Source organism: Streptomyces sp. NPDC048275 (assembly GCF_040652275.1).
Taxonomy (GTDB): domain Bacteria; phylum Actinomycetota; class Actinomycetes; order Streptomycetales; family Streptomycetaceae; genus Streptomyces.
Genome location: NZ_JBEZLR010000056.1, coordinates 1 through 57,671, shown reverse-complemented (window position 1 = coordinate 57,671; position 57,671 = coordinate 1). Strand labels below are relative to the sequence as shown.

Genomic DNA, 57,671 nt, shown 5'->3' with positions numbered 1-57,671 from the left:
ACTTCGCCGGGCAGCTCGGAGCCCCCAGCGCACTGCGGGACCTCGGCATGCCGGAATCGGGGATCGAGCAGGCGGCCGAACTCATCGTGCGGGACGGCTACTGGAATCCGCGACCCGTGGATCGGACCGCTGTCCACACCCTTCTGACCCGCGCCTGGGCCGGGGAGGCGCCGTGACGTCACCCGGCGACCAATTACCCACCATCCACATCCGTCATCAAATAATCGAACACCACAGGAGCGCGCCATGCGTGATCTGACCAGTGAGACCATCACCGAGGCTGTGATCTCGACCATGCGGGACACCAAGGACGCCCGCGTCGCGGAGATCCTGGAATCGCTGGTGCGGCACGTCCACGCCTTCGTCCGTGAGGTGGACCTGACGGAGGAGGAGTGGGCCCGGGGCATCGACTTCCTGACCCGCACCGGGCAGAAGTGCACGGCGACGCGCCAGGAGTTCATCCTGCTGTCCGACGTACTGGGCGTCACCATGCTGGTCGACGCCCTGGGCAATCAGCGCCCCGCCGAAGCCACGCAGAACAGCGTCCTCGGCCCCTTCTTCAGGGACGACAGGCCGCAGCAGGCCGACGGCGCCGACATCTCCGGAGGTCTGCCCGGCACCCCGCTGTTCTTCGAGGGACGGGTCGTGAACCGTGAGGGAGCGCCGGTGTCCGGCGCCGCGGTGGACGTCTGGCACAGCGACGCGGACGGCCACTACGACGTGGACGTGCCCGGCCTGGAAGACGACTCGGCCATGCGCGCGCTGTTCCGGACCGATGAGAAGGGACACTTCAGTTTCCGTTCCATTCGCCCGGCCAGCTACCCGATCCCCGGTGACGGCCCGGTCGGCGAACTCATGAGCGCGACCGGCAGGTCGCTCATGCGTCCCGCCCATGTGCACCTGCTGGTCGAGGCTCCGGGATTCCAGCGCGTGACCACCATGCTCTTCCCTTCGGACGACCTGTACCTGGACGCGGACCCGGTGTTCGGGGTCAAGGAGTCGCTGGTCGAGTCCTTTGAGACGTACGAGGCTGACGCCGGGCCCTGCCGCGAGTTGACCGACGAGCCGTACACCCTGCTGCGGCGCGCCTTCGTCCTCGAACCCCTTCCCGTGGACTGATCGCCACTGCCGAAGCACAACCGTCGAGGGGCGGTCATTCATGAGGAGCAGCGATCCGGGTGAAACGGGTGGTGTCCTGCCCCGGTTGCCCAGCCATGTCATACCCCGACCGAGGCTGGTCGGCAGAATCCATCAGTTGTTGGACCAGTACCCGGTACTCGTCATGGCGGCTTCGGCAGGTTCGGGCAAGACGACCGCCGCGGTCCAGGCCGCTCAGGAACTGGTCGGCCCTGTCGCCTGGGTATCGCTCGCCGGGATGCCCGTCGGCGCCGGAATCACCGGCGCCGACGGGCCGGCGCTGACGCGCCTCCTCGAGGCAGCCCTCGCGCTCCATGTGCCGGCCGCGGCGACCGCACTGACCGGCGCACTGGCGCGAGGGCTTCCGGCGTCGGAGGTCGGCGCCCTGCTCGCCAGGATGCTCGCCGGCACGGAACTGGTGCTGGTGCTCGACAGCGTGGAGACGATCGGTGGGGGCGCAGGTGCGGAGGAGTTGCTCGCCGCACTGGTCGGGAATCTGCCGGAAGGGCCGCGGCTGGTACTGATCTCCCGAGTGGATCTGCCCCAAGGCCTGGGAGGTCTCGGCGATGTCCATCGCGTCGCCTTCCTCGAGGACGGGGACCTGGCCTTCGACCTGGCCGAGGCCGCCACGGCCCTGCGGAGCATCGGCCGAAGCGACGACCCGTGCCAACGGGTCGATGCGATGCGCGGTTGGGTCACCGGCGTCCTGTACGACTGGTGGGGCGCCGACCCCTCCGCCTCCGCCATACAGCACGATCGCCTCGCGGCCGAACTGCTGGCCCAGCTCACGCCCGTGGAGGCGGCGCTGCTCGTCCGCACGAGCCTGCTCGACGACGGTGTGACGGCCGAGCAGGCGAACGCCCTCGGACTGGCATCGCCGGACCGGACGATGGCCGCTCTCCGTGGCCGACGACTGCCACTCACCTGGTCCCCCGACGGCAGCCGTATGGTCGCCCTGCCGCGGTTCCGCCACTGTCTCCGACGCGAGATCGGACGCCTGGACGAGAACACCCTGCGTGCGTTGCGTGGGGCGTACGCCTCTTTGCTCCAGGGCAAGGGGCGCCACGAGGACGCCGTGGCCGAGCTGCTCATGAGCGGCGACACCGACACCGCACGACACGCCGCTGAACGAGCCCTGCCCGATGTACTGGGCCGACTCGACCTGGCGACCGCCGAGAGCTGGCTCGACCGCATGCGCCCGGCGCCCGACCCGCTTCCACCGTGCCTGGCCGCAGCGGGGCTCCGCGTCGCCTTCGGGCTCGAACAGTGCTGGCGGGGCGTGCAGTTGGCCGACACCCACGGTCGGGCGTGGTGGAGCGGGCTCGCCGAACGACCGGGCGGTGCGGAGGACTTGGCCCTGCTGGTGTGGTGCCTGTGGCACGTGGGGAGGATCGACGGAGCGCGCGAGATCCTGCGCGTCATGCCTCCCGGGCATCCTCGAGACGTCGCCGCGGCTGTTCTGGCGCTGGCGGACAACAGCACACCCCAGCTCGCCCCCGACCTTCTCGACCGCGTTGCGGGACCCCTTGAGGCCATGGTGATGCGCATCGCCTACATGGCCGGGCAACTGCGCCAACTGCAGGACGGCTCGTCCGGCGCTTGGCGGAGAGCGGCGGGCGCGCCATGGACGGTCGCCGCACTCCGCGCCGAGGGACGTATCTCCCAGGCGGAGGAGGCGTACGCAGCGGTCGGAGACGGACCGCGGCCCGTCTGGCTGGCCGCGATCGAGGCCGCGGAGCTGATGGCGGATCTCGGACGCCGGGACGAGGCGTGGGCCGCACTGCTGGCCGGGCGGGACCGGATCGCCTCGACGGGTTCCCGTGTGTACGAGATCCTCAGCCTGCTCCTCGAGGCAAAGCTGGCCCTGCGCCTGGATCGCGACCTGCCGCGGGCGGCTCGGGCGCTCGCCGAGGCGGAGCGCAGAGGGTGCGCGCGCTACGGGTTCACCGCGGAACTGGCCGGCACCTGGCGAGGCCTGGAGCTGCTGCTGGCCGGCCGCGACCACGACGCCGTGCCTCACCTCACCACCGCGGTCTCCGCAATGCGCACCGGCGGTAGACGTCTGGAACTTCCCACAGCGGCCGTCTACTTGAGCGAGGCGTTGTGGCGCACCGGCGATGAGGACGGCGCGGATGCCGCTGCCGACCTGGCGCTGGAGGTCGCGACGGCCCAGGGCCCCCGCAATCTGCTGTTGCAGGCTCTGGAGGACGTGCCCTCCGTCGCCGTGCACCGGGCCGACGCGGAACCCACGCACACCTCACGCTGGCACGAGCTCGTGTCCGCACTCTCGACCGCGAGACCGGTGACCGGGTGCGCCGTACCCCGACTGACGCTCGAGGACCTCGGCCCGATGCGGCTGGTCGCCGACGGGCGGCAGGTCCACCCGCGGTTGGCCAAGAGCGTCGAGTTGCTCGCCTACCTGCTGTCCCGGCCCGCGGCGAGCGCCAGGCGTCAGGCCGTAGTAGAGGCGCTGTTCCCTGGACGGAGCGACGCCACGGGGCGCAGCTACCTGCGGCAGGCCGTCTACCGGCTGCGCGAGGTGCTGCCCGACGGGCTGTCGCTCCTTCAGGACGGTGACGTATACACACTGACACCGGCGTCCTCGGTCGTGAGCGCTTCTGGGACCCTCCAGCGACTGCTGGCGGAAGCCGCACGGCAGGACGGCGAGCACCGGTGGAACACGCTCCAGTGCGCCCTGGCCATCGCCGAACGGGGCGCCTACTTCGACTCCCTCTCGACGCCCTGGCTCGACACCAGGCGCGCCGAACTCGACGCCGCCCTCCTGCAGGCCCGCCTGGACGCGGCGACCGTGGCGCTGCGCCTCGGCCGTGTCGGGGAGGCCCGCCGGCTCGCGCGTGTCGTGCTGGACAGCGATCCCTACCGGGAACAGGCCTGGCGGCTCGCCCTGTGCGCCGCGGAGGCGGTCGGCTCGGACGACGAACTGCTCGACCTGTACCGAGGCTATCTGCGCGTCATGAAGGAGCTCGGAATGCCGCCGTCCGCGGACCTGAGACGCCTGGTCGACCGACTGCGCCGGTGAGCCGGCAGTCCGGGTGAATGCCCGGTGGCGTCCGGCCCAAGACTCGATTTCTCCGGCATTAACAGCGGGTGTTGCACGCTTCATATCAGCCGCCGGGGCCCGCAGCCCCTCTGTCACGGAGGTCCTCCGATGATCGAAACCCTTGACACGACAGTCGATTTCCGAGCCACGATGGGCCGGCTCGCCACGGGTGTCAACGTGATCACCACATGCACTGGATCCACTCCCATCGGCATGACCGCGAGCGCCGTGTGCACCCTGTCCCTGGAACCGCTCCAGTTGATCGTGTGCATCGCCAACCACCTGTACACAAGGACCGCGATCGCGGAGCACGGCCGTTTCGCCGTGAACGTCCTCGGTGAGGACAGCGAGCCCCTGGCGCGGAATTTCGCCGCTTCCAAGCCGGACAAGTTCGTGGGCGTCGAGACCATAGACGGTCATGGTGTGCCGGTGCTGAAGGACGCCATCGCGGCTGTCGTGTGCGACGTCGCCGAGGCGCTCCCCGGCGGCGATCACACCATCTTCGTGGGTGACGTCCGCCATTTCGAACACAAGGTGGACAGCCGGCCGCTGCTCTATTTCGCGGGAGCTTTCCGAGCGCTCGGGGTTCCGGACTAGGGCCTGTCCGGCGGATCATGCCGCGGACGCGGGGCTTGGCACGCCCATCTGCGGCGTTGTCGTCGGTTGTCGACGCTCCGCGTCGACGCCCTCCTCCGCCTTGCAGCTGCACGCGCCAAGCCCCGCTCACCGGCACCTACGAGGTGCCGGTGCTTCCCTGCAACCTGATCCGCCGGACAGGCCCTAGTCCTGGCGGCGGCGGTACGAACGAGACCGCCGTGGGGCCCGTGACCGGCCCCCACCGCCCCCGATGTCCGGTCCTCGCAAGGCGAGCCATGGGCATCGGGGGCTCCGCTCGTCCCGACGACCCCACGGAAGGTGCCATGACCAGCTCCGTGCCGACCTTCAAGCTGCAGCCTCCGGCCCAGCCACCGCATCTCCTGACCCGTCCGCGTCTGCTGCGTCGGCTCGACGCGGCGACCGAGCCCGTGGTGGTTGTTTCCGCGCCGGCCGGTGCCGGGAAAACGGTGCTCCTGACGGAGTGGTCGCGAGGCCTGGCGGCTCGCGGAGAGTGCGCCTGGCTCAGCCTGGACGCGTACGACAACGCCCCTGGCCGACTCTGGGCCGGCATCCTGCGGGCGTTGCACCACGTACGACCGAAACTGCCCGTCCGCCTCGACAGCGACGAGTGGACGCTCGATGCATGGCTCGAGGAGATCCTGCCGAGCCTTTTGACCGGACTGGAGGGAGGCGGACCGCTCACGCTGATCCTCGACGGACTGGAATCCATCACGGACGTCGACGCGGTCCGCAGCCTGGCGGACTTCCTGACAAGGCTTCCCGAGCGCTTCCGCATCATCCTGTCCACCCGGCACATTCCCGGCCGGCCCCTTCCGGCCCTGCGCGCCCGGGGGCTGATCACCGATCTCGACCAGCACGACCTGGCCTTCACCCCTGAGGAAGCACAGGCAGTGCTCACCGATCTGCTCGGGTCCGCTCCGACCGCGGACACCGCGAGCACGCTGTACGAGGCCACCGAGGGATGGGCGGCGGGGCTGTGCATCATGGGGCGCACCCTCGCCCGCTCGGCGAACGAGGCCGACACCGAAGGGCACTTGGCCCACGGCAGGCAAGCGGTCACCGAGTATCTCGCCACCGAGGTGCTCTACCGGCTCACCACCGAACAGCGCGAGTTCCTGCTACGGACCAGCGTGCTGGACGAGCTGAGCGCCGGGCCGAGCCAGGCCCTCGCCGGGGAACGGGCGGGCGTACTGCTGCGCGAGCTCGCACGGACCGTGCAGCTGCTCGTGCCCGTCGCCGCCGATCTGTCGGCGTACCGGCATCACCGAGCACTGTCTTTGTTGCTGTCCGACGTCCTGACCTCCGAAAGGCCGGACACCGTCGTGTCCCTGCACCGGTCGGCGGCTCAGTGGTACTCGCGGCAGGGGGAGACGACTGCGGCCGTACGGCACTGGGTGCTGGGCGGCGATGAGTCCGCGGCCGTCGCGTCGGTTCTCGACGGTTGGGAGAAGGCGATCTCGGCAGGCCGCAGTGTCGAGATCGCGCATTGGCTGGACCTCTTGCCGCCCCGCACGGTCGCCGCCGACGCACGACTGTGCGTCGTGGCGGCGATGGCGGCTCTCTCGAACGGCGCCCCGGAAACGGCCCGGCGCTGGCTGGATGTGGCCCAGCTCAGACACACGGGACCGGAGACGGTCGGCGAAGGCAGCACGGTGTCCGATGCGGCAGCCGTCGCTCAGGCCGTGGCCTGCTGTCTGCAGGGCGAGGTCCTGACCGCCGACCGTCTCGGCGAATCCGCCGTCGCCGGCACCGTGCCGCTGACTTCCTGGCGTGCCCTGGCCTGCACGGCCCGGGGTACCGCTCTGCTGTGGGCCGGCCGGTACGAGGAGGCGGAGGCGCTGCTCGGCGAGGCGACCCGTGACGCGTATGCCGCCGGGCACGGCCTGGCGCTCGTCCGCGCGCTGGGTTTGCGGGCGGTGTGCGCGCTGCTGGCCGGACGGCACGAGCAGGCGCGCATGCTGAGCGACGAGGCACTCGGGGCGGCCGCGACGGCCGGTCTGGGCGGGCACTTCGTCGCCGTGTCCGCATACATCGGCCGGGCCGGCGTACTCCTCGAAGAGGGACAGGCCGAGGAGGCCGAACGGGTTCTGGCCGTCGCGGAAGCGGCGCCGACGGGCTCGCCCCGGACCGGAAGCGAACCCCATGTACGCGCCCTGTGCCACTTCACGCGGGCGCGACTCGAGCATGCGCGGCGCAATGCGGACGCGGCGCGGGAGGCCCGCGAGGCAGCCGAGCGGGCGGCGGCACGGTGCGAGTCGCCAGGGGTACTGACGGATCTGCTCGGGCGAGTCGGCCAGGGCACGGCCGTGACGCCGGCCGTGGCCGGCCCCCAGGACCTGTCGCTGGGGGAGCGCCGAGTGCTCCGCGCCCTGTGCGGTCCACTGACGCTGCGTGAGATCGCCGCCGAGCTCTATGTGTCCCACAACACCGTCAAGACACAGGTACGCGCGATCTTCCGCAAACTCGACGCGCACAACAGGAGCGGAGCGGTCGCAAGGGCCCGGGAGTGCGGCGTGCTCTGACCCGGGCCCTTGCATCCTGCTACGAGGCGTTCTACGAGGCGTCCTGGCGGCGGGCGTAGTCCGCCTGAGCCGTGTACGCGGTGTCCTGCTGCTCGTCGCTCACGAGTTCGATGCCGCAGACCTTGCGCGCGAGGTCTGCCATGCTGCCGCTCGGGGACATCTCGGCGCGCTTCATGGTGAGCGTGCGGATGGCCAGCAGGGGCGTGCCGTTGAAGTTCTCGAAGGTGCTGATGCGGTCGCCCCAGTCGGACAGGAACAGGTCGCGGATCACGCGGCTGATCTTCAGCCGGTCGTGCGGCCTGCCGACCGGTCCGGTCTGCAGCGCCTCCAGCCACGTCCGCAGTTCGGGCCGCTGCCACTGCCCCTCGGTCGGGAAGATGAGCGAGGCACGACCGGCCAGGTCGACGATCTCGTGGGCCATCTCGGCGACGTTCTCGAGGTAGTACGCCCGCCCGAAGTCGAACATCAGGACGTTCGGCTTGTAGAGGCCGCCAGGAGTGTGGAACCCCTCCTCTTCGGAAGCGATCACATGTGCCTTGAGTGTCTGGTGGAAGCCGGCGAACCGGGAGATCCGGGTCTGGACCGGCGGCAGCTGGTAGGTGCCGATGTGCTCGGTGACCAGCAGGGCCAGACCGAGCATCAGCTCGGCGCGCACCATCTGCCGGACCAGGGCCTGGTAGTGCAGCCAGTCGAAGACGCGCTGCGGGTACAGCGACGCGTGCTTGGGGTTACCGATGTGGAACACCTGGTTCCAGGGGATGAACACGTCCTCGAACACGATGACGCTGTCCAGCTCGTCACCCTTGGAGGCGAGCGGGTGCTCGACATCCTCGCCGTCCCGGACGTTGCTCTCCCGGCAGATGATGGTGATCCCGGGGGTGTTGGGCTGCACCGCCCCGAAGATGATCTGCTCCGGCAGAATGCCGGGGCGGTAGAAGACGCCGATGTGGATCCAGTCACCGAAGGCCGCACCGGTGCCGATCGCCTTCACGCCCCGCACGGTGATGCCCTCGTCCGAGGTGCCGACCACCTGCAGGGCGGGGGACTCGGCCTGGGCGGAATCGCGCGAGCGGTCCGTCTGCGGGTCGACGAACGCCGGCGTCGTATTGAGGTCGCCCTCCCGCACCAGGTTCCAGAAGTCGTTGATCCCCTTGGTCAGGTCCCTCCCGTCGGTGCCGACGGACTGGCTGCTCCAGGGCTCCGGGTCGTCGACGTAGGTCAGCAGGACGTAGTTGTTGACATCCGGTGTGCGCGGGGTCGCCCCGCCACCCGTTTCCCGCAGGACCGTCTCCATGTAGCGCCGCTTGCGCTTCAGGTCCTCCTTGGAGCGGTGCTGGAACCACGTCATGGACCGCCGGACGCCGTCCTCGTCCACGAACGTCATGACGTCCTCGAGGTCGGGGCGGTGGTGAAGGTCGTAGAAGTCCGCGAGGCTCCGGGCGTATGCCCTGGTCTTGGGGTGCGTGGCCACGTTGTCAACGAGCTCGTCACCCACCCACACCGTGCGGCCGTCGTTCAGCGCCGCCAGGTATTCCTTGCCTGTACGCACGTCGTGCTCCTCTCCGGGGGCAAGAGATCTGGACGGCTCGAAGCATGCGTCGCGGTGGGGTGAGCGGACGGCGCGGAACCGGCAATCACCCGGGTGAAAGCGACGATCACCTGGGAAGCGGCGTTGAGGGCGATGTGGCCGTGCGGCATGCTTGCCCCATGCGCGGCACAGACCCCGCGGGCGGCCGGGCCCATGGGCGCGGGAACCAGGACATGACCGGGCTGCGCCTCCGGGGACGGGACCGCGAGATCGTGGCTGTCCGCGAGGCGCTGGAAACGGTACGTGGCGGACGGGGTGCCTGCGTCGTCGTGGAAGGCGCGCCAGGCGTCGGCAAGAGCCGGCTGCTCGCGGAGTTGGACGGGCTGGCGCGGCGGTCCGGGTTCGATGTGGTGTCCGTACGGGCCGACGAGTTCGACCAGTACGCGGCAGGAGCCGCCCTGCAGTCCGCCCTGCAGTCCTCCGATGGTTCCCACCGGGCCGCCGCAGCCACCGACGACCAGCGGCTCTGGCTGCTGGACAGCATCACGGACGCTCTGGAGGACCGAGCCCAGCGCGCCCCGGTGGCCGTGCTGGTGGACGACGCGCAGTGGGTGGATCCGGCCACGCTTTTCGCGCTCCGCGCCCTGCCCGGACGACTGGCCGCCTCGCGGATCCTGTGGGTGCTGGCGGTGCGGTCGGAGACCGAACGGCCGACCGTGGCCAGGGTGCGGGAGGACCTCGAACGCCTCGGAGCCCGATGGCTGACCCTGGGCCCCCTGCCGCAGCAGGAGCTGCAGCACATCGCGGCCGATGTGCTCGGGGCGAGGCCGTCACCCGCTCTGGCCAGGCTGCTGCGAGGCGTCGCGGGCAATCCGTTCCTGGCGATTGAACTGGTGCGTGCTTTTGCCGACACGGATGCCGTCAAAGTGGAGGCGGGCGTGGCCAGCCTCCTGCAGCACAGCATCCCCGTCGGTTTCCGGCTGAGTGTCGCCGCGCGTCTGGACCGGCTTCCGGAAGACGCCGTGCGCCTGCTCCAGATGGGGTCCGTCCTCGGCCGCGAATTCGACCTCGGCACGGCCGCCCGCATGCTCGGCAGGCAGGTCGGCAGCCTGCTCTCGGGCGTGGAGGCAGCCCTGAACGCCGGTCTGCTCTCGGCCGACGGCCCGCGACTCGCCTTCCGCCACGACCTGATACGGCAGGCTGTCCACGAGAACCTGCCGCCGGCCGTACGGACCGCTCTGCACCGGGAGGCGGCCGACAGTCTGCGCGGCACCGGGGCACGATCGGCGGAGATGGCCTGGCATGTCGTCATGTCGGGCGGCCCGGTCGACGACGACGCCGTGACCTCGGTGCACACCGCAGTACGGGACTTGTCGACGACGGCCCCCGACGCGGCTGCGGACTTCGCTCAGCGGGTCGCCGGCCTGCTGCCACCGCACGACCGGCGTCGCATCACCCTGCTGACCGACGCCGCCGAGTATCTCGGCCGGACCCGCAGGGTGCACGAGGCGCTCGACCTGGTCGAGGCCACCCTGTCGGACGGTCTCGAACCACCGCAGGAGGCACGCCTGCGCCTGGTGGCCGCCGAGATCCACCAGGCCGCGGGTGACGACGCCGCCGCGATGACACACCTCCAGCAGGCCCTGGACCTTCCCGCGCTGCCGCCCGACCTGCGCATCCGGCTGCTGAAGACCAAGGCGACGGGTCACGTGTACCTCGGGGACATCACCGCTGCCGAGCAGACCGACACCGGGCTGGTCGAGGCCGCCTACCGCAGTCACGATCCGGCTCTCGTCGTCAGCGCCAAAATGTTCCAGTCGCAGACGTCCTTCTACCGAGGGCGCCTTGCCCGCGCCCTCGAGCTGGCCGAGGAGGCCACCGGACGTGCCGGCACGGAGTCCGCCGTGCTCTACCTGCGGCCCCCGCGGATTCCGGCGCTCTGGCTGGCCACGGTGCTGACCTCTACCGACCGGCTCGCGGACACCGAGCGGATTCTGCGGGAGGGACAGTGCGAAGCGGAGGCGCTGGGCCTCGGCTGGTCACTTCCCCACTGGCATGCCGCCCGTGCCTGCGCACTGCTCGAACAGGGAGCGCTGGATGACGCGGCCGTGGAGGCCGAGGCCAGTCTGACGGTGGCGGACGAACTCGAGATCACTCATCCGAGTCCGCAGGCCCGCTCCGTGCTGGCATTGGTGGAGATCAGACGCGGTGACCTCGCCAAGGCCAGAGAACATCTCCGCGCCACCGAAACCGGTTTTGGCGCGACCACACAGCGGTTCGGCCTGTGGGTGTCGCTCGCGCGCGCCTGGCTGGCGGACGCGGAAGGCCAGGATGCCCCAGCGGCAGTGGCACTCACGGGCAGCTTCGGCAACCGTGAGCCGACGCGGCTGCTTGCGGTACCTCCGTCCCACTGGCCCGGGATCGTGCGCATCGCGCTTCGCGGCGAGGATCCGTCGGTCGCGCAGGCCGTGTCCGGCGCACTGCGCGGCCTGACCGCACAGGACGACAGCCAGCAGATCATCGAGGCAGTCCGCGCCCACGTGGACGGTCTGCTCCACAGCGATCCCCGTGCACTGGCGTCCGCCATCACCGGTTACCGGAGCACCGGCAGGCCGCTGGCCCTGGCCGAGGCTTGCGAGGACCTCGGCGAGCTCATGGCCACATCGGCCGATACGACGTCGGCGATCCCGTACTTCGAAGAGGCGGGGCAGCTGACCTCGGACTCGGGAGCCCTGCGCGATCACGAACGGATCAGGCGGCGCCTTCGGCAGCTCGGCGTGCGCACCAACGCAGTACGCCACCGTACGGCCGTCCTGCCGGAGTGGGGGAACCTGACGGAATCCGAGCGGAAACTGATCCCGCTCGTCGTCGACGGCCTCACCAACCGGGCCATCGCCGACCGGCTCTACGTGTCCGTGCACACCGTCAACACGCACATGAAGCACATCTTCACCAAGCTCGGCATCAACACGCGAGTCGAACTGACCCGGCTGGCGATCGAGCACGGTGGTATCGCCGACGGGGCCGGCTGAGCGGTGGGCCCGACCGGCAGGGTGCGGCGGCAAGGATCCCTTGAATGGGCGATGTCGGCACCGGCCGTGTCCGCGATGCTGGTTGCGATGGCGTGGCCACCGGCACGGCACCGCCTTTCATCAGGAAGTGACCGCCTCATGAACACGATGCGCGCCGTAAGCGCACACCGACGCGGCAGCCCTGAACGACTGGTCCACGAGACCGCACCGCAGTGCCGCGGGAGAACTCACCTGGGACGCCGACTGGACCGACAGCTTCTACGGATCCGGGCTGGACCGTCCGCAGATCGACCGGGTCGTTCCCCTCGCGCAGACCCGCGCCGGGTGCGAGGCGCTGGATAAGGAGCACAGGCGTGGAAAGGTGGTGAGCTTCTTGCCGTTCTTGTCCACCAGCAGCCCGGCCTTGAAAAGGAAGCCGGCACGTCCAGACCGGCGAGGCGCGTGACGCCGCCCACGGGGTCGAGGACCACGTCCACGCCTCGCCAGGGACGCTTTGGCCGCAGGGTCTGGTGACCTGTTGGCGATGTGCGTGCGCTCATACAGCAAGCAGGCAGCGAGAGTAATCGTCATGACCTGTGGATGGTTCAGGTAAGTGTCTCCAGGAACGCCAAGAGCATGGTGTGGAGGAGTTCCGGTCGTTCGAGGTGCAGGTCGTGGCTGGTGCCGGGAACGCTCATCGCCACAGCTGTGGGCCGCTGCTGGAGCATCTTGTCGACGTCCGGCTCGGAAAGGATGCTCGACTGGGCGAGCACGACGAGGGTGGAGCAGGTGATCTGCCGCCACTCGTGGTCGAAGGAGTACCGGGCGTTTTCCGCCAGTGCGGCGACCATGACGTCCCGGTCGAAGCGCGGGTGCCAGGTGCCGTTGCGCTCTTCCAGTCCCGCTGCCCAGGCCGCGCCCACTGGTCCGCCGCCGAAGAATTCGGCCGCCGCCGCACGTGAGGGGAACGGGGTCGGCCATGAGTCGAACCAGTCGCCGATCTCCTTGGGGAGGTTCGGATTCGGGCCGCCGGGACCGGCTTCGACGAGCACAAGTCCGCGCACCATTTCGGGGTGGGAGGCGGCGGTAAGCATCGCGGTGTGGCCGCCGAGCGACTGGCCGACCAGGACCGGTCGCTCCAGCCCCAATTGCTCGGTGACGGCCACGACGTCGGCGATGTAGGCGGCACGCGAGACATCTTCCGGATACCGCTCGCTCGCGCCGTGTCCGCGCTGATCGACCGCGACCAGGCGAAACCGTTCACTCAGGCGTCTTGCCAGCACGTCCCATTCGCCCGCGTGACCGGCCAGTCCGTGCAGCAGCACGACGGGGTGACCCGACCCTCCCCAGTCACGACAGACCAGCCGGACGCCGTCCCGCAGGACGAGCCGCTCGGCCCCACTCATCTCAACTCCCCACGCAGGCGCCACCCCGATCATGCCGCACGGGTCTGGCCGCGCTCGACGAGCCGGCCTCGTTCGAAGAGGGCTTTGGCGCGGACGAGGGCGACGCGATGGGGTGCGTTCACGGCCCACCAGCGGGCCTGGCCGCGCTCGACGAGCTGAAAACCATGGCGAGTGCCCTGCCCGGCTGGAGTCGACCCGGCGGAGCGCGCGCCGAGCAGGACAGAGCATCCAGGTTCTCCTCCGCCACTACGCCAAGTTCCTGGCCGAAGCGCGGAACCATGCCAACCGGCTGATCGAGCAGCGGGCCGGGTGGGCCTCGGTTCCTATATGATTTTGCCCCCGATTCCGAGCTGATGCCGAGTTGGCGACATCGATCGACTCGGCGCGATGAGCTGCTGCATGGTGGCGATAGCCTGCTCTTCGTGCGGTTCAGGGGGTTGACGGGTCTTGGTGTGTGGCTCAACATCGCCGTATCAATTTCCTATTTGATTTTGGGGAGTGATGGAGATGCGTCCCCCGACCCGTGCCGTTCTGTCAGGAGTTGCCACCGTCGCCGTGCTCATGGCGGTCTCGGCGGCCTGCACCATCAAGAACTCCGATGAGTCCTCGGGCACCCGGGCCCAGGCCCCCGCGTCCGGCAAGTCCGGCACGGGCACCGCCGAGTTGGCGGACGGGTCGGACGTCAAGGTGGCCCTCGTGCCTGGCGGCGCCCACCCGTACTTCCAGCCCTGGAAGACAGCGGGGGCCGCCGCGATGAAGGAGTACGGCCTCGGGGACGTCACCTTCGACGAGACCTCCGAGTGGGACCAGCAGAAGCAGGACAACCTGGTCTCCACGCTCGCGGCCCGCGGGTACAACGCTTTCGGGATCTTCGGGGTGTCGCCCACCGACATCAACACCACCTTCGCGGATCTCAAGTCACAAGGTTTCGCCGTGGCTTCGCTCGCCTCCTGCCCGGCCGGCGACACGAACGAGGCCGACTTCTGCCTGTCCACGGACGTGGAGGTCGCCGCCTACAAGGCGACCGAGGCCGCGATCGGCGCGATGGGCGGCAAAGGCACGCTCGTGCATCTCACCGGCAACAACGTGGACGCCAACACGCAGCTGCGGATCAAGGGTGTGGAGAGGGCGGTGAAGGAGTCCGGCGGCAAGGTGAAGCTGCTGCAGACCATCACCGACGTCGACAAGGACCTGCAGACCGCGCAGAAGGCGGTCTCCGACCTGCTCGCGGCCAAGGGCGACCAGATCCAGGGCATCGTCACCACGGCCTACAACCCCGCCGTGGCCGCCGCGGACGCGGTCAAGAGCTCCGGGTCCAAGACCAAGATCGTCGCGATTGACGACGATGCCAAGATCCTCAGCGCGATCAAGGACGGCTCGGTCGCCGCCACCGTGGTGCAGAACCCCGTGGGACAGGCGGAGGTGGGGGCCTGGGCGCTGGCGCTGCTGCAGACGGCGCAGTGCACGATGCGCGACCCGGGCCAGATCGTCGACTCCGGCTCGTTCGTGGTCACCAAGGCGAGCGTGAGCACGTACGACTCGGCCAGGAAGGCGAAGACCGAGCAGCTCAAGAAGCAGTTCGCAGACACGATCCTCGTCTGCAAGTGACCGCCGACGGCACTACGGAAAGCGGACCTCGCACGATGACCATCATCACGACCGCCACGGCACTGCTCGCCGACATCGAGGTGGAGAAGGAACGCACGGACGCCGTGCAGGCCTTCGCCAAGCAGGAGACCGTCCTCGTCGAGATCACCACGGCCGACGGCCTCCGGGGAACCGGATACGCCTACACGATCGGCACCGGCGGTTCCTCCGTCCTGGCGCTGCTCCGGGACCACCTGCTGCCTCTCCTCGACGGAGCGGACGCCCGTAACGTCGAGGCGTTGTGGCAACGGCTGTTCGCCGCGACGCGGGCCACCACCACCGGGGCCATCACCTCCCTGGCCCTCGCGGCCGTGGACACCGCCCTGTGGGACCTGCGGTGCAAGCGCGGCGGCGAACCGCTGTGGCGGCTGGCCGGCGGCCATCGCCGGGAAGTCCCGCTCTACGACACCGAGGGCGGCTGGCTCCACTTGAGTACCGACGACCTGGTCCGCTCGGCGCTCCAGGCGCAGAAGGCCGGGTGGGCGGGCGTCAAGATCAAGGTGGGAAAGCCGCACGTGGCCGAGGACGCCGAGCGGCTGCGTGCCGTCCGCGAGGCGGTCGGTCCGTCGATGCACATCATGACCGACGCGAACCAGTCACAGACCGGCTCCTCGGCGCTCCGCCTCGCGGCCGCCCTCGAGCCCTACGACCCGTACTGGCTCGAGGAGCCCCTTCCGGCCGACGACGTCAGCGGACACGCCCGCCTGGCGGCCGCGACGAGGATTCCCGTCGCCGTCGGCGAGTCCATGTACTCCGCCATGCAGTTCCGTACGTACCTGGAGTCGGGCGCCGCCTCCGTCGTACAGGTCGATGCCGCGCGCGTCGGAGGCATCACGCCGTGGCTGAAGGTCGCTCACGCCGCGGAAAGCCACAACGTCATGGTCTGCCCGCACTTCCTGATGGAGCTTCACGTCAGCCTGGCCGCCGCGGTGCCCAACGGCATGTTCGTCGAGTACATCCCGCAGCTGAGGGCGGTGACCCGCACCGAACTGACGGTACGTGACGGACTGGCGGTGGCACCGGACGTGCCCGGTATCGGGATCGACTGGGACATGGACGCCATCGACAACAGGAGGGTGTCATGACAGCCCCCGTCATGAACCCGGAGAGCGACAACCGGGCCGAGGGGGCGGCCGCCGCCCGGCAGTCCGCGCAACGGCTGCCGTTCTGGGTGAACCAGCGGCTCGGTCTCCTGGTGCTCACCGTGTCTCTGGCCGCGCTGTTCGGCGTTCTGCGGCCGGCGTTCCTCGACCAGCGGCTCGTACTGTTCCCCCTGTTGCGGGACATCTCGATGCTGGCCGTGGTGGCGCTCGCCCAGATGGTGGTCCTCTCCGTGGGACACATGAACCTCGCCGTCGGCCGGATGGCGGCTTTCGGAGCCCTGTTCGCGGGCCTCGGCTACGACCGTCTCGGGATGCCGCTCCAACTCGGCCTGGTCCTGTGCCTGTTCGCCGGCGCCGCCATCGGCGCGCTCACCGGCTGGATCATCGCCCGTACCGGCGTGAGCTCCTTCGTGGTCACCCTGGCCATGGACTTCGCCCTGCTGGGACTGGTCTCCCTGCTGTACTCGGCGCTGACCGAGAACGCGGCCTTCACCACGCAGCCGGCCGGGCTCATGGACCTGCGTTCCACCTCGCTCGCCGACATCTGCGTCGGTCCCGTCTGCGGATCCCCGGCGATCCCGCAGATGGCGCAGTTCACCGTCCTGGCGGTGTGCGGCCTCGGTTTCCTGTACGCCCGCACCCGCATGGGCCGGGAGCTGCTGCTGACCGGGGCCAACCCCGCGGCGGCCGAGCTCTCGGGCATCCCCACGGGGCGCCGCGTGATCCTCGCGCACGCCCTCTCCGGACTGCTCGCCGCGCTGGCCGGCTTCATGGCCGCCGTCAGCACCGGCTCGTTCCGCGCCTCCATCGGCGCGGACTTCATGCTGCCCTCGTTCCTCGGCGCGGTCCTCGGTGGCACCCTCCTCACCGGCGGCGTCGTCTCCGTACTCGGCGCGCTCCTGGGCACCTCACTGGTCGGCGTCATCCGCAAGGGCCTGGATCTGTTCGGCGTCGGCCTGGAGAGCCTGAACATCTACCTCGGCTGCGTTCTTCTGCTGGCCCTGTCGGCCGACCGGGTCCGCACCGTCGTTTCCTACCGCAAGGTGGTGCGCTCCACATGATCACGACCAATGATCGCGGAGCCCGTACCGGTGCGCTCTTGCGCCGCTTCTCCCGGTCCACGACCATGACGCTGCTGTGCGTGACACTGGCCGGATACCTCACCCTGGGCATCGCCTCGTCGGGCGAGTTCTTCCAGGGACCGTCGGTACGAACCTTCCTGCAGTACCTGGCCACACCCATCCTCATAGGGCTCGCCCAGATGGCCGCGCTGTGCGTCGGACAGCTCAACCTCGCGGTCGGTGCCCTGGGCGGCTGTACGGCCTGTCTGACGGGCGTCCTTATGGCCGACGGCGGAGTACCGGCACCGATCGCCGTCGCGGCCGGCGTTCTCACGGCGACGCTGGTCGGTCTGGTGACCGGCGTGTTCATCGTGGCGACGCGGATCAACGGCTTCATCGTCACGCTCGGGACGATGACCATCCTGCTGGGAGCCCAGTACCGGCTGGTCGGTACACGTACCGTCGACGGCTACTCACCGACCCTCAAGGACCTCGGCCGAGCGGCCCCGCTGAACCTGCCGCTGGTGTTCCTCACCGCGCTCGCCGCGGCGGCACTGCTGGCCGCGTTCATGTACCGCACGACCGCCGGCCGCCGACTCCTCGCCGCGGGCGGCAACCCGCTCGCGGCGAGACTGTCGGGCATCTCCACCGACCGGCAGATCGTGCTCGCCCACACTCTGTCCGGCTTCCTGGTCGGCATAGCCGCCGTGACCGCGACCGCTTCGCTGCCCGGCGTCAACCGCAGCGTCGGCGGCGACTGGCTGCTGCCGAGCTTCGCGGCTCCGATCATCGGAGGCGTCGCCCTCAACGGAGGATCCGTCGCGGTGCTCGGCACGGTGCTGGCGGCGTTCGTCATGCGGCTCATCGACGCCGCACGCGCCCAGTTCTCACTCGACCCGAGCTGGGTGAACTTCCTCATCGGCGTGGTCGTGCTCGGCACGGTGGTCGGCGGCCGCCTCCACCAGACGCATCTGGAAAAGAAGGGCAAGGCACAGGGGCGTACCCCTCCGGCACCGGCCGACCGGGGACCGACGGCCGACGCCGCCCTGCCGAACGCGGGAGGCGCGCGATGAGCGAAGTCCTTCTCGACTGCCGGGAGGTCGTCAAGGTCTTCCCCGGCGTACGGGCCCTGGACGGCGTAGGTCTGCGCCTTACGACCGGATCCGTGCACGCACTGCTCGGCGAGAACGGTGCGGGGAAGTCCACCCTGATCAAGGTCCTCACCGGTGTCCACACGCCCGACGCCGGCCGGATCGCCTGGCGTGGCGAAGAGGTCCAGCTGCGCTCGCCGCTGGAGGCGACCCGGACCGGTATCGGCGTCGTCCACCAGGAACGGAATCTCATACCCGACTTCTCGGTGGCGGAGAACATCACGCTGCAGAGCCCTCCCTCGCGCCGCGGGCTGGTCGACCGCGAGGCCATGAACGCGCCTGCCCTGCGCTGCCTGGAGGAACTGGGCCTGGACCTCGATCCGAACCAACCGGTCCGTGAACTGTCAGTGGCTCGGCAGCAGTTGGTGGAGATCGCGAAGGCGCTCTACACCGAGAGCGAGGTGCTCCTGCTCGACGAGCCGACAGCCTCCCTGTCCCCGCAGGAGGCGGAACGCCTCTTCGACGTCGTCGGGCGGCTGGCGGCCCGTGACAGGTGTGTCGTCTTCGTGAGCCACAAGCTGGACGAGGTCTTCGCGATCTGTGACACCGTCACCGTGCTGCGCGATGGCAGGGCCGTGCTGGAATCCTCACCGCTCGCCGACCACACGCACGACGACGTCGTGAACCTGATGGTGGGCCGTACGCACACGGCGAGCGAGATGGGGCCACGCACCCCGGACCGGACGGGGACCCCGGTCCTCGCGCTCGATCAGCTCTGCACCGCCGACGGTCACCAGGACGTCTCCCTGGAGGTACGGTCCGGTGAGATCGTCGGTCTCTACGGCCTCGTCGGCGCCGGGCGCAGTGAACTGGTCAAGGCCGTTCTGGGTCTCGACCGGGTCACCGGCGGCGAGATCAGGGTGCACGGGGAGGCGGCCCGGATAGCTTCCCCGCGCCAGGCACTGCACGAGTTCGGCATCGGCTACCTGACCGAGAACCGCAAGGAAGAGGGCGTCTTCCTCGACCAGCCCGTCCACCGGAACATCACGGTCACCGTGTGGAAGAAGCTGGCCCGGTTCCTCGGGTTCGTCTCCGTCGCCGAGGAGCGGAACGTGGCGCAGGACCTGGTCGAGCGCCTGGGAATCCGTGCCTCGGGGCTCGAACAGAACGTCGGTGAACTGTCCGGCGGCAACCAGCAGAAGGTGAGTCTGGCGAAATGGCTCGCCGCCGACACCCGGCTGCTGATCGTCGATGAGCCGACCGTGGGCGTCGATGTGCGCACCAAGCACGGCTTCCACGAACTCCTCTGGGAACTGGCCCGCGGAGGACTGCCGATTCTGCTGATCAGCAGCGACCTCACCGAGATGATCACACTGGCGGACCGTGTCGTCGTCATGGCCGACCACCGCGTGCGCGGCGAGGTGGAGAACGACCGCGACTACGAACGGATGAGCGGCCGGATCATCCGCATCATCCACGACCACACGTTGTCGGCAGAGACGGCCGAGGAGGACGCGGAATGAGGCGCGTCGCGCAGGTGGTCCGGGTCCGCCCCGAGCACCTGCAGGAGTACCGCGAGCTGCACCGCGATGTGCCCCAGCCGGTGCTGGACACGCTGCGGGACTGTCACATCGGGAACTACTCGATCCATCTGCTCGGCGACCTGCTGTTCGGCTATTTCGAGTACCACGGTGACGACCTTGCCGCGGACATGGCCCGCATCGCCGCCGACGACGCGACGCAGGCGTGGTGGAGGCTCACCGCACCCTGCCAGCAGCCGGTGCAGGAGGCGGCACCGGGGGAGTGGTGGGCCTCGATGGAGCAGGTGTTCCACATGCCGTGACCCCGCACCACGCCTGAGCTCGCCGTGGAGTGGGGTGCTTCAGCACCGAGGATCGACCGGAGAAGGAGGAGGACACCACATGGGCGCCACACCCCTCGTCGATGCCCACCACCATGTGTGGGACCTGGCCGTGCGGGACCAGGAGTGGATCACCGGTCCCGAACTCACGCCTCTGCGCCGGACCTTCACGCTGGCGGACCTGCGGCCGCCGGCCGAGCACGCCGGGGTCGGCGCGACCGTGATGGTACAGACCGTGACGGTCCCGGAGGAGACACCCGAGATGCTCGAGCAGGCGGCCGCCGACCCGCTGGTCGTCGGGGTGGTCGGATGGACAGACCTCACAGCTCCCGATGTGGCGGACACACTGGCCCGGCTGCGGGAACTGCCGGGCGGAGACCGGCTGGTGGGCATCCGGCACCAAGTGCAGTCGGAACCGGACCCACGGTGGCTGGTGCGGGCGGATGTTCTGCGAGGTCTGTCCGCGGTGGCTGACGCCGGCCTGGCCTACGACCTCGTCATCCTCCCGAACCAGCTGTCCGCGGCGACCGCCGCCGCACGCCGACTGGCGGGCCTCAGGTTCGTCCTCGATCACATCGGCAAACCCGACATCGCGGCGGGCGTCCTCGAACCGTGGGCTACGGAACTACGGGCCCTGGCCGCCGAACCCAACACCTTCTGCAAGCTGTCCGGCCTCGTGACGGAGGCCGACTGGCACGCTTGGTCGGTCGATGACCTGCGTCCCTTCGCCGAGACGGTCCTCGACGCCTTCGGGCCGGACCGGGTCATGTACGGCTCCGACTGGCCCGTATGCACCCTGGCCGCCGACTATGCGGGGGTGCTCGACGCGGCCCGCGCTCTGACGGCCGGGCTCAGCGGGGACGAACGGCGAGGCGTTTTCGGCGGCACGGCGGTGAACGCCTACCGGCTGAACGTGCCCTGACACCCCCGGCCACACCTGGGCCGCAACCGAGGTGCGCCGCCGGTCAACGCTCTCACCTCGGTAAACTGATCTCATCCCGACCACGCCGGAGCAGCTGGAGCTGAAGAACGGATGCCACCGCACGACAGTTCCTCCGCCAGGGCTCGGCAGCCTGAAGGAAGAAGCCAGCCCTCCGGTTCTGGCCGCCAGGCCCTCTCGGACAGCGTCTACGAGCAGATCAAGGCCATGGTCATGGACCATGAGATCGCTCCCGGCGCACGCGTGGGCATCGAGGCGCTGTCGCGTGCTCTCGGCGTCTCGCCCACACCAGTCCGCGAGGCACTGGCCAGGCTCGAGTCCGACGGACTTGTGGTGAAGAGATCGCTCTCCGGCTACCGTGCGACCGAGTTGCTGACCCGCGAGGGCCTCGAGGAGCTCTTCGAAATGCGGCTCCTCCTGGAACCCAGAGCGGCGGCGCTCGCCGCCGTCAACGCCACCGAGGGGCAACTCGACAGCATTGAGCGGCTGGTGGAGGAGATGCAGACTCATCCGGGGCCGACGGGGCGGTACGCGGACTACCGCGACTTCGCCGCTCTCGATCAGCGCTTTCACGACGCGATCGCGGTGGCCTCGCAACGTCCGCTGCTCGCCGACGCGGTGGAACGGCTCCACTCCCACCTCCATGTCTTTCGACTCAGAAGCGTCCGGAACGCCGACGACCCGACGCTGGCGGAACACGAACGTGTCGTACGCGCGATACTGCGCCGCAAGCCCGACCGCGCCGCCGAAGCCATGGCCGAGCACCTCACACGCAGCCTCCAGCGCCAGCTCGGCCAGGACCCGAAGCCCTGACCGGCGTCGCGGGGGACCGGCACGTGGAGAGATCCCGCGCGATCCGGTGTGCTTCCCCTACACCGGCTCCCCGTCTGCTGCGATGCGAAGCCGGATCGTGCGCGCTTCCGGGCGAAGCGTGAACTCGGGTTGCACGTCGGGGCCACAGGCTCGTGAGCCGAGCCCGTGCTGGGCCGCGTCGATGATCAGGTGAGTCGTCGTCGTTTCGGGAAGCTCGAAGGGGTGCCGGGCTCGCGCGATCTGTTGGGGGGTGTGGCGGCCGAGGGTGAAGCCGGGGCGGCGCCCGCGGAGGTCGGGGAGTGCCTCCAGGCGCAGCACTGTGGTATCGCCACTCGTCAGCGTCAGCCGGCGCAGTTGGGAGCGGTGCCCGCTCTCCTGGGGCCGTGCGTAGTCGACCGTGAGGTCTTGGACGGTGGAGGAGAACCGGCCCGTGCGTGCCGCGCGCAGACTGTCGGGGTACGACTCCAGTGGACCCAGGCCGAACCACTCGGCCCCGTCGACGGGGGCTTCACCGTCGGGTAGATCGAAACGAACCCCGATCCGGGGCCACACGGTCCGCCAGTTGCCGGACGGCTGGATCTCCACGCGCAGTTCCAGTTCGCCGCCTTCCAGCGACCAGACCGTCTCGACCGTCAATGACGTGGCGGAGTTCGCTGCGGAGACCTTGTCGAGGGTGCGAAGGGCGTCCGCGGCCTGCTCCACCGAGAGGCGCCGGCTGGTCAGCCGGTGCAGTCCGTCACGCCGCCACAGATCGGCATTGGACACTCCGGTGTTGCCGGCGTCGCTCTCCTCGACTCCGTCGGAGGGGCTTTCGTCGTTGTCGGTCGGCGCGCGGAACAACTCCACTCGTGGGCCCGTCACGGCGCGGCCGGCGAGCCGGGTCAGGGATCCGTTGACGAACTCGGCGATGCCGAGCGTCAACTGGCCCTCGCTCGGCTGCCAGTCCCTGCGCGGCCGGACGGCGGGGGCTGGACGGCGTAGCGAGCGATCCAGTTGGGCAGTCGCGATCACATGTCCTTCGGGTGCCCAAGGGGTTGCGGCTGCCAGCACCGCGTCGATGGTGAGCCATGTCTCGGCGTCCGGGGACACCGCGATGTGCGGCAGCTGTACCCATTCCGAACCGCCCGCTGTGACGATCGGGGCCTGCAACTCTCCCGAAGCCACGGGTGTTCCGTCGTGTTCGACGCGCCAGCGAAAGCGCAGATCGGATGTGTCGGCCGAGTGGCGCAGATTGGAGAGGGCGACCTTGTCCGTGTCGAAGGTGAAGTGGACCGGTTGGGCGACGGCCTTGTACTCGTGGAGGCTGGGCGTGGGGACGTCGTTGCTCAACAGCATGCCGTCCATGACGAAGTTCCCGTCGTGTACGACCTCTGCGAAGTCACCGCCGTAGGCGTAGTACGGAGTCCCGTCCGGGGTGGTGGCCAGGATGCCGTGATCGCGCCACTCCCATACGAAGCCGCCGTGCAGCCGCGGATACCTGTGCACGAGCGCCTCGTACTGGTCGAACGCCCCCGGACCGTTGCCCATGGCGTGTGCGTACTCGCACAGCAGGAACGGCTTGGTGCGCTGCCGGGCGCTCTGGGCCGGAGTGCAGTTGAGCAGCGCCGTTCGGGGGTCGTCGGCGCCGATCTGCTCTGTCTCCGCAACCGATGCGTACATGCGCGAGTAGATGTCGGTGTAGTCGCCGGTGTAGTCACCCTCGTAGTGCACGGGGCGTCCGGCGTCGCGGGCGTGGACCCACGCCGACATGGCCGCGAGATTGCTGCCGGTTCCGGCCTCGTTGCCGAGCGACCAGATCACGATGCTGGGATGGTTCTTGTCGCGTTCGACGGTGCGTTGGATTCGGTCCAGACACGCCTCGCGCCACACCGGGTCGTCGCTCGGATTTCCGACCCAGCCGACTTTGTCGAAGCCGTGGGTCTCCAGATCGCATTCGAGGACGACCCACAGTCCGAGTTCGTCGGCGAGGTCGAGCAGCCGCGGATGCGGTGGGTAGTGGCTGGTACGGATGGCGTTCACGTTGAACCGCTTCATGCGCGCCAGATCTTCGCGGGCGTGCTCCTCGTCGAAGACGCGACCGCGCTCGGGATGGGCCTCGTGACGGTTCACCCCGTGGAACACAACGCGGCGTCCGTTGACCAGGAACTGGTCCCCCCGGATCTCGACCGTGCGGAAGCCGACCCGCAGCGAGATGCTCTCCGCTGTCGTGGACACGGTGGCGTCGTACAGGCGGGGCTGCTCGGCCGACCAGGGCTCCACGCCCGCGATGTCGAGGGGTTGCACGTCGGCTGCCGTGGCCCACACCTGCTCGATGCCGAGTTCGGGGATACGAAGTGTGACGGGGAATGCCTCCGCGCCGGCGACGACTTCCGGGTCGAGATGCCCGTGCCCGTTGCCGAATCCGGTGCGCAGCCAGACGTCCTCGATGCCTGCGGCCGGCCGGACCAGGAGGGTGACGTCCCGGAAGATGCCCGGCAGCCACCACTGGTCCTGGTCCTCGACGTAACTGGCCGCCGACCACTGATGCACGCGCACAGCGACGACGTTGTCGCCCGGGTGGACCGCGCAGGTCACGTCGAATTCGTGGGCCAGCCGGCTGCCGCTGGCGCTGCCGATCTCCACACCGTTGACCCACACCTTGAAGAGTGATTCGACCCCCTCGAACCGCAGCACGACACGGTCGCCGTCCGACCTGGCGGACGGCAGAGAGAAGTGACGGCGGTAGTCGCCGGTGGGATTCTCATCCGGGACGTGGGGCGGGTCGATCGGGAACGGGAACTGGATATTCGTGTAGATCGGTCGGCCGTAGGCTCCGTCGCCCTGGAGCACCCAGTGCGAGGGCACGGGGATGCTGTCCCAGCCGGTGTCGTCGAAGCCCTCGGCTGCGAAGTCCTGTGCCACCGATGCAGTGGGCGACAGATGGAAACGCCAAGGCCCGTTCAGTGAGAGAGAAGGGGCGTCGGAGTGCAGCCACGAGCGCGGCGGGCGTAGCGCGCCGCGCCCTGGTTTGGTGTCCGAAACAAAGGCGGAAGGCTCGGGGTGCAAGAGGTCACAACTTTCTTTCGAGCAAAGGAGAGTTCGGGCGCGGCTGCGGGAGTCGTTGACTACCTGAGCACTACGGTTCGGATTTCCCACGGCCCGAGATCGAGTTCCCATTCGTCGCGCACCGGCACCGGCTGGGAGAGCGGCCGACCGAGCAGGTCCACGGTGGTCGCCTCGGTGAACGCGCCGGTCATGCGGACGGCGGACGCGGTGTCGCTCATCGAGGCCAGCCGCACCTCGGTTCCGGTTCCGTGTGCGGGGTCGGTGACGCGGCGGATGCTCGAGACGTGGACGTCCCGGCCGTCGACCCGCACGCCACGGGTGTCGGGCGGCAGAGGGCCCGCGCCGGGTGCGGTACCGCGGGCGATGAGAGCGTCGTTGCGGAACTCCTCGGCCAGCGCCGTCGCGTTCGCCCCCTGCCATCCGGCTGCCGCGGGCACGATGGCGAAACGGTTCTCGATCCGCATGCCGAGATCCTGCGCGCCCGGTGCGGGGATTTCGCTTGCCGCGGGCTCGTCACGCAGGGGGTGGAAGTTGACGCTGATCGAGCCGATGGCGCGCAGCAGGGTGATGGCGAGTGCGCGGCCGCCGTCGACAAGTTCGTATTCGCTGGAGTGGTCGAGCAGGACGGTGGCCGGTCCGGCCGACACGAAGGAACCTGCCGGGAACGTCGGGAGCGGGAACTCGCCCCAACCGCCCTCGGCGGTGAGACCCCGCTCGGTGACGGCGAACTGTCCAGCCGATGCCGAGGTGACCACGGGCTGGGGCAGCGGTACGTGAAGGCGCAGCCGATGGTCGGCGCACTGGTTCAAGAACGAGGTCGACAGGCGGACGAACGGCTCGCCTGCGCGTACCTCCACCAGCATGTCCACCGGTGTCGCAACGGTGTGGCAGCTGCGTAGATCTCGGTCGCCGGTGAGCGCGGCGGGCCAGTCGTAAACGCGGGTGACACGCATCCGGGAACGCAGCGGGCCGCTCTCGATGAGTTGGACGGTTGTCCGTGTCGGCTCCGACACGAGCAGATCCCGAGCGGGGGGAGCGTAGTTGTAGCTGTCGCCGCGGTCACCCCCGTCGACCAGGCGACCGACCCCGGACAGGACTGTGCCGTCCGTCCCGGTCACGTCCAGGGTGCCGTCTGCGGTGACCACGACCTCGACCAGTCCGTTGGACAGAGTGTCGGCCCTCTCCGTCGCAGGAGCGAACGGAGGCGCGGGGGCTGTGGGCCGATCTTCGGTGGTGACCCGGAAGCTGGCCAGCCCGCCGGCGGGAACGTGCACGGGTACGAGCGCGGTGGCCCGGGCCTCCGCCAGCGTCCGCACCCGCCACTCACCCGGATGCGCGGCCGCTGCGGCGGCGACCTCGCGGCGCAGGATCAGCAGGTCGAACGGCCCAGCGGGCGCTTCGGTGAGGTGGAAGACGAGTGAGCCGGGGACGAGTTCGTAGTGGTCGATCAGACGGCCGAACAGCTCGCGGCGATGGATGCGGCGTAGCACTCGTTCGAGCTGCGACGCGTCCAGACGCTCGTCGCTGAGGACGGTCGGGGCGCGGGAGATCAGTTGCACGGGATGCGCCGATCCGTCGGCGGCGGTCGAGACGAGCGCGGATTCTTCCGCGGGGACCGTGACATCCACCTCGACCAGAGCGGTTCGCTCCCACGGCAGGGGGTTGGCCACCAGGTAGGCGTCGCCCGGCACCCGGGCGGCGGGTTCGGCGAGAGCCGCGTCCCGAACGGCGCGAGCGATCTGCGCGGCCTCGGCGAGCCGTGCCGCGACCTGGTCGCAGGTCTCGTCGGTGCCGGATCCGACCACCGAATCATGCGCGGTCGACTCGATGATCTTGTGCCAGGCGAGGGAGAGGAACGGCGAGTCGTCGCGCCGTGACCACAGTGCGTTCATCCGCTCGGCGTGGTCGATGGTGCGCTCGGCCACGGCCATCTGCTGCTTGAGCCCGAGCCGCACGGAGAGCACACCCGGGAGGATGTTGCCGCGCACATGGCTGCGCAGCTCACCGGTCACGACCGCGGACACCTCGTCCCGCACGTGCTCGCGGATGTACTCCTCGAGCGTCGCGATGGTGATGGCACGCTCCTTGCTGGAGGCCTGTCGCAGCCAGTCCGCCAGTTGCGGGTCGGGCGCGTTGTGGTCGGTGCCGGCCATGGCCAGGACCGGATCTCCGCCCCATCGTTCGGCGGTCATCTGGGCGTACTCGCCCAGCGCGCGGCGGATCTGGTCGGGCACCAGCAGGACGTCAAGACCGTTGTCGTAGCCGTCGAAGAGGAACTCGGTACGCACTTCGGAGCCATCAGGTGCGCGCCAACGGAAGGCGTGCCCGTCGACGGAACCGGGGACACCGCGCCACAGCGCCGCATGCTCGATTCCGGCACGCGCCAGGATCTGCGGCATCTGTGCGATGTGGCCGAACATGTCGGGCAGGTAGCCGATGGACATCGCGCCGCCCAGTTTCTCGGCGGCTGCCCAGCCCATCTGCAGGTTGCGCACGATGGTCTCGCCGGAGCAGAGGAACTCGTCGAGAAGGATGAGCCACGGGCCGATGGCGAGTCGGCCTTCGCTGACCAGAGCGACAATACGTTCACGGTTTTCCGGCCGCATCTCCAGGTAGTCCTCGAGCGCGGCCATCTGCCCGTCGACGGTGAACCGGAAGTCGGGGTTGGTCTCAGCCGTTTCCAGCACGGTGTCTAGGGCGGCGACCAGTCGGTGCCGGAACACCTGGAACGGCTCGTACCACTCCCGGTCCCAGTGGAAATGGGGGACGAAGACAGCGGAGTTGTGCATGGCGAGGGGGACCCTTTCGGGTGTCACTTGAGCGAGCCGGCGGCGAGCCCGGTGCGCCAGAACCGCTGGAGGAGGATGAACACGATGATCACGGGCACGATCGATACCAGCGATCCGGTGATGACGGACTGCTGCAGCAGCGGGGCTCGGGCGGTCTGGCCGTTCCACTGGTACAGGCCGAGCGTGATCGGGAACAGCGTCTCCTTCTGCAGCATCACCATCGGCAGGAAGAAGTTGTTCCAGATGGCCACGAACTGGAACAGGAAGACGGTGACCAAGGCCGGTGTCATCAGCCTGAACGCCACCGAGAAGAACGTCCGGAACTCGCTCGCGCCGTCCAGGCGCGCCGACTCGATCAGCTCCTGCGGGACAGCGGCGTTCGCGAAGATGCGCGCGAGATAGACACCGAAGGGGCTGACGATGCTCGGCAGGAACACCGCGAGGTAGGTGTTGACGATGCCGGTCGCCGAGAACAGCAGGAACAACGGCAGGGCGAGCGCGGTGGTGGGCACCAGGACGCCGCCGAGAATGATGGAGAACAGCACCTCGCGGCCACGGAAGCGGAACTTGGCCAGAGCGTAGCCGCACAGGGCGGAGATGAGCGTTCCCACGGCCGCGCCCAGCACTGCGTAGATGACGGTGTTGACGGCCCACCGGCCGAAGATGCCGTCGCTGCGCGTGAACAGGGTGCGGACGTTGTCGATCAGGTCGAAGTGGGAGAAGACCAGTCCGTTGGTGGCGGCGAGGTCGCCCTGTGGCTTCGTCGCCGCGACGATGAGGAAGTAGACCGGCAGCAGGAAGTAGATGGCCAGCAGGAACATCAGAGCCGTCACGGCCGCCCGGCCGGCACGGTTTTCACGGGTCACGGATGGATTGCTCACAGCCCGGCCTTCTTCGAGGTCAGTCGCATGAATCCGAAGCTCAGGACGAAAGTGATGACGGCGATGACCACGGAGATGGCTGCGGCCTGCTGGTAGTTGTTCCCGGAGGCCACCGCGTACGCAAGCATGTTCGGGGTGAACGTGCTGGAGATGTTCGAGGAGATCTGGCGCAACACGGCCGGTTCGGCGTAGAGCTGAAGGGTGCCGATGATCGAGAACACCGTGGTCAGGACGATCGACGGAGCGATGATCGGAACCTTGATGCGCCAGGCGATCGTCCAGTCGCCCGCACCGTCGATCTTCGCGGCTTCGTAGAGCTCCTGCGGGATAGCCTGCAGCGCCGCGTACATGATCAGCATGTTGTAGCCGGTCCACAGCCAGGTGGAGACGTTCGCCGCTGACCACAGAACGGCACCCGGGCCGAGGAAGTCGGGCTGCCAGCCCATGCCCTTGAGCAGTTCGACGACGGGACTGAGCTGCGGGGAGTACAGATACGACCACATGATGGCGGCGATGACACCGGGCACGGCGTACGGCATGAACGCGGTGACGCGGAAGAACGCTTTGAGCCGCAGCAGGGGAGTGTCCAACAGCAACGCCATGACCAGCGCGATGAACAGCATCACAGGCACCTGCACGATGCCGAACAGCCCGATGCGGCCGATGCTGTTCCAGAACTCGGTGTTCTGGAACACCTGCGCATACTGCTCGAATCCACCGAAGACCGTGTACGAGGTCCCGTACTGGCCGCCGGTGCGGCGCACGACGCGGAAGCTCTGCCAGAGCGCGTAGCCGACGGGGGCCACGTAGAACAGCAGGAAGGGGAGGAAGAAGGGAGTCAGGAACGCGGCGACGGTGCCCGTCCGGGGGCCACCGCCGTTGAGGCGGCGACGGCCTCTGGTCGACAACATCACGTGGGGCGCGCGGGTTGACAGGTCGATCATGCTGCGGTCACTTGCCCGCCGTGGCCGGGATCGCCTGGTCCTTCATCGACTTCAACGCGGCGGCTTGGGCGGTTGCGAGGGCGTCGGTCAGTGTCCCGTCACCGGCGGTCGCTTTGGCCATCGCGTCCTGCAGCGCCAGGTTCACGTTCTTCTGCGTGGGACCCCAGGCGAAGCTGGTGTCGATCTTCTTGGACGACTCCGCGAACACATCGAAGATCTTCTCGTTGTTGTAGTAGGCAACACCTTGCGACAACGCGGGAAGCCGCAGTCCGGCGTTGGCCGCCGGGTACAGGCCGCCCAGCTCGTTCTCCAGCGCAAGGGCCTCCGGGTCGGTGTTGAGCCAGGTGTTGAACTTGACCGACTCGTACAGGTGCTTGCTGTCCTTCATGAAGGCCACCGTCGATCCGCCCCAGTCACCGGACGCACCGTTCGGGCCCCATGTCGGCATCGGGGCGATCGTCCATTTGCCGGCCTGCTGGGGCAGGTTGTCGCGGAACATGCTGTAACCCCAGGAAGCTCCGATGTAGCTGGCGATCTGGCCCTTCTGGTACGCGGCGTACATCTGCGTCGACGCGTGAGCCAGATCGGTGCGCACGAGCTTGTCGGAGATCAGCTTCTGCCAGTACTCCGCAACCTGCTTGCTCTGGGCGGACTCGACGGTGACCTGCCACTTGTCACCGGAGTAGCCGTACATCTTGGCGCTGTTCTGCCAGAGCAGACCGTTGAACCACTCGGCATTGTTCGGGTCGAAGAACGTGATGCTGACGTCCGGGTTCGCCTTGTGCAGCTTCTGCGCGGCAGCCGCGTACTCGTCCCAGGTCTTGGGGATCGCGAGGTCGTACTTCTCGAAGACGTCGTTGCGCACGTAGAGCGCCATCGGGCCGGTGTCCTGCGGGAAGGCGAACACGCCGGTACCGCCGAAGCTGGTCTGAGACCAGGTCCACGGCACGAACTTCGACTTGGCTGCGGTGGCGGCCGAGCAGGCGGAGGCGTCCACGAAGGCGTTCTGCGTGCGCAGGCTGGGGAGTTGGTCGTAGCCGACCTGCGCCAGGTCCGGAGCCTTCCCCGCCTTGAGGGCGTTGCCGAGAGTGCCGTACTGGTCGTTGGAGATGTTCTTCGTCTGAACCTGGATGTCAGGGTTGTTCTTGTTCCACAGGGCGACGACCTTGTCCATGCCTGGAACGGTGTTCCAATACTGGAGAGTGACCTTCCCCCTCGTGGGCGTGCAGGAGTCTGCGGATTCCTCACCTGAGGTGGAGGGAGAAGAACACCCTGCGAGCAGGGCGAGACTCAGGGCGGCGACGCCCGCGAGGCAGGTGCGTGTGACTGTGTTGCTCATATTTTCCGTTCCAGAGAACGACTAGCTGCGGGTGCTAGACAGGGTCGACGTTGACACCTCAGGCGGATGCCTGCTGGTTGGAACATAGGGCCGTGAGCGGTAACGTGAGCGTTCACGGGAGCGGTAACGTGAGCGCTCACAGTAGGAGGGTCAGGAAGTGATTGGGAGTCTGCGCTTCGGTACGGCCGAGTGTCAAGACTCTCGAGTCACACGTGGGGCCACTGTTGGAGAGGCAATTCGAGCCGGGGCATACTCGGTGCCCCTGCGACGCGGCCGCGTCGACCAATACGCGGAGGTAAGTGATGGCGTCGTCGGAAACCGGCTCCCGCAGGGTGACGATCGACGACGTGGCCCGGACCGCCGGCGTGTCCCGGCAAACCGTGTCACGCGCGCTCAACGACAAGGGCGAGATCGGTGTTTCCACCAAGCAGCGTGTCCTCGATGCCGCCCTCGCACTCGGATACCGGCCGAGCCGGTTCGCCAGGGGGCTCGTCCGGCAGGACGCAATCAGCGTCGGGCTCGTGATCCCCGATCTCCTCAACCCGTTCTTCACCGAGGTGGCCGCAGCCGCGCTGGACGCTGCACGGGCGCGCGGCTGGAATGTTGTCGTGTACGACACCGGCGACCGCATTGAGGAGGAGCAGGGCACGCTTGAGGTGATCGCCTCCCAAGTGGACGCCGTAGTGGGGTACCTGAGCGGGCCGGAGGACGAGATCGACAAGCTGACGCGAGGGCTCCCCGTGGTACTGATCGACCGGGAGCACCGCACCGAACGGTTCAGTTCGATCCGGATCGACGGTGAGGGAGGCGTCCACGCCGCGATCCGGCATCTGGTCGACTCGGGCCATCGGCACATCGGAATGCTCGATCATGCGGGCCGGTCCGCGCCGAGCATCCGCCACGACTGGTTCGTCAGCGCGATGTCCGCTTGCGGACTGAACCCCGGACCGGTGAGCCGCGCGGACCAGAGCGTGGAGGGCGGGGAGAGCGCACTACGGGAGCTCCTCGCCGATCACCCTGATGTGACTGCCGTGTTCGCGTTCAACGACATCGTCGCCATAGGAGCACTGCGTGCCGCCCGCCGACTGGGACGGCAGGTTCCTCAAGACCTTGCCGTGGTCGGCTTCGACGGCCTCCGGCTCGGAGCGCTGATCGAACCACCGTTGTCCACCGTGGCCCTGGACACGCGAGGGCTCGGTGCGCTCGCCGTCGAACAGACCGCCCGGCTGCTGGAGGCCAGCCCTCCGCTCAGCCCCGATGAACTGGTGGTCACGGCGGAACTAAGGCTGCGCGAATCGGCATAGCGGACGTCCCGCCACCGGCCGGCGCGGCCTTCAACGCGACCAAACGCGGTCTCCTGTGGAATAACGTTATTGCACACGATCCCGGTGCCCCTCCGTGAGAGCCCGGCCTGCGCCGTACCCCTGGACCGCGCCGTAACCCGGGATGGTCAGGTGCGTACCTCGCCGGAGCCGCGGACCTTCATGGTGACCGGGACGATCACGCTCTGTACCGGGCGGGCGGGGTCGGCGATGCGGGCGCGGAGCAGTTCCACGGCTGTCCGGCCGATCGTGGAGGTCTCCCGGGCGACCACGGTGAGGGCGGGTTGCAGGAGGTCGGCGAGAGGGACCTCGTCGAAGCCGACCATGGCCAGCCGCGAGGCCGCCTGCGGACCGAGGTGCCGCAGCACGGTGAGTGTGGTGTCCATATTGCCGGTGACCAGGGCGGTTGCCGGGTCCGGGCCGCGCAGTGCCGTGTCGAGCGCCGCGCTCACACGCTCGGGGGTGATCTCGCCGGGGTGCACCAGGCCTTCGGCCGCCTCGCCGTGGGCGCGCAGGGCCGCGCGGAAGGCCGCGGCGCGCTCCCGGCCGGAGAAGACGCGCTCGCTGTCGCCGATGTAGGCGATACGGCGGTGTCCGTGCTGGTGGAGGTGGTGGAAGGCTATGCCGATGCCGGAGGCGTTGTCGGACATGACGCAGTCCACGGAGATCCCGCTCATCGGGCGGTCCATGGCCACCAGCGGCACGCCCGCGTCCAGTTCGGGCTGGAGGTAGGCGGGGTTCTCGCCGAACGGTTCGACGATGATGCCGTCGAGGCGTTGCCGACACATGGAGACCAGGATGTCGCGCTCCCTGGCCTCGTCGAAGTCCGTGGAGGCGGCCAGGAGGGTCAGGCCCGCGTCCCGGGCCGTTCGTTCGATGGCGGCCAGTTCGGGGTTGACCTCGGCGATGCGGCGGACGGCGGCGCCGATGGTTTTGGTGACGCCGGTGCGCAGTTGCCGGGTCCGTTCGTCGGGGCGGTAGTTCAGCGCGGCGATCGCGGCCTCGACCTTGGCGGCGTACTCCGGCCCCTCCGTGGGGTCGTTGTTGACCACCCGTGAGACGGTGCGCAGGGCCACCCCGGCCTCGCGCGCGACGTCGACCATCGTCGGGCGCTTGGGCCGTCCCCCGTTCTCACGCGGTGCTCGCGTCATCCGGCAGCTCCTCCTCGAAACATCGGACCGATAGAGGCTGATCCACTTCGGCGCGGTGAGCGAGCCGTCCGCCGCCGCACCGCGTGAGCCCTGTCTCACCAGGGCAGCGCCCCTTGGCCATGCAACGAGTTGCATATGAGGATCGGGGGATGGCGCTCGAGCACGCGATCCTCGTCTCCCTGCTGGAGAAGCCGGGCTCCGGCTATGAGTTGGCCCGGCGGTTCGAACGGTCCATCGGATACTTCTGGACCGCCACGCACCAGCAGATCTACCGCGTTCTCAAGCGCATGGAGAGCGATGGCCTGCTCGCCGTCCGCGGGTTGCCGCAGCGGAGTCGGCCGGACAAGAAGGAGTACTCCGTCGTAGGCCCCGGCCGCGCTGCCCTCTCTCAGTGGCTGCACGAACCGATCGAACCCGAGAGCATCCGGCACGACCTCGCCGTGAAGATCCGCGGCGCGGCCTTCGACGACCCGTCCGTGCTGATCCGTGAGGTCGAACGGCACCGTCAGGTGCACAGCGACCGGCTCGCGCACTATCTAGCCGGGGAGCTGCGTGACTTCACCGGACCGGCGGCCCCCACCCTGCTCGACGCCGGTCAGGAGCTGCAGCATGTCGTGCTGCGCGGTGGCATCGCCTACGAGCGGATGACGATCGCCTGGCTCGACGACGTACTCGCCACCCTCCGCCGGCTCGGCACGCCACACCCGGATACCTGAGCTGCCGGCACCCGCCGCCCGCGCTCCGCACCCTTCATTTCCGCACCCTTCACCCTCAACCCTCGGAAGGCGGACCTCCATGGCCGACTCCCTCCTGTTCAACCCGCGCACGTACGACCCGGCGCAGTTCGACCCTGAGACCCGCAGGTTGCTGCGTGCCACCGTCGACTGGTTCGAGGACCGCGGCAAGCGCAGGCTCATCGAGGACTACCGTTCCCGCGCCTGGCTGGCCGACTTCCTCGCGTTCGCCGCCAAGGAAGGGCTGTTCGCCACCTTCCTCACCCCGGCGTCCGCCGCCGGCCACAAGGACCAGCGCTGGGACACGGCGCGGATCGCCGCCCTCAACGAGATCTTCGGGTTCTACGGTCTCGACTACTGGTACGCATGGCAGGTGACCATCCTCGGTCTCGGACCGGTCTGGCAGAGCGACAACACCTCGGCCCGCACCCGCGCGGCGGAACTCCTCGCACAGGGTGAGGTGTTCGCCTTCGGCCTCTCCGAGAAGACCCATGGCGCCGACATCTACTCCACCGACATGCTGCTGACGCCGGACGGCAACGGCGCCTTCAGGGCGGAGGGTTCCAAGTACTACATCGGCAACGGCAATGCCGCCGGGCTCGTCTCGGTCTTCGGCCGACGCACCGACATCGAGGGCCCGGACGGCTACGTCTTCTTCGCCGCCGACAGCCGCCACCCGGCCTATCACCTCGTGAAGAACGTCGTCGACTCCTCGAAGTATGTCAGCGAGTTCCGCCTCGAGGACTACCCCGTAGGCCCGGACGACGTCCTGCACACGGGCCGCGCCGCCTTCGACGCCGCCCTCAACACCGTCAACGTCGGCAAGTTCAATCTCTGCACCGCCTCGATCGGCATCTGCGAGCACGCGATGTACGAGGCGGTCACCCACGCGCACAACCGCATCCTGTACGGCCGCCCCGTCACCGCCTTCCCGCACGTGCGCCGCGAGCTGGCCGACGCGTACGTCCGCCTCGTCGGCATGAAGCTGTTCAGCGACCGCGCCGTCGACTACTTCCGCTCCGCCTCTCCGGATGACCGCCGCTATCTGTTGTTCAATCCGATGACGAAGATGAAGGTGACCACGGAGGGCGAGAAGGTCATCGACCTGATGTGGGACGTGATCGCCGCCAAGGGCTTCGAGAAGGACACCTACTTCGCACAGGCCGCCGTCGAGATCCGGGGGCTGCCCAAGCTCGAGGGCACGGTCCACGTCAACCTCGCGCTGATCCTCAAGTTCATGCGCAACCACCTCCTGAACCCGGCCGAGTTCGCGCCTGTGCCGACCCGCCTCGACGCGGCCGACGACACGTTCCTCTTCGAGCAGGGACCGGCCCGTGGCCTTGGCTCCGTGCGCTTCCACGACTGGCGCCCCGCCTACGGCGCATACGCCGGAGTGCCGAACGTCGCCCGCTTCAGGGAGCAGGCCGACGCCCTGTGCGAGTTCGTCACCACCGCGGCCCCCGACGAGGAGCAGAGCCGCGACCTCGATCTTCTTCTCGCCGTCGGCCAGTTGTTCGCGCTGGTGGTGCACGGCCAGCTGATCCTGGAGCAGGCCCGCCTGACGGACCTTGACGAGGACGTGCTCGACGAGTTGTTCTCCGTCCTCGTCCGCGACTTCTCCGCCTTCGCCGTAGAACTGCATGGCAAGGACTCCGCCACTGCGGATCAGCAGAGCTGGGCGCTCGGTGCGGTCCGGCGTCCCGTCGTCGACGAAGCGCGTTCGAAGCGCGTCTGGGAGCGTGTCGAGGCACTGTCCGGGGCGTACGAGATGACGCCCTGACAGCACCCCCAGGGGGCTTGGGGGGCTTGTCGACACGTGACGATCATGGTCCCCGGGAGCAGTGACGCCCGTACCGTGGCCTCCGCGCGACCTGCCGCGCGGGGGCCACGGTAGGTGGTGCCGACTTCGCCACGTACCCGCCGTCGCCATCGCCTTGGTGGGCGCCGTCGGGGTCACGCCGGTCGGCTCGGCAGCGCACGGCAGATGCGGTACCGGCCCGTCGGGACCGACCGTTCAGGACGCCATGGCGATGGCTCCCTCACGGGTCAACCCCTGCCCGGCAGCGATCCGGTGCGAGTTCCCGCAGTCTGCTCGTCCTCGTACGGCGGGGACTGGTGCTCGGCGCGGGGGATGAAGTAATCGGCGTCCTTCGGCCGATGGGCTCCCGGGCGTGGACGCGGCGCCGGCTCGAGATGGGGGATGTGCTTTCCAGTGCCTGGTCCGGAGATGGACCGCAGCTGCTGCTCGCCCACCTTCGACGCCGCATGGACATGGGGAGGGCCCGTTCCGTCGGGGGCGGGCCCACCCGGTCAGCAGGAGGTCAGACGCGGTCAGCTGCGATGAGGAGGTACTGGAAGGAGCCGTCCTTGTAAGAGTTGATGAACGCGTCCTCAATTCCCGTGACCAGCGAAGACGTGGCCCGCAGCTCCCAGTAGGGCAGGGTGTCGGGGGTGAGATCGAGGACGGCCTGCGGAACGAGGCGATTGTCGGCCATGGCGCGTAGGTACTCCCGGCGCGAGTGGATGTTGCACTCGAAGTGCGCGTTGATCTGGGAGACCCACTTCGAGGGCTGGCCGTACCGCGGGTTCCAGCAGCCGGTGATGATCACGTAGCGACCGCCGACCGCGAGGATGCGGGAGTGTTCGGCGAAGAGGTCGTGCAGGTCGACGTACATGCTTGACTCGTTGTTCCACGAGGCCGCGGCACGCCCAGTCTCGAAGGGCGTGGCGAGCATGTTGCAGACGCGGGCGCGGACGTGGTTCTGGATGCGGAGTTCGTCCGCACGCCGGTTGGCGAAGTCGGCCTGCTTGGCCGACAGCGTGACTCCTTCGACCCTGCATCCGAAGCGCTGGTGCGCCATCACCATCGAGCCGCCGCGGCCGCAACCGGCGTCCACCAGGGTGTCGTCTCGCCCGATGTCACCGAGGTGCCCCAGCAAGAATTCGGCCTGCACCGACTCCAGTCGGTGGAGCTCGGCGATCAGCTTCTGCTCGCTCTCGCTCTCGCTGTCCTCGGCGTCGCCGAGTGCGGCGTGGTCGACTTCACCGATGCCGTAGTGGTGGTGGTAGAGACCGTCGACATCGCCGAGACGCAGGTTCACGGGCCTGGCCTCCCCGTCCCAGTAGCGGGCGATGTCCCCCTGGTAGGGCGTGGCCGGGCCGGGGATGCGCAGAGGGGTGCCGGTGGTGGGGGCGGTGAGTTCGGTGCTGGTCACAGATGAGTCCATTCTCTTACCAGAAGTCGGGCAGGCTGTAGCGATAGGTGTTGGTCCGGTGCCAGTCGTGGTTGCCGTCGACCCATGCGGCCACGCCCCGCAGGAAGCGCTGCACGCTCGGGAGGGGCACGGCGGCGGCCAGGGCCGCGGCTTCGGTCTCGAAGTCGTGCATGAGGTCGTTGTGGACCTCGACCGACTTCAGATAGGCGTCCCGGTCGGAGAGGCCCTCACGTTCCGCGATCACGACCGGCAGGTTCAAGTGCCGACCGGGAGCGTTGAGTTCCTTTGTGTACGAGTACAGGTCGTTCACGAGGGTCGTCGCGTTCGCCGCGAGCACGATGACCTTCTGCATGGCCGGTTGGGCGTGCAGGTCCGCCGGCAGTTCGTAGCCGCCGACGGTGTCGGTGATGGTGGGGCAGGGGCGGAAGTTGTTGAACTGGCGCATCGCCAGGTACTCCCACACCTCAGGGACGTGGTCCATCTGGGCCCAGGCGGCCTCGGCCAGGTAACCCATGTGCAGCCGGGCCATGTCGTGCCGGAACCGGTCGGCCTGGGCGGGGCTGCTCGCTTGGACGAAGTACTCCATGGCGGAGCGGTAGGCACGCCGGGGCGCGTCCGCATGGAGCGATTTCGCCCATTGCGGCTGGTACTCCTCCGTCGTGTACAGGGGGTCGAGGGCGGTGTGCGCCAGCAGAAGACGTTCACCGAGGCCGATGGGTGAGCCCCCGTGGTCCTCGCAGTAGCAGTCGTCCACCGCGTTCTCGGCCACCATCAGCCGTGTGGCGATCATCAAGTGGTCGATGGTGGGCGCGTCTGGGTGGCAGCCGACCATGTAGCGGCCCACGGAGAAGCCGTCGAACTCCTTCTCCCAGTCCTCGGGGTACAGGGCGACCTCGTCCAACGCCCAGGACTTGATCCTGCGGCTGATCTCCTCGACCCGTACCGGATCGGGCTCGGGCACTGGGTGGTGGTAAAGGCCGGGGATCGGCCGGCCCTTCGCGGCAGCTGCCGGCGGCTCCGGAGGCGTCGGCGGCTTCTCCCGCAGGATCAGGCGCAGGCCCGCTGTGCCAAGGCCGCTGGGGCCACGCAGGATCCGTTCCAGGTCGGCGCTCGGTGCCTGCACCTCGAGTGCCGGGGCGTCGAGCGGAGGCGGGGCGGGCGCGGACATCGCGGGCGGGGTGGGCAGGGAAGGCACGCAGGGTGGTCCGCCGGTGGCGGCCTTGATGTCGCAGGCGCGGGCCGCGGCGTCAGCGAGTACGTGCGCCCCGAAGTGGGAAACGGCCTCCGGAAGGCTCGACTGCGGAGGTGTCGGCTCAGGCGCGGGCATCCATGGCTCCTTGGGGGTAGGCGGCTGTTCCGGGGCCCTTCGGGCATGCGCGACCGACCCGGAGGGTCCGGGGTGCCGCACCATGTCTTCCGGGCCGAGCCCGCTACTTGGGCCAGCGGGCGATCTGCACGTTCTCCAGCACGCCTACCGCGTCCGGCACGAGGATGGCGGCGGAGTAATAGGTGCTGACGAGGTAGGAGGTGATCGCCTTCTCGTCGACGCCCATGAAACGGACCGACAGACCCGGTTCGTACTCGTCCGGCAGACCGGTCTGACGCAGACCGATGACCCCCTGGTTCTCCTCGCCGGTACGCATGATGAGGATCGAGCTGGTCGTCTCCTTGGTGATGGGGATCTTGTTGCACGGGAGGATCGGGACCCCGCGCCAGGCCGGGACCTGCTGGCCGCCGAGGTCGACGTGGTCCGGATAGAGCCCGCGCGCGTTGAACTCACGCCCGATCGCCGCGATCGTCCGGGGATGCGCGAGGTAGAACTTCGACCCGCGACGGCGGCAGAGCAGCTCGTCCATGTCGTCAGGCGTCGGCGGGCCGGAGTGCGTCTGGATGCGCTGCTTGAAGTCGGCGTTGTGGAGCAGACCGAACTCCCGGTTGTTGATGAGCTCGTGCTCCTGGCGTTCGCGCAAAGCCTCGATGGTGAGCCTGAGTTGCTCCTTGGTCTGGTTCATCGGCCCGTTGTAGAGGTCGGCGACCCTCGTGTGGATCCGCAGAATGGTCTGGGCGACCGAGAGTTCGTACTCGCGCGGTTTCAGTTCGTAGTCGACGAACGCGCCGGGCAACTCGTGCTCGCCGGAGTGGCCGGCCGACATCGCGATCTCCGCCTCGCCGCGATGGTTCTGCCGCCGGCGCGAAAGCGATGTGAACTCTTCGAGGTGGTCCCGGAGACTCGGCGCTGTGGCCAGCACGGCCGCGAAGTCGGCGCGCGACAGGGTGAGCAGTGTGCCCGAGGTCTCGGCGACGGCGGTCTGCTCCCAGCGGGCGTCCTCGTCCAGCAGGGCGTTCTCTCCGAACCGGTCGCCATCGGCGAGTACGTCCAGGGCGACCTCGTCGCCGTACCCGCCGACGGAGGTCTGGCTGATACGGCCGTGGGCGATCAGGTGGAGCTGGTCCGCGGGCGTCCCGCGCTCGACCAGCGTCTCGCCGGTCCGGAAGTCGCGTTGCACGCACCGCTCGGCGATGGCAGTCAGCACCTCCATGTCGTCGAAGCCTCGCAGCAGCGCCAGTTCACCGAGCTCACGGGGGATCACCCGGACGTCGGCGCCGTCCTGGACGAACTCCACGCTCCCGTCACCGACGGTGTAGGTCAGGCGACGGTTCACCCGGTAGGCCCCGCCCTTGGTCTCCACCCAGGGGAGCATCCGCAGCAGCCAGCGAGAGGTGATCTCCTGCATCTGCGGGGCGGACTTGGTCGTGGTGGCGAGGTTGCGGGCAGCCGCCGTGCCCAGGCTGGATTGCCGGGGCGGCTCCAGTCGTGCCTCTGGGCTCGAGTCAACAGTCATCGGGGGAGCGCTCCTTGGGCAGGGCGACAGCGCGCAGGTATGGACGCGACCGGGCAACAGGAGGGAAAGGGGGTATACAAACGGGAATCCGTCTAGATCCAGAGAAATGCTAATGGCCACCTCGCCCGCTGGGCCAAGGGAAGTCTTCGACATTAACTCGATGCGATGATCATGCCTGCGCGATGTTTGCCTGGGCACCGACGGAATTCAGCCCCAATTGCGTCGCGTTCCAACGAGCGGCAGTTTGGGCTCCCGCGGTGCGGGGCGACGAGTCGTGGGAGCGCTGAAGTGCCGTACAACCAGGCCGTCGTTGGCGTTCGGGCCCGTGAGGTGGTCATGCCGACTCCGAAGGCCGTTCCGGGTTTGACCGAGACTCCAGGTTGTGACTGTGGCCTGGGGTTTCGTGGTTTGACGGTAGTAGTTGGTCCCGTATTCGGCGGGTGGGATGTGCCCTGTCCCGCCGTGCAGCCGACGATGGCAGTACCAGTCGACAGCGGGCAGGGAGGCACGGTGGCACCGCGACTGGGTGGCGAGAGTGACAAGTTCGGCAACCGCTACGGGGGAGCCTGGACGATCAGACATGCTGTGTACGTGCTGCTGGGCTCGGGCACGTCGCTCTGCGTGGAGCCGGGTGGGCCGTTGGGCGACGGAGTCGAGTTCGTCTACAGACATGACCACGGGACGGAGGTGCACCAGGTCACGCGGCAGATCCGCAACGGTAGAGTGGTCGGCCGTCTTTACGGGCTTGTCCTCGCCCTCGGTGGACGCTGCGGGGCCGCATGCGGCCGGGGACCTCGTCGAGCAGTCAGGGCCCGCATGTTCACCGAGTCGACCGCGCACCTTGACCAGTCCAGCTCGGTGTCGGTGTCGAAGGAGAACCTCCAGAATGCTGGACGCCGACCTCATCGTCATGGCACCCATCGGCATCGAGGCGTCCAAGATCTCGGCCGACGCGCTCTACGCGTCACTCCCCGCGGTGAAGAAGGGCCACTCCGTCGTCTTCGACGACCACGCGATCAGCCAGGCCTTCGCCACCACCTCCGTGCTGTCTGTGGGCTACGCCATCGACAAGGTCGTGCCGATGTTCGCGGGCGCCCTGAAGTGACGCGGGCCGCCCTCAGAAGGCGTACCGCACGCGCTGATCAGAGCGCATGCGCCCTGGTCAGCACCCCGAGCCGGTAGGAGACGTCGAGCGCAGGGTTTCGCGGCGCCCCAGGGTTTGTTGATGGAGGTCGGCAGCTTCGGCGAACCGGCCGGTTCCGGTGAACGCTCGGGCGAGTTCGTATCGGTCGGCCAGCGCCTCCGGCGCCGTCTGATCCCGTGTGGCGGCGGCAGCCGCTTCGCCGAGGGAACGGGGGGCGCGTAGTCGCCGCGGGCGTAGCTCTGGACGCGCAGCCCGCGGACGAAGGCCGTCGGCCTCGTGGACCCGACTGCGTAACGCGTCGTGGATACGCTCGACGGGGCCGTCGTCGTGGCACCAGGTGAAGTATCAGTACGCGGTTGGCCACGGCGTGAAGTCCTTCGGTAGTTGCCTCCAGGCGCACTCGGTCCGCACCACGTAGAAGATCGCGTCCACGATTCGCCGCCGCGGGTGCCTCTCCCGACGGCCTTCCTTCGGCCCTACTCGGGGTGCGGGTGAGAACCGTGTCACCGATCCTGCTGGGCAATTCCGTTGCGGGTTGTTTGCGATGCTCGTTGGCCGTGCAGCGGTCGTGCTCTTCCGTCTGCGGCCGCGGGGTGGGGTGTGGGGTGTCGATGCGGGCGCGGCCGTGGCCGCAGGTGCCGAAAACGACCGGACGGGCAGCGCGGGCCGCGGCGGCGAGGGGACCTTGCCGTTGGCGATGAGGGTCCGCAGCGCACCCCACGCGCACGCCGCGCTGAAGCGACGAGTTCGCAGTGGTGTACACGATGCGTCGAAGGACGGCTTGGCCTACCGACGAAGACCTGGCGTCGGCGAAGTCTTGCGCGCCGGTCCGGCGGAGGTAGTGGCAGTGGCGGGCGACGGCCTGGTGGCGCCGTCTCCATCTCGACCAGTTCATCGCGTGAACGCGTAGGTGGTGTGGGAAAGTTGGTCTTGTCCGGCAAGTTGCCAGGAGTCTGCGGACCTCTGCCACAGTGAAGGCTGCGAGGCGGGCCGTGTCGTTTCTTCGGCCCCCCTCGACTGCCGCGGCGGCCATGGCGGCGAGGAAGGCATGGGTGAGCATGGCCAGGGTGATGTGCCGATACCAGCCGATGTAGCGGCGTACCGCGTACTCCTCCAGGCCGGACGCGTTCCTCGCCGCCTGGAAACACTCCTCTATCGCCCAGCGGGACCCGGCAATGCGGACCAGCTCGGCGACGGTGATGCCGGTCGGCCCGTAGGCCAGGTAGAAGGCCACCTCGTTGGGCCTTTTGATGCTGCGGCGGGCCAGCATCCAGCGCCGGTGGGCGGGCTCCTCCCCGTCGAAGAAGTCGATGACCGGCAGCTGGGCTGCGGCCCAGTCGAATACGCGCGGACCCTTGCTCCGGCACCGCACGACAGGCGCTGCCAGGCGTCATCCGGAGCCTCGGCGATCAGCTGGTCCATGCGCCAGATCCCGGCCTCAAGTTCAGCCGCCCACGGCCCAGTTCCAAGATCCTCGATCACGCTCGGACCCTGCCCGCCATCAGGTCACTACACTCAAAATCAGACCCCTGACCAGCAGGAATAGCGAACCGCTGCTGGAGTACTAGAAGTACCCTGATGAGGTGAGCGAGCTTCCCAGCCAGGAACACCCCGTGCAGCTGATCCGAGTGATCTGGACGCTGCACCGGGTTCTGAACCAGCGACAGTCGCCTCCCATCGGCGAATCAAGACGTCCGCTCGCCCAGGTCGAAGTGCTGCGCCTGGTCGAGAGCCAGCCGGGCATCAGCGTCCGCGAGGTGGCCACGACGCTGCGCATGCAGCCCAACAACGTCAGCACACTGGTCACTCAGCTCACCCGTGACGGCTACATCGAACGCCGTACCAACCCCCAGGACAAGCGCTATGTGGAGCTGCATCCCACAGGCAAGATGCACACGGCGATCAACGAGGTGAACGAAAGCCTCAACGAGGCCATCACCGAGGTCCTGGAGCAGTTGTCGCCAGAGGCGTCCCAGCGCATCATCGCCGCGATCCCCGACCTGTGGGAACTCGCCCAGACGCTCGCCCGTCCACAGAAGTGAGGGCGCGTCAGGGCATCGGTGTCATGACGCGGGCGGAGCCCGGTAGTAGCGCGCGGCTCCGATGTGCAGGGGAATGGGGGTCCGGCCCATGGCGGCGGGGTCGACGGGACGGGTGACCGGGCCGCGCTCCGGGTCCAGGTGGTGGCACTGCCCCTCAAGCGCGTGCCGCGTCTCCCCCAGAATCCACGCGACGGCGTAGGCGACGTCGTTGGCGAGATCGGCGCGGGTGAGCACCAGGAAGTCGGAGAAGTCGAGGGTGCGGAAGGCGGCACGGCCGGGGAAACAGCCGTCCTCCACGGTCGCCGCCGGCCGGCAGAAGTCCTCGTAGAGACCGGTCAGGACGTCCTCCTCGATCTCGAGGATGTTCAGGTCACGGCCGATCTCCTGCCAGTGCGGCAGCATGACCGCCTCCTGGACTATGGCGTTCGCCCGGCCTTCCTTCACCTGGGCCAGCGACTCGAACGGCCGCTCGTTCTCCAGCAGTTCGCCGCCCCATCCGACGACGTCGACCCCCGACCGGGTCAACACCTCGTGCGCGGCCAGGCCCACGTGGTGTTCACCGTTGTTGAAGGACGTGGCGAGCCGCAGCGCCGGCCTGTGCTCGCGCAGTTCGGCGAAGGTGGTGATTCCGAGGTCCTTGTGGCGGCGGGGGCGGCCAGGGCCACCTGTGCCTCACCCCTGTCCACGGCCCGGACGGCATCGCTGTGGCCGCGGCTGTTCCAGGTGGCGATCCGGGTGTGCGGCCCACAGCGGTCCGCCGGCTCCTGGGCGATCCATCCGCAGACCCGATGCAGGTCGGCCGTGCCCCAGTCACCGCGCAGATGCAACGTCAGAGAGCGCTCGATCCTGGGCTCGGCAGGCCGGACCGCGGGGGCGGCGGATGAATTCATCCTGAAACAGAGGACGTTCGTCCTGCTCCGCGGTTCACATCGAGGGCGTGCGACCTGGATTCCAGAGGTAAATATACAGATATACCTCTATAGATAGATTCACCCACGGGAAGGCCTGCCATCGAGCCAGTGTTGCTATCTAGTGCTAGAGCTATAGTTTTAGACTCATCAGTGATCACGACATCAGGAACCGAGACATGCCTTCCACTCCCACAGACCACCCGGCGAACGTCACCGCCGTTCGCCTGCTACGCACACCCAAGCTGTGGCTCCCGCCGGCAGTGCTGCTCACGGTCGCTCTCACCCTCATCACGCTGCTCTTCAACGGCAGCATCGCGAATCCCGGCGGCGACCTGCGGGACGCCCCCATCGGTCTGGTCAGCCTGGACAAGGGGGCCGCCAGGGGACAGGCCCCGCCGGTGAACATCGGCCACAAGGTCGTGGAGGGCATAGCCGCACGACCGCAGAAGCCCCACACGCAGGTGGAGTGGAAGACGTACACCTCCCTGGAGGACGTGAAGAAGGCGATCGGGCGGAACGAGTTGTTCTCGGCGGTCGTCCTGCCGAAGGACTACAGCGCCAAGATGCTGAGCCTCATGGGCCGTCACCCCGAGAAGCCCGTGGTCACGGTCCTGACCAACCACGGTTCGGGAGCCATGGCCGCCTCGATCGGCGAGAAGATCGCCACGAACTCGGTCCTGGCCGCGTCCTCGGGCGCCGCCGAGGTGGCCCTGCAGCAGAGGCAGAAGGCCGGAGCCGAAGTGCGCGCCGCCAATCAGGTCCTGCTGAAGGACCCCGTCACCGTCGCCACGGCGCCGGGAGCCCCCCTGGGTGAGCGCACCGGGATGGGCATGACCGCGTTCTTCTACGCGATCCTGCTGATGCTCTCCGGCTTCCTCGGAGCGAACCTCCTGCACGCGGCGCTCGACGGCGGCCTCGGTTACACCCCGAGCGAATTCGGGCCCAAGCGACACGTCGTCGCTCCCCAGCACATCAACCGACGCCAGACCCTGCTGGCCAAGTGCCTGATCATGGTCGGCGTCGCCCCGATCCTGTCCGCCACGATCCTGGCGATGTCCACGTGGGCCCTCCATCTCGACCTGCCGAATTCGCTGCTGCTGTGGCTGTTCAGCAGTGCGGCGATCGCAGCGGTGGGAATCGGCGCCCTGGCCATGCTGGCCGTGCTGGGCGGTCCTGGCGTCCTCATCGGCGTGATCTTCTTCATCGCGGCCTCCATCCCCACCTCGGGCGGCGCGATCCCGCTGAACGCGATGCCCCCGTTCTGGCGGTTCCTCGCCATGTTCGAACCACAGCGAGCTTTCACCGACGGTGTCCGCGCCATCATCTACTTCGACGGGCAGACCGCCGCGGGACTCGACCGCGCCTGGACCACGATCGGCATCGGAACCCTGATCGCCCTCATCGTCGGCTTCGGCATGACCTGGCTCTACGACCACAAGGGCTGGCACCGCATCCACCCGCACGCCCTCACCCGGCTGCGGCACTTCCTCCACCGCGAGCACGAAGCGGCGCACGCCGAAGCCACGGCGACCGCGTAACCGCACCACCACAGTCTCCCGTGCCGCATGGAGCACGGGACGGCCGCCAGGAGCAGGGGACGGCATCACCGGCGGCCGCATCCGGCCCTCGCGAGGGCCGGCGGGCGGCGCAGCCACGGAGACGACCTCCGGCTGCGCCGCCCTCGGCGTCCCGGCGACTTCCGGACGACGTGGGAGAAGACCGAGAAGGTGCACAGGGCGGGTGAGGCTGATCCTCTGGAGTGGACACCCTGACAAGGGATCTTGATGGTCCAGGGAGGGATGTCCAGGTGGGACGCAAGTCTCCGTATCCGGAGGAGTTCAGGAAGGACGCGGTCGCGCTCTATCGTGCCGCGGGCGGCAAGCGCACATACGCGGCGATGGCGGCGGACCTCGGCATCACCGCCGAGTCGCTTTCGGACGTGGGTCCGCAAGGAAAACGAGTCGCAGTCACTTATCGGGCGCCGCGCGGCCGGTGGGAGTCCGGCTGAGGAACTGGCCCGGTTGCGGGCGCAGTACGCCCGGCTGCTGAAGGCGGAGAAGGAGTGGCAGCTGGAGCGCGAGATCCTGCGCCGGGCAGCCGCCTATTTCGCTCGGGAGGTGAAGTGAGCTCCCACCGCTGGGACTTCGTCTCCGAGAATCGCGCCGCCTTCGGCGTGAAGCGGATCTGCCGGGTCCTGGGCGTCTCCCGCTCCGGCTACTACCAGCACCGAGCCACTGCAGACGCCCGCGCCGAGCGAGCCGTTGAGGAAGAGCGAACGGTGTCGGAGATCCGACAGATCCATGCCGATCACCAGGGCGCCTGTGGCGCCCCGCGCGTCCATGCCGAACTCCGCTCCCGCGGGCGAAAGATCAACCGCAAGCGCGTGAGCAGACTGATGAGGATCAACCGCACCGTCGGACGGCACCTGCGGCGCAAGAAGCGTACGACCATTCAGGACAAGACGGTCCCGCCTGTGCCTGACCTGGTGATGCGTGACTTCACGGCGGACATGCTCGACACCAAGTGGTGCGGCGACATGACGTACGTCGCCGTCGGCTCGGCCTGGCTGTAGCTCGCCACGGTCATCGACATCTACTCGCGGCGCGTGATCGGCTGGTCGATCGCGGACCACATGCGCACCTCGCTGGTCACCGACGCGATCGAAATGGCGGTGGCTGCCCGCGGCGGCCTGGTCCACGGCGTCGTCTTTCACACGGACAGGGGCGCGCAATATGGATCGGCCGCCTTCGCCGAGGTCTGCCGTCGGCTACCTCACGCCAGCCGAATACGAACGGCAATTGATCACGTCACCTACGCTGTCACTCGTCGCGTGAGACCCGGTGTCCACCCCCGGGGATCAACCTCACCGCGACGGCCGCACCGGCGATCTGAGCAAGCCCCAGATCTTGACAATCGGCCGCGGCGAACTCAACGTGGCCGCACATCTGTTGAACAGCATCGGTCCGAATCGAGAAGCGGGCCAATGCCATGCAACCAACGGATACGGCGCGCGGATGCGTCGTCCAGCGGTCACGACCCGGACACATCTGCGCAGGAGTGTCACACAGGCTGCACACGCCCCTTCGGAAGCCTCGCTACCGTTGCTCGCGGCTCGCTCCCCAGTGCGCAATGAACACAGGAAGACTGCAGATGGACTACTGCTACACGTGCCGTCGGCATCTCAACGGCGCCCTTGTATGCCCCGGGTGTGGCGCCTACGCCCCGGGCATCGCTCCCCTCGCCGACGGAACGCCCGCGACGGGCGCGGCATCGCGGCAAGCCCCGTCCCACCTGTGGCACGACGCGAATCCCGGCGCCGAGGAATTCAGCGAGGCACTGCAGGAGCACCCGTACAACGGCCCGGACTCCCCCTTCCCCGCGCCGATGGGCCGGGCGGCACGGCGTCACCAGCGGGAACGCTGGAAGAAGACCCAGCGCAGGGCCCTGGTGGCCACCGCGGTCGCCCTGGTCGGCGGCGGCCTGACCGTCTCCTCGATAGACCGACAGTCCACAGATCGAACGCAGGCAGCATCCGCGCCCGCCAGGGAGGCCACGGGGATCGCGGAGGAGCAGGCCACGGAGCCCACTCCGGCCTCGTCGACGATGGCCGAGACGCACCGGTCCCAGCACACGTCGTCCGCTACCCGCTCCTCCACGACGAACGCACCGCACGAGCAGGCCGCCGCCACACCCCAGGCCACGCCGACGACCCAGGCGATCCAGCAGGCCGGCGTCACCACTCCACTGACGACGGCGACGTCCTCTGTCGAGCCGCAGGCCGCCTCCACGGTGTCCGATGCCACGGACACCGCTACGGAGACGACGGCCTCGCCCACGCCCTCGGCCACCGACAGCACCGGCACCTCGTCGGCGACCACCTCACCGTCCGAGTCCTCCTCGTCGTCCTCGTCCTCAGGGCTCTGCCTGCTCGGGCTGGTGTGCATCAGCTGATCCCGCGCACCTCGGTGGACCCCGTAATCGCTGACCGAGTACAAGGGGCAGACCCAGAACGTCGTCTACGCCGCCCAGAGCCAGGCCGAAGACGAGGCGATCCGGGACAGGTTCATCGGCAACAAACAGGTCCGCGTGATCTGGCCGGACCGCGCGTTCGACACGCACCGTGTCCAGCCTCTCGTCCGCAAGACCGACGGCGAGACCATCCGGATCACTCCCGGCGAGGCTCTCGAGAAGGCACCCACCGTGCCCGATTCCACGTCCAAGTCGGGCAGGGGCGGGAAGCTCGGTAAGCTCCTGGGCGGTCTGGGACTCCTCGGCGACGTGTACTTGGTCTGGGACGCGACGCGATCGTGGCAGCGGGGCTACGACGGCTGGGTCGTGTCCTGCGACCCGGCGCCGACGGCGTGACGAAGAGGTCGAGGAAAGGGCCATGGCGAAAGAGCGAGTGACCGTATGCGTCCCTCGTTGTGCTCCGGGGGACGTCCCCCGGGCCGTCGGTGCGGCCATGGCGCCGTACGACTACAACCGCGACGCCGGACCCGGCGTACCAGACGTCGAGACCTGGTGGGACTACTGGCAGATCGACGGCGGGGGCTGCGAGTTCCCGGTCGTCCCGGGGCACGAGGCGGACCCGCGCCTCATCCGTGGGTCCGAAACCATCTCCGGAGAGCCGCGCAACGTTCCGCCCTCGCTCTGCGACGGCGGGCCGCGTGCGCTCCTGGACCTCGAAAGGCCCCGCGCGCAGGCAGCCGCCAAGGCGCGCCGGGCCTTCGAAGCCTGGCAGACGTTCGCCTCCGTGTACCCGCCCGCACGAGCCATGAACGACTTCTGGGCCAGGCACGTCGCCGACCCCCAGGGCTATCCGCAGACACAGGCCCTGGAGGACTTCCGCACGCAGCCGGTCATCACGGCGCTCCTGGACCACCCGGAACTGGAGGACCTCGTGGGCGGCGACCCGGTCGCCCGTTTCGGCGACGACCTCGACACCCTGGTACGCGAAGCCGCGGATGATGCCCTGCCCGGGCACGCCCTGCTGACCCTGGACGGACGCTGGTTCACCATCGCGGGTACCGAGCGACGCCGCTACTTCAACGAGTACCTCGACGCACTTCCGGCCGACGCGTACGTCGTCCGTGTGCTGTACCACGGGTGAGGCCGGCGCCCGCTATGCAGATGTCCCGGAAGAGACCGGGCGGTCCCGTGACCTGCCGCGATGGGTAGTTGCGCCTCGCTGACCCGTGCAGATGGTCTTACGGCTGTTTCACGGTCATGCCCGTTGATGCGGCCGGGCCCTCCGCCTGGTAGACGGCGGGCCCGATCGCTAGCTACTTCCTGCGATTCCAGAAGTTCTCCCACCACTTCACGCGATCCGACGAACTGCGCGGCATCACAGCACGGACCAGCCCAATCAGAAGGGCGAGCGTCAGCAGACCGACAACGGCCTGCCATGGAGTGTCGGGTGGCAGGAAGCCGACCACAGACATTTTGGATCTCCAAGGTACTCCCGAACCTGAACAGCGACAGCACTATTCGAAGCCCCTCCCCAGGGGCGTACACGGGCGGTTCAGGCAGCCAATGTGACAAGGGGAGTGCCCAGCGGTTGCGGTGCCCGCGGGACCGAGGTTGCAGCGAGTCGAAGCACCCCACAGGGGGCCGATTCGGTGACCGACATCTCGCAGCTGATGCCATCGCCGCCGACATCACACAGCTCATCTAGACGTGCAGCCACGAGGAGTTGGAGAGCCGCGAACCGCGCCTCCTCGGCGGCGATCTCCTCCGTCGAAGGCAGTGCGTCGAAGCGTGCCCAGAGGGCGACGAGCCCAGTCGGCGCCCCGGCTGGGACATCCCACACGATCTCGTCATGTGCGGGCGGAGCAGTGATCGAGGGTAGACGCGTGTCCTCCTCGACTGAGGCAAGCAGACGCCGAGTCAGCTCGGCGGAGTCGTAGCTCTCCCGCGCTTCCCTGGCGAACTCAAGGACCCGATCCAGGCGCAGAGTCTGATGGATCAGCCAGGCCATGGTCATCGATTTGCCTGAGCCGGTTGTATACCAGACGATGCCCTGCGACTCCGGCCTCCTCCGCGCGGCGACGGGGGAACTCCCCTCAGGCATGTCGGAGCGCCAGTACCGCTTGAGCTCGACCATCAAGAGACGATCGTGGTCCCGCACGACGTAGTCCGGTACGAAATGGTCCGGTCCAGCGGGTGTACGGGTTGGCCGCGCGCGTCCGAAGGCATCGCGGCGAACCGCGCCTTCTGCTGCTCGATCGAACACGCTGACACTGTACTGGCTGGGCAGTCCGAAGGACGCGGGTCGCTAACAGAGATCGGTGGGATCGTAAGGGGGGCGCGGGGTGCACCCGACGGAGAACGTCCGTGGCCCGCCCGGAACCTGGCATATGCGACGATTCGGCAGGCCGGGCTCAGGCACAGGCCCGGAGGAATTCGATGAGCGCCGCATTCACCTCGTCCGGGCGTTCCTGCTGAGTCCAGTGCCCGCAGCCGGCCAGTTTGAGGGGCTTGCGCCACAGGTTGGGCATGAGGTCGGGGAGGCGCTCGATGAGTTCGGGTGTGCCGGGGAACACCGGGACCACGTCGCGGTCGCCGTAGATGTACAGGGCGGGCGGGGTGACGACGGCGCCGTGCCACGGAGCGGTCAGTTCCCAGTTGCGGTCGAGGTTGCGGTACCAGTTGAGAGCCCCGGTGAAGCCCTGGGAAAAGCTCTCGGTGAGTGCGTCGAGATCGTCCTCGGTGAACCACTCCGGCAGCGCCTCGGGGTCTGGCATGGCCGCGAGCCAGCCCCGCTCGGGGTCGACCAGCGGCTGCTTGCCCTCGCGGGCGCCCGGAGCGTCACTGGAGGCCGAATAGAAGAACTTCCGCAACGCGGTGCGGGTGTCCTTGGCGAACTCGGCGTCGGCGACACCGGGGCGGTTGAAGTAGTTCCAGTAGAAACGGCCTTCGAACCTCTTCTCCATGGCGGCCAGCGGAGGCTGTGTCCCTCGGAAGGGGGGTGGCACGCTCAGGCCGGCCACCCCGAGCACCATGTCCGGTCGCAGCAGCGCGGTGTGCCAGGCGACCGGCGCCCCCCAGTCGTGCCCGACGACGTACGCCTTCTCCTCGCCCAGGGCCTGGACCAGTCCGACGACATCGCCGACCAGGTGGAGGATGGTGTACGCGTCGACGTCGTCGGGATGGTCACTGCGCCCGTATCCACGCTGGTCGGGAGCGACCACTCGGAAGCCCGCATCGGCGAGAGGGCCGAACTGGTGGTGCCAGGAGTGCCATGACTCGGGGAAGCCGTGCAGGAGGACCACCAGGGGGCCCTCGCCTTGCTCGGCGATGTGCAGCCGAACGCCGTTCACGTCAACCATGCGATGCTCAACCATGTGCATGAGCGTACGTGCCGTGATCTTCGCGTTGGGGCGGCGACACTGGGCCTACCGGGAGCCCCCCTCGTTCGTCCGACTCTCTGAACCCGGTCTGGGCCGCACGGGGCGGCCCAGACCGGGACGGGGCGGCTGTCTTGGCGAGGGTGACGGCGCAGACCTTGAACTCGGGCTGGCAGTAGATCGGGTCGACGGCGTCGTTGGTGACGGCGTTGATGTTGAGGTCCTCGCCGAACAGGTCATTCCAGTGGAAAGGGGCGAAGCAAGCGCCGGGCTGGATCCGGTCGGTGACGACAGTGGGAAGGACGTCACGCCCGCGACGCGAGGCGACCTCCAGGTTCGGTGAACTCGGCGACGAACGCCTCGTCGGTGTGGCCGTTCGTGACCAGCGGGTGCAGCAGGTGCAGCAGACATTCAACGGCTCTTCCCGTGGTCTGAACGTCACCAGGGCCGAGGCCGGTTGGGGACGGGCCGTCGGTCGGCCGATCCCCCGGCTGACCGGCCGTCGCGGCAACTGCTACCGGCGCAGCCCCAGCGCTTCCCGGCCGGCGTGGCGGGCCTGGGAGCTACGGCACCTCGCCGCGTTGGCTGCACGTGGTTGTTGAGCGCGTGCCGTATCAGTTGCTGACCTTGATCAGCGGCGCGGCCAGCGCACTCGGGGGAGTTATGTGGTTCGGCGGATGATGACACTTCCGCGAGCGAGAATGAGTGGGAGTCCGCCAGCTGCAATGCGACCAGGAAACTGCGGTGTCTCGCCGCGATGTTGGATCCGGCATCCATCCGACATCGACCGTGAGATTCCGACACATCTGCGGGGATTTTCCTGGCCGCAGCAGCCACCCCGTTTCCGATGCGGGTCAGCTTCACAGTCAGGGCAGCAGGACGACCTTGCCGAGGTTGGCACGGGCTTCGATGATCTCGTGCGCTCGTGCCGCATCAGCCAGCGGAATTTGGGCATGGACGACCGGCTGCAACTGCCCGGACAGGGTCAGCTTCCACAGCTCCTCGCCATGCTGGTCATAGAGTTCGCGGTGAGTGCCGACAAACCTCGCCATGGTGAGCCCGGTGATGGTTTTCGATCCTGCCAGGAGGTCGAAGGCGGGAACGGTGCCGCCGCCCGAGTTGAAGAAGACGAGTCGCCCGCCGGGCGCAAGGGCGGAGACGGCGCGTGGGAGTAGATCTCCGCCGACTCCGTCCAGGACGACGTCGACTGGCTCCCCCCAGTGCTCGCTGTCGTAGGTCACGATCTCGTCGGCGCCCAGACCGCGGAGGAACTCTGCCTTGGTGCGCGAGCTCACGGCCGCGACGACCCGTCCAATCCCCTGAAGCTTGGCCAGTTGAACCGCGAGATGCCCGACTCCGCTCGCGGCGCCCGTGATCAGGACCGACTCGCTCACGAGGGGGCGGGCCGTAGCGAGGGCGGCGAGGGCGACGTGTCCGCTGCGCACCAGCGCGACGGCCTGAATGGCGCTCGCTCCGTCCGGTATGCGGCTCGCCATGAAGCCGGGGGCGATTGCCAGCTCGGAATACGAACCGCTGAAAGTGAGCGACGTGATGCGGTCGCCGACCTCGAAATCCGTCACGTCCGGGCCGAGGGTGATCACTGTTCCTGCGACCTCGCCTCCCAGGACTCCCGGTAGCGGTGTCCTGCCTCCTTCTCCGCGGACCTTTCGCACGGAGGGAAGGGTCACGCCGATAGCTTCCGTGTGAACCAGTAGTTCTCCAGGGCCGGGCTTGGGGGCCTCCGCGTCTTCGACGCGGAGCACTTCCGGACCGCCGTACTCATAGAAGCGAACCCGCCGCATGCACACCTCCAGGTCATTGGGAAGCCCAACGGTAGTGAGAGGTCGCAGGGAACCCCAATGATTTTCTGGTTAACCTGGCCCTATGTCCGAGACCACCCGCGCTCCCGCCCGTATCCGCTCCCTCCCCAGCTGGCTCCTGGGTCGCGCAGCAGCTCGGGGGCACCAGCTCGTCGCCGAGGCGCTCGCTCAGGTAGGCATGCGGATGATGCACCATGCCGTCCTGGCGGCTGTCGCCGAACTGGGACCCGTATCGCAGGCCGAGCTGGGCCGCAGCCTGGGCATCGATCCCAAGGACATGGTCGCGATCCTCAACGACCTCCAGAACGACGGCCTCGTGACCCGCGCTCCGGACGCCAAGGACCGTCGCAAGAACGCCATAACCCTTTCACCTAGCGGAAGACGTCGCCTGCTTCAGACGGAGAAACTGGGCCATGAAGCGAACGATGAGCTGACCGCCGTCCTCACGCCTGCCGAGCGAACTCAGCTCATGAGTCTCCTCGCGCGCATAGTCCAGCAGGAGGAGCCCTGCGCCGAATCCGGCCCCGGTGGCAAATAGCGGCTCGTCACACACCTGGGAAGACAGCAAGGCAGCCCATCCCACCCCAGGTCAAAAAGCCTCAGCACCGTGTCCCGCTGAGCCCAGTGGAGCCTGGCGGACGAACCGTTCCACCTGGGGGACCTGCCGATCGCCTGGCAGATCTCCGCCCGCGCGGACACGAGCGGCCCGCTCGCTCAGTGGTCGGCCTACTTCACCCCCGACGTCCCCGGCGAGGCCGTGGCCGACTTCCTCGTCGCCCTCGACCAACCCGCCCTGCCGCTCGTCGGCTCCGAGTTGGTCCTCGACGCCATCGCCGCACATGGATGGCTCCGTTGACATCGACCGGCCCCAAGCGGCTTCGACGGACCCGACGTTCACCTCGCACATCAGCCTCGGCGAGGTGCCGCCCCCTCATTCAGGACGCCGACCCACGTGCCCTGACCGCCGAGGCCGACGAGGCGGGACCGGCCGGATGGCAGGCATGGGCCGAGCCGGCGTTCGGCGCACCGTGCCTGTGGGCGGTGTCCTTCGGCGCCAGCGTCCCGCACGGCCTCGTGGCCGCCTTCGCCGCCTCCCTCAGCTCGACAGCACCGGCCCTGCGCCGGGTGCTGCCCGAGGCCGCCCGGGAGCGACTGCTGGCGGGTGCCGGCCTAGTGTTCGGCGGCGCTCCTCAAAGCGACGTAAGTAGCCCGGTCTTCCCGAATGGGAGGCCGGGCTTCTGGCTTTTCCCTCTGGGGCTCGGACGGTCCATCAAGCCGGAGGAGAACGAGACCCGGGCCGAGCACAAGGGGCCGGGTCTACGCGGCATAGGCGATCACCTCCGGACCCGGCCCGGGAAGTGGGGTGAAGTGGGGACCGCTCGACGTAGCGGTGGGCGCTGCTCGCGTGGTGTTGCCAACGTCTCAAGTGACGCAATGTGGCAACGCTTTGGCGTAGCGGTGCCGCTCGACATGTGGTGATCGACGAGCCGTTGAAGCCGGGCGAAGTCGCGAAGGTCGACGACTACGACCACGCCGACGAGTACACCGTCTGGCCCGCGAGCGACGCGGCGGTGGAGCTGGAACGCGAGCGGTGGGCGATCTTCGCCAGATGGAACGAGCGCCATGAGACAGGAACGGTGGGGCCGGAGACCCATCCGGGCCAGGGTGACCCTGCTTTTCTCCGGCACGCCGGGATCTCGTTGTGGTTCTACTCCGGAGTGGACTCGGCCGAATGTGCCCGCCGCGCTGGCCAGAGCATCGAGGTTCTCTTCCGCCACTATGCCAAGTTCCTCGACGGCCTTCGAGAGCAGGCGAACCGCCTCATCGAGCAGTCCATGAACGAGTGGCAGCGCGTCAGCCACGGTGAAGCACCCGAGGGCTGAATCGGGGGTTTGGTCCGTGACTGGTCCGGAAGCACTGGTCAGGAGAGGTACAGCTGTAGGAGGAATTGGGAGTCAGCGCGCAAAACGGGCTCGGTCGAGAGCGGGCTGAGCGAAAGGCGCCTGACGGGTGAAAACCCAGGTCAGGCGCCTTTTTCCATGCGTTAGAAGAAGCCCAGCTTCTTCGGCGAGTACGACACCAGGAGGTTCTTCGTCTGCTGGTGGTACAGGCGTCACGCGTCGCTGACCTGCGTAGAACGTGGCCACGTGTGGCTCGTTAGAGCCGTCGGCCCGGGAATGGTCCGCATCTTGTCCTCGGCGAGACGAGCCTGGTCATCCGCCAACGCCGCGCTCCTCGGCTCGTGGACGGCTCCAAGGGGATGCGTCGGCCCCCGTCCAGTGCTACGGCGAGGTGGGCAGGTGCGGGGAGCGGAGCACGAGCAGGGTGATCTCGCTGGGGGCGAAGACGCGGAACGGCGGGCCCCAGAAGCCGGTGCCGCGGCTGGTGTAGAGGAGGGTGCGGGGGCCGTGGTGGCTGAGGCCGGCGAGGGCGGGCTGGTCGATGCGGACCAGGTGGTGGAAGGGCCAGATCTGGCCGCCGTGGGTGTGGCCGGAGAGTTGGAGGTCGATGCCCTCGGCTGTTGCCCGGTCGATGAACTTGGGCTGGTGTGCCAAGAGCAGGACGGGTAGGTCGGGGTCGGCGCCGTTCAAGGCTCCGGCGAGGTGGGCGCGATGGCCGGCCAGGCCGGAGGACTCGGCGGTGACGTCATCCACGCCGGCGACCACGAGGGTGTCGCCTCCGCGTTCCAGCAGCAGATGGCAGTTGCGCAACGGTTCCCAGCCCAGCTCGTCCATCAGGTCGACCCAGCCCTGGGCCTCGCTGTAGTACTCGTGGTTGCCCGTGACGTAGACACGGGCCCGAGTCGCCTGCACGGTACCGAGTGGGACGGCCTGGGCGCGGCGGCGTTCGGCCGTGCCGTCCGCGATGTCGCCGGTGTGGCAGACCAGGTCGGCTTCCAGAGTGTTCACCGTCTCGCACACCCGTGCCGACCAGCGAGCGCGATCGAGCGGGCCGTAGTGGGTGTCTGTGATGAGGACGACGCGGATGCCGTCCAACCCGGCACCCAGCCGCGGGAGTTGCACGTCGAGTCGGCGCACGCGTGGCACGCGGCGGGCCTCGGCGTACCCCCAGGCGAGCAGTACGGCGGTTACGCCGAGGACGGCCCAAGTGACGATTCGGGCCCGGTCCTGACTCTCGCCGACACCGGCCACAGTCAGGGCGATCCGCAAGAGGACGCCGAACAGAACGGACCAGGTGAACAGAACCCAGCTGGTGCCCAGCAGGGTGTCACCGAAGATCGCCGCCCGGTCCTGCTGGCGCCGGCCGTGGCCGCGCACCATCGCGAGCGGCATACCGATGAGGCCGAGGGCGAACAGGGCGGTGCCGGCGAGCGTGACGGGCAGCGGCCAGTGCTGGCCGGTGTGCAGGAGCACCCAGCAGGGCACGGCCCACAGCAGGACGGGGGCGATCAGGGGGATGTAGCGCATCAGGCGGTGCAGTCGGCTCTGCCGCGGCGCTTGCGCTTCACTCTCGGCGGGTCGGGTGTTGCTGGTTTCGGTCACGCTTTCCCTCCCTGACCAGGCTGCCGTCTCGCGCACTGTATCCGGTCGTCCTCGGGCCGGCCGGACGGGCGTTCAAGGGTACGGCCCCTTGGGGCGAAGGGTTTTCTGCGGGATGGCAAGACCCCGCCGCAGACACCTCCCTTGGCGTGAGCCGCGATCAGGGCGCTACCGTCAACCGGGCGACCCTGCGTGAGTGGGGTGCTGCGGGACCGCGAACGCCGTGGCATCACCGCCGCGATTGCGAAGCCGGGCGCCCAGCCTCGGGAGGCGGTGCCGTCCGCTGAACCGGACGAGCGGGTGCGGCAGTTGGAGGCCCGGGTGGCCGAACTCGAGGCAAGTGAGCGCAAGCTCGCCACCGAGCGGGACATCCTCCGCAAGGCGGCCAAGTATTTCGCCGGAGAGACGAACTGGTGAGGAGCCGCTTCCAGTTCGTTGACGACCATCGCAACACCTACGAGGTGAAGCGGCTCTGCCACGTCCTGGACGTGAACCGGTCCAGCTACTACAAGTGGCTCGCCGGCGCCGAGGCCCGGGCCACCCGGCAGCGGGAGGACCGGATCCTGGCCGAGGAGATCCGCGAGGTCCACGGCGAGTCCGACGGCGCTTACGGCTCCCCGCGAGTGACGGCCGAGCTCCGCGAGAAAGGACGGCGGGTCAACGAGAAGCGGATCGCCCGGATCATGTCAGGAGGGCAATTTTGCGGTGCGGCGCAAAACCCGGTACCACGCCAAGTGAAAAGGCGAGGCTAAGGGCTTGCAGATCATTAACACGTCGTCTTGATCTTGTTGTGGGGCTCGCCTGTTTGGGCAAGGACTCGAGCCTGGAGGGCCGCGAGGGCGTCGG

General features: G+C 68.5%; 43 protein-coding genes and 5 pseudogenes (1 of these 48 running past the window's edge). 29 read left to right on the top strand and 19 right to left on the bottom strand.

All coding sequences use genetic code 11. The annotated features are described in order from the left end of the window. The 5 genes from AB0D57_RS28690 to AB0D57_RS28670 form a co-directional block, all read left to right on the top strand. Positions 1 to 176: the end of a maleylacetate reductase gene (locus AB0D57_RS28690; protein WP_362079063.1), read on the top strand. The gene continues 880 nt to the left of window position 1, outside the view; the window shows 176 of its 1,056 coding nt (coding positions 881-1,056); its start codon lies beyond the left edge, outside the window; the stop codon is at positions 174 to 176. Between the two features lie 70 nt (positions 177 to 246). Further along, positions 247 to 1,119, top strand: a complete 873-nt coding sequence (locus AB0D57_RS28685) for a dioxygenase (protein WP_362079060.1) — start codon at positions 247 to 249, stop codon at positions 1,117 to 1,119. A gap of 136 nt (positions 1,120 to 1,255) precedes the next feature. Continuing rightward, positions 1,256 to 4,177: a BTAD domain-containing putative transcriptional regulator gene (locus tag AB0D57_RS28680; protein ID WP_362079057.1), complete on the top strand. Its 2,922-nt coding sequence runs from the start codon at positions 1,256 to 1,258 to the stop codon at positions 4,175 to 4,177. A 129-nt stretch (positions 4,178 to 4,306) separates the two neighbouring features. Then, positions 4,307 to 4,795, top strand: a complete 489-nt coding sequence (locus AB0D57_RS28675; RefSeq protein WP_362079054.1) for a flavin reductase family protein — start codon at positions 4,307 to 4,309, stop codon at positions 4,793 to 4,795. A 323-nt stretch (positions 4,796 to 5,118) separates the two neighbouring features. Then, a complete protein-coding gene (locus AB0D57_RS28670) occupies positions 5,119 to 7,338 on the top strand; it encodes a LuxR C-terminal-related transcriptional regulator (protein ID WP_362079051.1) in 2,220 nt (739 codons plus the stop codon). A 31-nt stretch (positions 7,339 to 7,369) separates the two neighbouring features. Here AB0D57_RS28670 and AB0D57_RS28665 read toward each other — a convergent pair whose 3' ends face one another. Then, positions 7,370 to 8,887 carry a 4-hydroxyphenylacetate 3-hydroxylase N-terminal domain-containing protein gene (locus tag AB0D57_RS28665; protein WP_362079048.1) on the bottom strand — a complete coding sequence of 506 codons (1,518 nt, stop codon included), beginning with the start codon at positions 8,885 to 8,887 and terminating at the stop codon, positions 7,370 to 7,372. A gap of 158 nt (positions 8,888 to 9,045) precedes the next feature. Between AB0D57_RS28665 and AB0D57_RS28660 the strand changes: the two genes are divergently transcribed. Next, positions 9,046 to 11,898: an AAA family ATPase gene (locus AB0D57_RS28660; protein WP_362079045.1), complete on the top strand. Its 2,853-nt coding sequence runs from the start codon at positions 9,046 to 9,048 to the stop codon at positions 11,896 to 11,898. Between the two features lie 584 nt (positions 11,899 to 12,482). Here the strand turns inward: AB0D57_RS28660 and AB0D57_RS28655 are convergent. Together AB0D57_RS28655 and AB0D57_RS28650 are read right to left on the bottom strand one after the other, a co-directional pair. Continuing rightward, a complete protein-coding gene (locus tag AB0D57_RS28655) occupies positions 12,483 to 13,283 on the bottom strand; it encodes an alpha/beta hydrolase (protein WP_362079042.1) in 801 nt (266 codons plus the stop codon). 29 nt (positions 13,284 to 13,312) lie between these two features. After that, positions 13,313 to 13,444 (bottom strand): annotated as a pseudogene (locus AB0D57_RS28650) (IS256 family transposase); the annotation flags it as partial. Between the two features lie 346 nt (positions 13,445 to 13,790). Between AB0D57_RS28650 and AB0D57_RS28645 the strand changes: the two are divergent. The 8 genes from AB0D57_RS28645 to AB0D57_RS28610 all read left to right on the top strand — a co-directional run bounded on the left by AB0D57_RS28645 (position 13,791) and on the right by AB0D57_RS28610 (position 21,799). Next, positions 13,791 to 14,891 (top strand): substrate-binding domain-containing protein, encoded by a 1,101-nt coding sequence (locus AB0D57_RS28645; protein WP_362079039.1) that lies wholly within the window; start codon positions 13,791 to 13,793, stop codon positions 14,889 to 14,891. Between the two features lie 35 nt (positions 14,892 to 14,926). Beyond that, a complete protein-coding gene (locus tag AB0D57_RS28640; protein ID WP_362079036.1) occupies positions 14,927 to 16,015 on the top strand; it encodes a mandelate racemase/muconate lactonizing enzyme family protein in 1,089 nt (362 codons plus the stop codon). A gap of 11 nt (positions 16,016 to 16,026) precedes the next feature. Continuing rightward, the gene (locus AB0D57_RS28635) at positions 16,027 to 17,094 is read left to right on the top strand and encodes an ABC transporter permease (RefSeq protein WP_362079075.1); all 1,068 of its coding nucleotides are present in this window, start codon (positions 16,027 to 16,029) and stop codon (positions 17,092 to 17,094) included. After that, positions 17,091 to 18,167 carry an ABC transporter permease gene (locus tag AB0D57_RS28630; RefSeq protein WP_362079033.1) on the top strand — a complete coding sequence of 359 codons (1,077 nt, stop codon included), beginning with the start codon at positions 17,091 to 17,093 and terminating at the stop codon, positions 18,165 to 18,167. Before AB0D57_RS28635 ends, AB0D57_RS28630 begins: the two co-directional genes overlap by 4 nt. Next, positions 18,164 to 19,708, top strand: a complete 1,545-nt coding sequence (locus AB0D57_RS28625) for a sugar ABC transporter ATP-binding protein (protein ID WP_362079030.1) — start codon at positions 18,164 to 18,166, stop codon at positions 19,706 to 19,708. Before AB0D57_RS28630 ends, AB0D57_RS28625 begins: the two co-directional genes overlap by 4 nt. Next, positions 19,705 to 20,028 (top strand): L-rhamnose mutarotase, encoded by a 324-nt coding sequence (locus tag AB0D57_RS28620; protein WP_362079027.1) that lies wholly within the window; start codon positions 19,705 to 19,707, stop codon positions 20,026 to 20,028. The genes AB0D57_RS28625 and AB0D57_RS28620 overlap by 4 nt, the downstream gene beginning before the upstream one ends. A gap of 79 nt (positions 20,029 to 20,107) precedes the next feature. Further along, positions 20,108 to 20,968: an amidohydrolase family protein gene (locus AB0D57_RS28615; RefSeq protein WP_362079024.1), complete on the top strand. Its 861-nt coding sequence runs from the start codon at positions 20,108 to 20,110 to the stop codon at positions 20,966 to 20,968. A gap of 111 nt (positions 20,969 to 21,079) precedes the next feature. After that, entirely contained in the window at positions 21,080 to 21,799 is a 720-nt protein-coding gene (locus AB0D57_RS28610; RefSeq protein ID WP_362079021.1) for a GntR family transcriptional regulator, read from the top strand. A 57-nt stretch (positions 21,800 to 21,856) separates the two neighbouring features. On the opposite strand, the gene AB0D57_RS28605 is transcribed toward AB0D57_RS28610, so the two are convergent. The 5 genes from AB0D57_RS28605 to AB0D57_RS28585 are packed head-to-tail and all read right to left on the bottom strand — an operon-like array spanning position 21,857 to position 30,632. Then, entirely contained in the window at positions 21,857 to 24,844 is a 2,988-nt protein-coding gene (locus tag AB0D57_RS28605; RefSeq protein WP_362079017.1) for a glycoside hydrolase family 2 TIM barrel-domain containing protein, read from the bottom strand. Positions 24,845 to 24,903: 59 nt separating this feature from the next. After that, positions 24,904 to 27,633, bottom strand: coding sequence for an alpha-mannosidase (locus AB0D57_RS28600; protein ID WP_362079014.1), 2,730 nt, complete (start codon positions 27,631 to 27,633; stop codon positions 24,904 to 24,906). A 23-nt stretch (positions 27,634 to 27,656) separates the two neighbouring features. Further along, entirely contained in the window at positions 27,657 to 28,514 is an 858-nt protein-coding gene (locus AB0D57_RS28595; protein ID WP_362079011.1) for a carbohydrate ABC transporter permease, read from the bottom strand. After that, complete coding sequence (locus AB0D57_RS28590; protein ID WP_362079008.1) at positions 28,511 to 29,458, bottom strand: sugar ABC transporter permease; 948 nt, start codon at positions 29,456 to 29,458, stop codon at positions 28,511 to 28,513. Before AB0D57_RS28590 ends, AB0D57_RS28595 begins: the two co-directional genes overlap by 4 nt. 7 nt (positions 29,459 to 29,465) lie before the next feature. Further along, positions 29,466 to 30,632, bottom strand: a complete 1,167-nt coding sequence (locus AB0D57_RS28585) for an extracellular solute-binding protein (protein WP_362079005.1) — start codon at positions 30,630 to 30,632, stop codon at positions 29,466 to 29,468. A gap of 467 nt (positions 30,633 to 31,099) precedes the next feature. Between AB0D57_RS28585 and AB0D57_RS28580 the strand changes: the two genes are divergently transcribed. Next, positions 31,100 to 32,101, top strand: coding sequence for a LacI family DNA-binding transcriptional regulator (locus AB0D57_RS28580; protein ID WP_362079002.1), 1,002 nt, complete (start codon positions 31,100 to 31,102; stop codon positions 32,099 to 32,101). A gap of 146 nt (positions 32,102 to 32,247) precedes the next feature. On the opposite strand, the gene AB0D57_RS28575 is transcribed toward AB0D57_RS28580, so the two are convergent. Then, complete coding sequence (locus AB0D57_RS28575) at positions 32,248 to 33,270, bottom strand: LacI family DNA-binding transcriptional regulator (RefSeq protein ID WP_362078999.1); 1,023 nt, start codon at positions 33,268 to 33,270, stop codon at positions 32,248 to 32,250. 149 nt (positions 33,271 to 33,419) lie between these two features. On the opposite strand from AB0D57_RS28575, the gene AB0D57_RS28570 reads away from it, so the two are divergent. Together AB0D57_RS28570 and AB0D57_RS28565 are read left to right on the top strand one after the other, a co-directional pair. Next, positions 33,420 to 33,986: a PadR family transcriptional regulator gene (locus AB0D57_RS28570; RefSeq protein WP_362078995.1), complete on the top strand. Its 567-nt coding sequence runs from the start codon at positions 33,420 to 33,422 to the stop codon at positions 33,984 to 33,986. A gap of 79 nt (positions 33,987 to 34,065) precedes the next feature. Further along, complete coding sequence (locus AB0D57_RS28565) at positions 34,066 to 35,784, top strand: acyl-CoA dehydrogenase family protein (RefSeq protein ID WP_362078992.1); 1,719 nt, start codon at positions 34,066 to 34,068, stop codon at positions 35,782 to 35,784. Between the two features lie 541 nt (positions 35,785 to 36,325). Here the strand turns inward: AB0D57_RS28565 and AB0D57_RS28560 are convergent. From AB0D57_RS28560 to AB0D57_RS28550, 3 genes are all read right to left on the bottom strand, one after another. Beyond that, the gene (locus AB0D57_RS28560; protein WP_362078989.1) at positions 36,326 to 37,231 is read right to left on the bottom strand and encodes a geranyl diphosphate 2-C-methyltransferase; all 906 of its coding nucleotides are present in this window, start codon (positions 37,229 to 37,231) and stop codon (positions 36,326 to 36,328) included. Positions 37,232 to 37,235: 4 nt separating this feature from the next. Then, positions 37,236 to 38,546 carry a family 2 encapsulin nanocompartment cargo protein terpene cyclase gene (locus tag AB0D57_RS28555; RefSeq protein ID WP_362078986.1) on the bottom strand — a complete coding sequence of 437 codons (1,311 nt, stop codon included), beginning with the start codon at positions 38,544 to 38,546 and terminating at the stop codon, positions 37,236 to 37,238. Positions 38,547 to 38,649: 103 nt separating this feature from the next. Beyond that, entirely contained in the window at positions 38,650 to 40,062 is a 1,413-nt protein-coding gene (locus tag AB0D57_RS28550; RefSeq protein ID WP_362078982.1) for a family 2B encapsulin nanocompartment shell protein, read from the bottom strand. Between the two features lie 886 nt (positions 40,063 to 40,948). On the opposite strand from AB0D57_RS28550, the pseudogene AB0D57_RS28545 reads away from it, so the two are divergent. After that, a pseudogene (locus tag AB0D57_RS28545) lies at positions 40,949 to 41,167 on the top strand (iron-siderophore ABC transporter substrate-binding protein); the annotation flags it as partial. Positions 41,168 to 41,551: 384 nt separating this feature from the next. Here AB0D57_RS28545 and AB0D57_RS28540 read toward each other — a convergent pair. Then, positions 41,552 to 41,713, bottom strand: coding sequence for a transposase (locus tag AB0D57_RS28540; protein ID WP_362078979.1), 162 nt, complete (start codon positions 41,711 to 41,713; stop codon positions 41,552 to 41,554). 1,076 nt (positions 41,714 to 42,789) lie between these two features. Here AB0D57_RS28540 and AB0D57_RS28535 point away from each other — a divergent pair. After that, the gene (locus tag AB0D57_RS28535; protein WP_362078976.1) at positions 42,790 to 43,248 is read left to right on the top strand and encodes a MarR family transcriptional regulator; all 459 of its coding nucleotides are present in this window, start codon (positions 42,790 to 42,792) and stop codon (positions 43,246 to 43,248) included. Between the two features lie 21 nt (positions 43,249 to 43,269). On the opposite strand, the gene AB0D57_RS28530 is transcribed toward AB0D57_RS28535, so the two are convergent. After that, positions 43,270 to 43,797 (bottom strand): hypothetical protein, encoded by a 528-nt coding sequence (locus AB0D57_RS28530; RefSeq protein WP_362078973.1) that lies wholly within the window; start codon positions 43,795 to 43,797, stop codon positions 43,270 to 43,272. A gap of 538 nt (positions 43,798 to 44,335) precedes the next feature. Between AB0D57_RS28530 and AB0D57_RS28525 the strand changes: the two genes are divergently transcribed. The 5 genes and pseudogenes from AB0D57_RS28525 to AB0D57_RS28505 all read left to right on the top strand — a co-directional run bounded on the left by AB0D57_RS28525 (position 44,336) and on the right by AB0D57_RS28505 (position 49,269). Continuing rightward, positions 44,336 to 45,697, top strand: coding sequence for a DUF3533 domain-containing protein (locus tag AB0D57_RS28525; protein WP_362078970.1), 1,362 nt, complete (start codon positions 44,336 to 44,338; stop codon positions 45,695 to 45,697). A gap of 269 nt (positions 45,698 to 45,966) precedes the next feature. Further along, positions 45,967 to 46,926 (top strand): annotated as a pseudogene (locus AB0D57_RS28520) (IS3 family transposase); the annotation flags it as partial. 362 nt (positions 46,927 to 47,288) lie between these two features. Continuing rightward, on the top strand, positions 47,289 to 48,110 hold the full coding sequence (locus tag AB0D57_RS28515) for a hypothetical protein (protein WP_362078967.1): 822 nt from the start codon (positions 47,289 to 47,291) through the stop codon (positions 48,108 to 48,110). A gap of 135 nt (positions 48,111 to 48,245) precedes the next feature. Beyond that, positions 48,246 to 48,524, top strand: coding sequence for a hypothetical protein (locus AB0D57_RS28510; RefSeq protein ID WP_362078964.1), 279 nt, complete (start codon positions 48,246 to 48,248; stop codon positions 48,522 to 48,524). A gap of 22 nt (positions 48,525 to 48,546) precedes the next feature. After that, positions 48,547 to 49,269 (top strand): hypothetical protein, encoded by a 723-nt coding sequence (locus AB0D57_RS28505; RefSeq protein ID WP_362078961.1) that lies wholly within the window; start codon positions 48,547 to 48,549, stop codon positions 49,267 to 49,269. A 411-nt stretch (positions 49,270 to 49,680) separates the two neighbouring features. Here the strand turns inward: AB0D57_RS28505 and AB0D57_RS28500 are convergent, their stop codons facing one another. The 4 genes and pseudogenes from AB0D57_RS28500 to AB0D57_RS28485 all read right to left on the bottom strand — a co-directional run bounded on the left by AB0D57_RS28500 (position 49,681) and on the right by AB0D57_RS28485 (position 53,307). Beyond that, complete coding sequence (locus AB0D57_RS28500; RefSeq protein ID WP_362078958.1) at positions 49,681 to 50,391, bottom strand: hypothetical protein; 711 nt, start codon at positions 50,389 to 50,391, stop codon at positions 49,681 to 49,683. Between the two features lie 148 nt (positions 50,392 to 50,539). Next, positions 50,540 to 51,502, bottom strand: a complete 963-nt coding sequence (locus AB0D57_RS28495) for an alpha/beta hydrolase (RefSeq protein ID WP_362078955.1) — start codon at positions 51,500 to 51,502, stop codon at positions 50,540 to 50,542. A 124-nt stretch (positions 51,503 to 51,626) separates the two neighbouring features. Continuing rightward, a pseudogene (locus tag AB0D57_RS28490) lies at positions 51,627 to 51,839 on the bottom strand (molybdopterin dinucleotide binding domain-containing protein); the annotation flags it as partial. Between the two features lie 532 nt (positions 51,840 to 52,371). Continuing rightward, positions 52,372 to 53,307, bottom strand: coding sequence for a zinc-binding dehydrogenase (locus AB0D57_RS28485; RefSeq protein WP_362078952.1), 936 nt, complete (start codon positions 53,305 to 53,307; stop codon positions 52,372 to 52,374). Positions 53,308 to 53,389: 82 nt separating this feature from the next. Here AB0D57_RS28485 and AB0D57_RS28480 point away from each other — a divergent pair, with 82 nt between their 5' ends. From AB0D57_RS28480 to AB0D57_RS28470, 3 genes and pseudogenes are all read left to right on the top strand, one after another. After that, positions 53,390 to 53,863: a MarR family winged helix-turn-helix transcriptional regulator gene (locus AB0D57_RS28480; RefSeq protein WP_362078949.1), complete on the top strand. Its 474-nt coding sequence runs from the start codon at positions 53,390 to 53,392 to the stop codon at positions 53,861 to 53,863. Positions 53,864 to 53,944: 81 nt separating this feature from the next. Then, positions 53,945 to 54,483 (top strand): annotated as a pseudogene (locus AB0D57_RS28475) (DUF317 domain-containing protein); the annotation flags it as partial. A 314-nt stretch (positions 54,484 to 54,797) separates the two neighbouring features. After that, entirely contained in the window at positions 54,798 to 55,208 is a 411-nt protein-coding gene (locus AB0D57_RS28470) for a hypothetical protein (protein ID WP_362078946.1), read from the top strand. Between the two features lie 399 nt (positions 55,209 to 55,607). On the opposite strand, the gene AB0D57_RS28465 is transcribed toward AB0D57_RS28470, so the two are convergent. Beyond that, a complete protein-coding gene (locus AB0D57_RS28465) occupies positions 55,608 to 56,828 on the bottom strand; it encodes a metallophosphoesterase (protein ID WP_362078943.1) in 1,221 nt (406 codons plus the stop codon). Between the two features lie 189 nt (positions 56,829 to 57,017). Between AB0D57_RS28465 and AB0D57_RS28460 the strand changes: the two genes are divergently transcribed. Together AB0D57_RS28460 and AB0D57_RS28455 are read left to right on the top strand one after the other, a co-directional pair. After that, positions 57,018 to 57,242 (top strand): hypothetical protein, encoded by a 225-nt coding sequence (locus AB0D57_RS28460; RefSeq protein WP_362078940.1) that lies wholly within the window; start codon positions 57,018 to 57,020, stop codon positions 57,240 to 57,242. Beyond that, positions 57,239 to 57,577 carry an IS3 family transposase gene (locus AB0D57_RS28455; RefSeq protein WP_362078937.1) on the top strand — a complete coding sequence of 113 codons (339 nt, stop codon included), beginning with the start codon at positions 57,239 to 57,241 and terminating at the stop codon, positions 57,575 to 57,577. The genes AB0D57_RS28460 and AB0D57_RS28455 overlap by 4 nt, the downstream gene beginning before the upstream one ends. Positions 57,578 to 57,671: the final 94 nt, after the last annotated feature.

What these genes read in the sequence shown, in the direction of transcription:
- AB0D57_RS28685 (WP_362079060.1), top strand. Translation starts at nt 247, where the DNA reads ATGCGTGATCTGACCAGTGAGACCATCACCGAGGCTGTGATCTCGACC.
- AB0D57_RS28675 (WP_362079054.1), top strand. Translation starts at nt 4,307, where the DNA reads ATGATCGAAACCCTTGACACGACAGTCGATTTCCGAGCCACGATGGGC.
- AB0D57_RS28670 (WP_362079051.1), top strand. Translation starts at nt 5,119, where the DNA reads ATGACCAGCTCCGTGCCGACCTTCAAGCTGCAGCCTCCGGCCCAGCCA.
- AB0D57_RS28660 (WP_362079045.1), top strand. Translation starts at nt 9,046, where the DNA reads ATGCGCGGCACAGACCCCGCGGGCGGCCGGGCCCATGGGCGCGGGAAC.
- AB0D57_RS28655 (WP_362079042.1), bottom strand. Translation starts at nt 13,283, where the DNA reads ATGAGTGGGGCCGAGCGGCTCGTCCTGCGGGACGGCGTCCGGCTGGTC.
- AB0D57_RS28645 (WP_362079039.1), top strand. Translation starts at nt 13,791, where the DNA reads ATGCGTCCCCCGACCCGTGCCGTTCTGTCAGGAGTTGCCACCGTCGCC.
- AB0D57_RS28640 (WP_362079036.1), top strand. Translation starts at nt 14,927, where the DNA reads ATGACCATCATCACGACCGCCACGGCACTGCTCGCCGACATCGAGGTG.
- AB0D57_RS28635 (WP_362079075.1), top strand. Translation starts at nt 16,027, where the DNA reads ATGAACCCGGAGAGCGACAACCGGGCCGAGGGGGCGGCCGCCGCCCGG.
- AB0D57_RS28630 (WP_362079033.1), top strand. Translation starts at nt 17,091, where the DNA reads ATGATCACGACCAATGATCGCGGAGCCCGTACCGGTGCGCTCTTGCGC.
- AB0D57_RS28625 (WP_362079030.1), top strand. Translation starts at nt 18,164, where the DNA reads ATGAGCGAAGTCCTTCTCGACTGCCGGGAGGTCGTCAAGGTCTTCCCC.
- AB0D57_RS28620 (WP_362079027.1), top strand. Translation starts at nt 19,705, where the DNA reads ATGAGGCGCGTCGCGCAGGTGGTCCGGGTCCGCCCCGAGCACCTGCAG.
- AB0D57_RS28615 (WP_362079024.1), top strand. Translation starts at nt 20,108, where the DNA reads ATGGGCGCCACACCCCTCGTCGATGCCCACCACCATGTGTGGGACCTG.
- AB0D57_RS28610 (WP_362079021.1), top strand. Translation starts at nt 21,080, where the DNA reads ATGCCACCGCACGACAGTTCCTCCGCCAGGGCTCGGCAGCCTGAAGGA.
- AB0D57_RS28600 (WP_362079014.1), bottom strand. Translation starts at nt 27,633, where the DNA reads ATGCACAACTCCGCTGTCTTCGTCCCCCATTTCCACTGGGACCGGGAG.
- AB0D57_RS28590 (WP_362079008.1), bottom strand. Translation starts at nt 29,458, where the DNA reads ATGATCGACCTGTCAACCCGCGCGCCCCACGTGATGTTGTCGACCAGA.
- AB0D57_RS28585 (WP_362079005.1), bottom strand. Translation starts at nt 30,632, where the DNA reads ATGGACAAGGTCGTCGCCCTGTGGAACAAGAACAACCCTGACATCCAG.
- AB0D57_RS28580 (WP_362079002.1), top strand. Translation starts at nt 31,100, where the DNA reads ATGGCGTCGTCGGAAACCGGCTCCCGCAGGGTGACGATCGACGACGTG.
- AB0D57_RS28575 (WP_362078999.1), bottom strand. Translation starts at nt 33,270, where the DNA reads ATGACGCGAGCACCGCGTGAGAACGGGGGACGGCCCAAGCGCCCGACG.
- AB0D57_RS28570 (WP_362078995.1), top strand. Translation starts at nt 33,420, where the DNA reads ATGGCGCTCGAGCACGCGATCCTCGTCTCCCTGCTGGAGAAGCCGGGC.
- AB0D57_RS28565 (WP_362078992.1), top strand. Translation starts at nt 34,066, where the DNA reads ATGGCCGACTCCCTCCTGTTCAACCCGCGCACGTACGACCCGGCGCAG.
- AB0D57_RS28560 (WP_362078989.1), bottom strand. Translation starts at nt 37,231, where the DNA reads ATGGACTCATCTGTGACCAGCACCGAACTCACCGCCCCCACCACCGGC.
- AB0D57_RS28555 (WP_362078986.1), bottom strand. Translation starts at nt 38,546, where the DNA reads ATGCCCGCGCCTGAGCCGACACCTCCGCAGTCGAGCCTTCCGGAGGCC.
- AB0D57_RS28550 (WP_362078982.1), bottom strand. Translation starts at nt 40,062, where the DNA reads ATGACTGTTGACTCGAGCCCAGAGGCACGACTGGAGCCGCCCCGGCAA.
- AB0D57_RS28525 (WP_362078970.1), top strand. Translation starts at nt 44,336, where the DNA reads ATGCCTTCCACTCCCACAGACCACCCGGCGAACGTCACCGCCGTTCGC.
- AB0D57_RS28515 (WP_362078967.1), top strand. Translation starts at nt 47,289, where the DNA reads ATGAACACAGGAAGACTGCAGATGGACTACTGCTACACGTGCCGTCGG.
- AB0D57_RS28505 (WP_362078961.1), top strand. Translation starts at nt 48,547, where the DNA reads ATGGCGAAAGAGCGAGTGACCGTATGCGTCCCTCGTTGTGCTCCGGGG.
- AB0D57_RS28495 (WP_362078955.1), bottom strand. Translation starts at nt 51,502, where the DNA reads ATGGTTGAGCATCGCATGGTTGACGTGAACGGCGTTCGGCTGCACATC.
- AB0D57_RS28485 (WP_362078952.1), bottom strand. Translation starts at nt 53,307, where the DNA reads ATGCGGCGGGTTCGCTTCTATGAGTACGGCGGTCCGGAAGTGCTCCGC.
- AB0D57_RS28480 (WP_362078949.1), top strand. Translation starts at nt 53,390, where the DNA reads ATGTCCGAGACCACCCGCGCTCCCGCCCGTATCCGCTCCCTCCCCAGC.